We start from the raw sequence: 54,187 nt of genomic DNA on the forward strand, positions 1-54,187 counted from the left end.
ACTACCTGGACGCGCTCCATCCGGAGCCGCGACTGCTCCCGCAAGACCCGGTGCAGCGCGCGCGGGTGCTGGAACTGGCCACGCTGATCGGCTGCGACATCCACCCGGTCAACAACCTGCGCGTGCTGCGCTACCTGCAGGATGTGCTGAAGGTCTCGCCCGAGCAGAAGGATGCCTGGTACCGCCACTGGATCGATGAAGGCATGGCCGGCGTGGAGCGCCTGCTGGCGCTGCACGGACATGGCCGGTGGTGCTTCGGCGATGCGCCAACGCTCGCTGACGTCACGCTGGTGCCGCAAGTCGCCAACGCCCTGCGCATGGGCTGCGACCTGAGCCGGTACGAGCGCGCGCTGGCGGTCTACGCCCACGCCAGCGCCCATCCCGCCTTTGCCCAGGCGGCGCCCGGGCGCCAGCCCGACTACACCGCCTGACGCATCGCGCAGGCGAGGAGACAAGACATGAGCAGTACCAACAACGCGACCGGCAAGGTCCTCATCACCGGCGGCGGCATCGGCGGCCTGGCCGCGGCGCTGGCGCTGGCACGCCAGGGCATCCGCATCGAACTGCTGGAACAGGCCGAGCAGATCGGCGAGATCGGCGCGGGCATCCAGCTGGCCGCCAACGCCTTCGCTGCGCTCGACGCGCTCGGCGTCGGCGAGGCCGCGCGCAGCCGCGCGGTCTTTACCGACTACCTCAGCCTGCGCGATGCGATCGACACCAGCGAGATCGCCCGGGTCGATGTGGGCCACGCCTACCGCGAGCGCTTCGGCAATCCGTATGCGGTGATCCATCGCGCCGATATCCACCTGTCGATCCTGGAGGCGGTGCAGGACCACCCGCTGATCACTTTCCGCACCAGCACGCGCGTGGAGCAGTTGCTGCAGGACGACAATGGCGTAACCGTGATCGACCAGCACGGCGAGCATCACCATGGCGACGCGGTGATCGGCTGCGACGGCGTCAAGTCCGCCATCCGCCAGGCATTGATCGGCGATGAGCCCCGCGTCACTGGCCATGTGGTCTATCGCGCCGTGGTCGACGTCGCCGACATGCCGCAGGACCTGCAGGTCAATGCGCCGGTGGTGTGGGCCGGCCCGCATTGCCACCTGGTGCATTATCCGCTGCGCGGCGGCCAGCAGTACAACCTGGTGGTGACCTTCCACAGCCGCGAAGCGGAAACCTGGGGCGTGCGCGACGGCAGCAAGGCAGAAGTGCTGTCGTACTTTGAGGGCATCCATCCGCTGCCGCACCAGATGCTGGACCGCCCCACCTCGTGGAAGCGCTGGGCCACCGCCGACCGCGACCCCGTGGAGCAATGGAGCTTCGGGCGCGCCACCATCCTCGGCGACGCCGCGCACCCGATGACGCAGTACGTGGCGCAGGGCGCCTGCCAGGCACTGGAAGATGCGGTCACGCTGGGCGAAGCGGTGAAAGTGGCCGGCGGTGATTTCGAAGCGGCATTCAAGCTTTACGAGCAGGCCCGCATCCCGCGCACCGCCCGCGTGCTCTACGCCGCGCGCGACATGGGCCGCGTCTATCACGCCAAGGGCGTGGACCGGCTGGTGCGTAACAGCCTGTGGACCGGCCGCACGCAGGCGCAGTTCTACGACGCGCTGCAGTGGCTGCATGGCTGGCGTGCCGACAAGTGCCTGAGCCCCACTCCGTGGCTGTAAGCCGCTGACGCAGCCTTTCTTCGCAGTCAATCCGAAACGACCTGGCGGCCGCCTATAAGGCCGCCGGGCGTGACTCGCCCCTAATCCTGGCATCAAGGAGGAGACCACCATGCCTGCCAGCCAACCCCTGAACGTCACCGCGTTCATCGACCGCCAGCCGCTGTCGGCGTTCCAGGTGAGCATCGTCGTGCTTTGCTTCCTGATCGTTGCGGTCGATGGCTTCGATACCGCGGCGATCGGCTTCATCGCACCAGCCATCCGCGCGGAATGGCAGCTGACGCCGGCCCAGCTGGCGCCGCTGTTCGGCGCCGGGCTCGGCGGCCTGATGGTCGGCGCCTTCCTCTTCGGCCCGCTGGCCGACCGCTTCGGCCGCAAGGGCGTGCTGGTGCTGTCGGTGCTGTTCTTCGGTGCCGCCAGCCTGGCGTCGGCCTGGTCGCATGACCTGTGGACGCTGGTGCTGCTGCGCTTCCTGACTGGCCTGGGCCTGGGCGGGGCCATGCCCAACGCCATCACGCTGACCTCGGAGTTCTGTCCGGAAAAGCGGCGCTCGTTCCTGGTCACGACCATGTTTTGCGGCTTCACGCTGGGCTCGGCTTTCGGCGGCCTGGCTTCCGCCGGGCTGATCGACGCCTTTGGCTGGCGCTCGGTGCTGGTGGCCGGCGGGGTCATGCCGCTGGTGCTGGCGGCGCTGCTGCAGTGGCTGCTGCCGGAATCGGTGCGTTACCTCGTGCTGGCCGGCAAGCAGCGCGAACGCATCGTCGCCACGCTGCAGAAGATCGCGCCGCAAGCCGACCTGCGCGACGCCACCTTCGTGGTCGGCGAACAGCGCAGCACCAGCTCGCCCGTGCGGCACCTGTTCCGGCCCGAGCTGCTGCGGGGCACGCTGCTGTTCTGGCTGACCTTCTTTATGAGCCTGCTGGTGATCTACCTGCTGTCCAGCTGGCTGCCGACGCTGCTGCGCACGACCGGTCATTCGCTGCGCACGGCCGCGCTGGTGACAACGATGTTCCAGGTCGGCGGGACGATAGGGGCGATTGCGCTGGGTTGGCTGATGGACCGGATCAATCCGCACTATGTGCTGGCATCCAGCTATGCGCTGGCGGCGCTTGGCATTGCGGCGGTGGGCAGCGTTGCTTCCGAGCCGGTGGCTGCGGGCATGGCGGTGTTCCTGGCGGGCTTCTGCATCTCAGGGTCGCAGGTGGGTGCGAATGCGCTGTCTGCCAGTTTCTATCCGACGGACTGCCGTGCCACAGGCGTGAGCTGGGCCAACGGCGTGGGCCGGATGGGCTCGGTGGTGGGGTCGGTCGGCGGGGCGACCATGTTGTCGATGGGCCTGGGCATGCCGGCGTTGTTTGCGTTGATTGGCGTGCCGGCGCTGGTCGCCGGGTTGTCGATGTTCTCGTTGGGGATGGTCAGGCGTCAGGGCGCGGTGGAGCGCCTGGCAGTCTGAAGGCGGGCGGCGGGAGCCATTGACTGAAGGGGGGGCATGGCCTGACGTTCTCCCCCTCGGCACCACGGCTGTCGGCCTGCTTCTGAGGGGCAGGGGCTTACGGAACCCAGCCAGGCAGCTCCGATGCCTGCCGGATCCAGCTTGCCACCAGCGCCTCGTCAAGCTCGTCGTCTTCGTGGATGTGGAAGTAGCGCGTGTTCTTGTCCTTGGACTCGACGGGGGGAACAGGGCGCAGCGAAATGCCACGGAAGAAAGCCACCTTGATGTACTTCGTCATGCAATGGAAGCTGAGGAGCCAGCCCTGGCCCTCGATGCCATAGAAGGGCGAGTTCCACCTCACTGCCTTGCGGACGTCAGGCACGGTGCGCTCGATGAGCGCGTCGAGGCGGCGCCCGGCGTCGTGTTTCCAGCCCGGCATGGCGGCGATGTAGGCCTGCACGGGGGCATCTCCGTCGGCCTTCGCGATCCGGGGGTTGCCGCCGGCGAGCAGGGGCGGGCTGGCAGCGGCCCGCCTGGCCGGGGTCTTCGTTGCGGCGTGCCCCGGCTTCCTGGATGGTTGGTTCGCCATTGCCTTCACTCCATCGAATACACGCTGACCGCCTGACAGACAGGCCAGGTCGCCCAGGGCAGGCATGGCTGCTGACGACAGTGCATGAAGCACAACAATCGGGCTATGCTAACCTGCTGAAACGGATGGAGCAATGAACGAGGGATCGACCGAAACACTCTCTTTCATTGCCGAACGTGAGCTGCCTCATCCACGGGACCAATTCGAGGAATAGGGATCCAATGAATCCATCGGAACGCATCGACGAGCTGATCGCAGGACTCACTGACTGGCGTGGCAAGACGCTGGCCAGCCTGCGCAAGACCATCCTTGAGGCCGACGGCGAGATCATCGAGGAATGGAAATGGATGGGGAGCCCGGTGTGGTCGCGTGACGGCATGATCGCGGTCGCCAACGCGCACAAGGAGAAGGTGAAGATCACCTTCACCAACGGGGCGAGCCTGCCGGATCCTGACAAGCTCTTCAACGCCGGCCTCGGCGGCAACAAGTGGCGTGCGATCGATCTCTTAGAGGGGGACAAGATTGACGCGCGTGCCCTGAAGAATCTCATCCGTGCCGCGATTGCGTTCAATCAGGGCAAGTCGAAGAAGAAGGCAGCGCCCGCGGCTACCAGGGCGAAAGCACAAGAGAGCAAAGAGTAAAGGGGCGCGAAGCTCTGGCGTGCGGGCGCGCGCCAGAGCTTCGCAACGAAGGTCCCGGCCGGCATGCTCAACGCATATGGAATGCCAGTTTTCTTCGTTGGTTTTCGCGTGCCGCGCGCGTACGTTCGTGGGTTTCCATCTCCACGCGAATGCCATGACCGCTTCCCGACGACAGTTCCTGCGCCAGGGCGCCGCCGCCACGGCCGCGCTCGCCTCCGGCCCCATCCTTTCCTTCACTACCTTCGCCACCGGCAATGCGCAAGCGCAGGGGCGCCCGGTCCTGAAAGCCGGCGACCAGAAGGGCGGCCTGCGCGCGCTGCTCGAGTCCGCCAACGCGCTCGATGGCCTGGGCTATGACATTCAATGGACCGAGTTCCCTGCCGCTGCACCGCTTGCCGAGGCGCTGAACGCGGGCGCGGTCGACAGCGGCCCGATCGGCGATGCCCCGGCGATCTTCGCGCTGGCGGCCGGCACGCGGATCAAGCTGATCGGCGCCAACCGCTCTGACCCTTACGGCACGGCAATCCTGGTGCGGCCCGACTCGCTGCTGCGGCAGGCAGCCGACCTGAAAGGCAAGAGCATCGGCACGAACCGTGGCTCGATCGGGCACCTGGTGACGCTCAAGGCGCTGGAATCCGCGGGGCTGAAGCCGGAGGACGCCAACCTCCGCTTCCTGCCGCCGGCGGATGCCAAGCTCGCGTTGAGCAGCGGCTCGGTGGATGCGTGGGCGACGTGGGAACCCTATACCGCGATGGCGGAAACCAGCGGCCACGCGCGCGTGCTGGTCAGCGGACGCGGGCTGTGGTCCGGCCTCAGCTACCTGGCGGCCACCGATGCCGCGCTGGCGGCCAAGCGCGTGGTGCTGCAAGACTTCCTGCGCCGGGTGGTGCGTGCGCAGCAATGGTCCTACCAGCACGTGCCGGAGTTCTCGGCGGCCCTTGCCCGCATCATCGGGATCCCGCCGCAGGCGGCACGGCTGCAGTTCGAGCGGCGGCACACGCAATGGCGGAGCATTGACGCCGAACTAATCGCCGAGCAGCAGCGCACGGCGGATTTCTACCAGAAAGTCGGGCTGCTCAAGCAACGGCTCGATGTGCGGCAGACCTTCGACTCCGGGTTCTCCCTTGCCGCCTGACCGCCGCGGGCGGCATCAGGCCGTGCACCGGGATCTTCGACGGCCTTGGGAAGCGCCTCCGGCACGACCAAAGCCTCGCCGGTAGCCGCTAAGGATTTCCATGATTGACGCCGCCCCGCGCCAGCGCATTTCACGGCCTGGCGCGGCCTGCGCCGGCGCGGACCGTTCTGGTCCCAGCGAATCCGGGCAACTGGTCCTATAGGCCCGGAATGGCCCTCACCTATAAAGCCGTGACCCCCAAACATATTTCCCTTCCGAGGAGCACAACCATGCGGTGGATCAAGCAGATAGCGACGTATTTCGCCCTGGTGGCCGCGCTGGCGCCAGCCGCACACGCCCAGAGCAAGAATGTAGTGATTGCTTACCAGGACATGGTGGTGCCCTGGCGCTACGCGCAGGACATGAAGGAACTGGAAAAGCAGACCGGCTACACGGTTTCGTTCCGCCAGTTCGGCGGTGGCGGGGATGTGATCCGCGCCATGGCTTCGGGCCAGATCGCCATTGGCGAGGCCGGCACTTCGCCGATTGCTTCGGCGCTGTCGCAAGGGCTGGATGTCGAACTGTTCTGGATCCTGGACGACATCAACGCAGCCGAGGCGATGGTGGCGCGCAATGGCAGCAAGATCGCCAGCGTCGCCGACCTGAAGGGCAAGCGCGTCGGCGTGCCCTTCGTGTCGACCACGCACTACCACACGCTGGTCGCACTGGAGCGCGCCAAGATCAATCCTAAGGACGTCCGCATCGTCAACATGCGGCCGCCCGAGGTAGCCGCCGCCTGGGAGCGCGGCGATATCGACGCCACCTTTATCTGGGACCCGGTGCTGGCCAAGCTCAAGCAGTCAGGCACCGTGCTGATGACCTCCGGCCAGATTGCCGCCGACACCGGCAAGGCCACCTTCGACGGCATGATCGCCAACAAGAAGTTTGCCCGTGAGAACCCGGAGTTCATGGTCAAGCTGGTGCGCGTGCTGGCCGCAGCGGATGACAACTACCGCAAGAACAAGGCGTCGTGGACCCCCGATTCGCCCATGGTGAAGGCGGTGGCCAAGGTGTCTGGCGCCAAGGCCGAGACCGTACCCGCGAGCATGGCGCTGTACGCCTTCCCCACGCTGCAGGAGCAGGTGTCGGAGCGCTGGCTGGGCGGCGGCGCGGCGCGCGCGCTGCAGTCCGCGGCGCAGTTCCTCAAGGAGCAGGGCACCATCCAGACCGTCTTGCCGGACTATGGCCCGGGCGTCAATGCGGAATGGGCGAAGCGGGCGTTGCGCTGACGCCGCGCCCATCGCGCTGAAGATGGCCGCCGCGCGCAAGCCAGTCCGGCGCGGCCGCCCCCAAGGTCCTGTTGCGGAAGCCCATCATGTACAAGCTTGAAATCGATAATCTCAGTGTCAACTATGGCGTCGCAGGCGGTGCCAAAACGCTGGCCCTGTCGCAAGTCAACCTCACCATGGAGCGCGGCGATTTCGTCGTGGCGCTCGGTGCCTCGGGCTGCGGCAAGACCACCTTGCTGTCGTGCATCGCAGGCTTCATGGAACCCTCGGAAGGCGAGATCCGGCTGTCCGGCAAGGTGGTGCGCGGGCCGGGTGCCGAACGCGGCGTGGTGTTCCAGAAGCACGCCCTGATGCCGTGGCTCAGCGTGGCGGACAACGTCGCGCTGGGATTGCGCCTGCGCGGCGTATCGCGTGCCGAGCGGCTGCGGGTTGCGCATGAGAAGCTGGCCGCGGTCGGGCTGGAAGATGTCGCCGGCAAGCCGGTCTATCAGCTCTCGGGCGGCATGCAGCAGCGCGTCGGGATTGCCCGCGCGCTCGCCTGTGATCCGGCCGTGATGCTGATGGACGAGCCGCTGGGCGCGCTCGACGCGCTGACGCGCGAATCGATCCAGGCGCTGATTCTCAAGCTCTGGGCCAAGGAACAGAAAATTGTTTTCTTTATCACGCACAGCGTGGAAGAGGCGCTGTTCCTGGCCACGCGGCTGATTGTCATGACGCCGTCGCCTGGCCGCATCGCGCACACCTATGAATTGCCGTTCGCGCGGCGCTTCATCGAATGCGGGGACGCCCGTGCAGTCAAGGCCGACCCGGAATTCATCCGCTATCGCGAAGAGATCATTGACCTGATCCATGCCACCGCCTGAGGAACACGAGATGCCCGCTTCCGTCCAACGCATCGAACCCACGCCGCGCGTCACCAAAGCCGCCGCGGCCGGGGCCAGCCAGCAAATGAAGACCGTCTCGGGCTACCGCCTGCCCGGCGAGGGGTCAAGCTCACGCATCTCCACCATCACCGTGGTGCTGCTGCTCGCGCTGTGGTGGCTTGCCAGCCACCTGCGCTGGCTGCCGCCGCTGTTCCTGCCCACGCCTGAGTCCATCGTCACCGCCTTTATCGATGCCTGGCAGGGCAACCTGCAAGGCGGCCAGCCGCTGACCGAGCATTTCGCGGCCAGCATGCTGCGCGTGTTCGGCGCCTTCGGGCTGGCGGTGGTCACGGCGGTGCCGATCGGCGTGATGATGGGGGTGTCGCGCATCGCACGCGGCGTCTTCGATCCGCCGATCGAGTTCTACCGTCCCCTGCCGCCGCTGGCGTACCTGCCGCTGATCGTGATCTGGTTCGGCATCGACGAGACCTCGAAGGTGCTGCTGATCTTCCTGGCCTGCTTCGCGCCGCTGGCAATGTCGGCCCAGGCCGGCGTGCGCTCGGTCACCATCGAGCAGATCAACGCGGCTTACTCGATGGGTGCCACGCCGTGGCAGGTGGTGCGCCACGTGGTGATACCCGCCGCACTGCCCGATATCCTGACCGGGATGCGCATTGCCATCGGCTTCGGGTGGACCACCCTGGTTGCCGCCGAAATGGTGGCCGCGACCGCTGGCCTTGGCCAGATGGTGCTCAATGCCTCCAACTTCCTGCGTACAGACGTGGTGATCATGGGCATCGTGCTGATCGGGCTGATCGCCTACGTGTTCGACCTGCTGATGCGCAAGCTGGCGAAAGTCCTGGTGCCCTGGAAGGGACGGATGTGAGGTGAGGGCATAGCTCCGGGATCATTATCCCGGGGCACCCTCCCCAGGGGCCACGATGACCCGTTCAGACCTGGTCGGAGAAGGCAGTGGAAGATAGCGCAGGCGGTATCTTCCGTTGCGGACTCCAAGGTGCGTCGCCACCCGTTGAAGCGGGGGCGACGCATCTCGGTCCTGTTACAGCGCGGCCACCTGGACACCGTTGCCGAAGTTCTGCATGGTGGGCATCTTCAGGCTGAGGTGCGTGCTGGCGTCGATCGTGTTCACGGTCGGGCCGACCTGCAAGCCGATGGTCGGGCTGGCAAAGCCGCCGCCGCCGACGACGTTCTGGGCGTTGCCGCCGACAACAGAGTACGCGCTGCCGCCGCGCACGGCGGACATGGTCTTGCCGTCCAGTTCCTGGTCGAGCGGCAGGTCCTTGATCATGAGGGTCGATTGCATGGTAAGTCTCCTTGGGGGTTCGGTTGAGGGAGTCCCGCCTCGGCGAGACTCCCGCATGCAGCGTGGTTACAGCGTCGCCACCTGGGTGCCGTTGCCGAAGTTCTGCAGGGTGGGGATCTTCAGGCTGAGGTGCGAGCTGGCGTCGATCGTGTTCACGGTCGGCCCGACCTGCAAGCCGATGGTCGGGCTGGCAAAGCCGCCGCCGCCGACGACGTTCTGATAGTTGCCGCCGACAAGCGAGTAGGCGCTGCCGCCGCGCACAGCGGACATGGTTTTGCCGTCCAGTTCCTGGTCGAACGGCAGGTCCTTGATCATCAGGGTCGATTGCATGGTAAGTCTCCTTGGGGATTCGGTTGAAGGGGAGTCCCGCCTCGGCGGGCCTCCCGCATGCAGCGTTGTTACAGCGTGGCCACCTGGGTGCCGTTGCCGAAGTTCTGCAGGGTGGGGATCTTCAGGCTGAGGTGCGAGCTGGCGTCGATCGTGTTCACGGTCGCGCCGACCTGCAAGCCGATGGTCGGGCTGGCAAAGCCACCGCCGCCGACGACGTTCTGGGCGTTGCCGCCGACAACAGAGACGGCGTGGCCGCCGCGCACGGCGGACATGGTCTTGCCGTCCAGTTCCTGGTCGAGCGGCAGGTCCTTGATCATGAGGGTCGATTGCATGGTGAGTCTCCTTGGGGGTTCGGTTGAGGGGAGTCCCGCGTCGGCGGGACTCCCGCATGCAGCGTTACAGCGCGACCATCTGGGTGCCGTTGCCAAAGTTCTGCAGGGTGGGAAGCTTCAGGTTGAGGTGTGTGCTCGCGTCGATGGTGTTCACGATCGGCCCGATCTGCACGCCGATGGTCGGGCTGGCAAAGCCGCCGCCGCCGATGACGTTCTGGAAGTTGCCGCCGACGAGAGAGAAGGCGCTGCCGCCGCGCACAGCGGACATGGTCTTGCCGTCGAGTTCCTGGTCGAGCGGCAGATCCTTGATCATGAGGGTCGATTGCATGGTGAGTCTCCTGGGGTTCGGTTGGGGGAGCACGTTTGTTGCGCTCGAAGGGTATAGAGCACGGGCCGTGCCAGGCCCCGGGAAGGCGCTGCAGTAATCGACATAACGTATTGAAAATAAAGGATTTTTCTTGGGAATCCTGGCGCTTTCTGAGATCCGTCGGGCGGAACTTTGGCAGGGTTGGTGTTGGGCGTAGGCAAACTCATTTCGTGTCACTGTTGGGCGAACGGATACAGTTGCCTCTCCGGAACTGACTGCGTCGAGCCAAGCCGCCTTGAAGCCAATGACACCGGGATTCGGTGAGTCAGCTCTCTGCCTGGATGCGCGCAAATGGCCCGTCCTGACTGCGGGCCTGGTGGTCGGCGAGGGCGCCACTGATGCGAGCTGGCCTCCGCCGTGAAGGCACGCAAATGGCAGCGCTCGAAGCGCGGCCCCAAGGTCCGGCGAAAAAAAACCGCCCAGAAGGGCGGGTTCAGACTGCTGAAAACCTGTCGAGTGCTTGCCAAGACTGGCAAGTGCTGCGGGCTCCGGACTGGAATACCGTAGGTTGTATCTTCCGCTGCGGACTCCAAGGTGCGTCGCCACCCGTTGAAGTGGGGGCGACGCATCTCGGTCCTGTTACAGCGCGGCCACCTGGACACCGTTGCCGAAGTTCTGCATGGTGGGCATCTTCAGGCTGAGGTGCGAGCTGGCGTCGATCGTGTTCACGGTCGGCCCGACCTGCAAGCCGATGGTCGGGCTGGCAAAGCCGCCGCCGCCGACGACGTTCTGATAGTTGCCGCCGACAAGCGAGTAGGCGCTGCCGCCGCGCACAGCGGACATGGTCTTGCCGTCCAGTTCCTGGTCGAACGGCAGATCCTTGATCATGAGGGTCGATTGCATGGTAAGTCTCCTTGGGGATTCGGTTGAAGGGGAGTCCCGTTTCGGCGGGCCTCCCGCATGCAGCGTTGTTACAGCGTGGCCACCTGGGTGCCGTTGCCGAAGTTCTGCATGGTGGGGATCTTCAGGCTGAGGTGCGAGCTGGCGTCGATCGTGTTCACGGTCGCGCCGACCTGCAAGCCGATGGTCGGGCTGGCAAAGCCGCCGCCGCCGACGACGTTCTGGGCGTTGCCGCCGACAACAGAGACGGCGTGGCCGCCGCGCACGGCGGACATGGTCTTGCCGTCCAGTTCCTGGTCGAGCGGCAGGTCCTTGATCATGAGGGTTGATTGCATGGTAAGTCTCCTTTGGGGTTCGGTTGGGGGAGCACGTTGTTGCGCTCGAAGGGTATAGAGCATGGGGCGTGCCAGACCCGGGAGGGTGCTGCAAAAAAATCCATAACATTATGAAAAACAAAGGCTTTTCATGGAGTGCCGACACTTTCCGATCCTTGGTAGGCAGACTTTGTGTTGGGCGCGGGCCAACTCATTTCATGACGCTGTTGGCCAGACAAACACATATCAGGCGCTGGCCGCGACGCGATGCCGCCGGAGAGGCCGAAAGGCAAGGATGGCTAGCCCTTTATGGCGCCAGATGCTCATCCCGCGCCGCGGAAAGCGGAGGAAGAAGAGCCATGGTCACTTCCAGCCTCTGGACCAACGCGGGACTTGCCGGCTGCAACGGCAGTCGGATTTCCGGGGAAATCACGCCGGATAGCGCCAGCGCAGCTTTCACCGGTGCCGGATTCGGCTCGGCGAACATGAGCGATATCAACGGCGCGAGCTTGGCGAACAAGGCGCGGGCCGCGCGCAAGCGGCCTGTCTGCGCCAGATGCAGCAGGCGCACGAACAGGTCCGGACGAATATGCGAGGACGCGGCGATCACGCCGGCGCCACCTGCAAGCAGGTGATCCAGCAGGGCCGCGTCCTCACCGCACAGCACGGTGACATGCGGATCGTTGACAAGTGCCCGGAGATTGCCGGCGTCACACTCCTTGACCGCCGAGATCTGCGGGTGCGCAAGCAGCGATCGGATCAGCGCTGGCGACATCGCACAGCCAGTTCGCTTCGGCACGTTGTACAGCATCAGGGGGCGTTCGGTTGTGCGCGCCACCTCATTGAAATGCCACACGATGCCCTCATCGGAGGGCCGCAGGTAGCAGGGCGGCGGCACCAGGTAGCCGGCAAGATCAAAGCCGTCCAGTTCGGCAACTTGCGCGCACACTGCGCGGGTATCGACCGCTCCGACGCCAGCCATCACCGGCAGCTCGCCATGGACGGCCTCGAGCACTGCCGCCGTGAAGGCTTGCCGCTCGTGCGTGGAGAGCAGGCTTCCCTCGCCGGTCGTGCCCAGGATGATCAGGCCGTTCACGCCAGCCTCAACGTAGCGCTCAGCCAGCCTGGCGGCCCCCGGCAGGTCCAGCGAGCCGGCACGCATCGGCGTGACCATGGGCACCCCGATACCCCATGGCGACTGGCGGGAAATCGCTGCGATACCGGTGCAGGCGTGAACGGCGGCACAGGAGAAGCTCTCTTCCTCAGTGCGCCACATGGCCGTCTCCCAGGGCTGTCGTGACGCCGAACTCCGCCGCCGGAAATGCCGTCATGATGGCATCCATCGCCGCGTCGCGGTCCGTGCGCGCGATCTCCACGTGCAGCGTGGTTTCGCCGTGCCGGTAGTCCACGCTTACCACATAGACGCGGGCCAGTTCACCGAGCGCCCTGTGCATGGTCTGGCGCAGGCCGAACACCTCGGTGGATGCCACCGCAAGACGCATGCGGATCCAGACCGGTGCCGGCTGGGGGACCGCGCGCAGCGCGGGCATGGTGGCCTTGCTGCTGCGCAGGGCGGTACGTCGGGGAACGGTATCAACGGCCAGGCTTGACTGTCGCATGATTGGATGGACCCGCGCGGTAGCGGGCCGCGTGTTGGACATGGCTTTATGCTAGCCAGCGCCGTCTAAATTTGATGCAAGGATGTTGGGCTTTGGCGTTAAATCCGCATCAAAATCGGCGACGCTGGCAAAGCGCTCGCGCTCAGAACGTCTTCGTCAGCGAAGCCCAGGCCGCAGCCTTGCCGAGGTAGCGGCCCCGGTTGGCACTGGTGTAGACCGATTCCTTGGCGTTGGTGTCCACGTAGGCCACCGCCAGCGCAAAGCCCTTGCCCAGATCCTTGGTCAGGCCGATCTTCCAGTCGGTGTACGAGGCGTCGCTGTTGTGCGTCACGCCCTGGTAGCCCACGTGCGCGTTCAGCGTCAGGTCCCAGAAGTTCAGCGGCACGTTGGCCGTCAGGTCGACGTAGTAGCTGTTCTTGCTGTCGTGGAAGCCGAACAGGTTGGTCACGGCATGCGAATACTTCAGGAATACCGGGCCCCAGCCGATGCCGGCATACAGTTCCGTGGTGTAGGGACGTGGGTTGTTGTAGCCGCCCGGGTAGTAGTACTCGAGCACGCCCAGGTCATAGTTGAATTCGGTGCCGGCAACCTTGAAGGTGTTCTTGAAGCCGCCGTAGAAATCCATTTCGACCGGCGCCGAGACCGTCGGGTTGGCATCCTCGAGCCAGCTGATGCTGGAGTTCCAGTTGCCCACATAGAAGCCGCTTTCGTGCGCATAGTCAAAGCCCCCCTGGACCGCGGGCCGCAGGTTGGTCTGGCTGATGCCGCGGTAACGGTAGTCCGAGACCAGCGACACGTTGGCCGTGAACGTATGCGGCGATGCCGGCTCGGCTGCGGCAGCGGCCGGAGCCGCTGCAGGCGCCCCGGCGTCAGGCTGGGATTGCGCCATGGCCGGCATGGCAGCGAAGATGAGGATGGAAGATGCGGAACAGGCGAGCAGCGCGGCCGCGGTATGGCGCAGGTCAGTCATTGTTGTTGTGACGAGAGTTGAAGGAATCCCCGTTGCAGGGAGCCTCGCCACGATATTGTCTGACGCGTAAAAACGGTATCAAAAGCCGCAGTGCCTGCGTACAAATCCAATCAATGCGCCTGGATTCCAGCGTTATCCGGCAAACCGGTAGCCCAGCCCGATTTCCGTCAGCAAGTGAGCGGGCCGCGCCGGGTCCGCTTCAAGCTTGTGCCGCAGATGTCCCATATAGACGCGCAGGTACTGGCTGCTTTCGGCCTGAGAGGGCCCCCACACCTCCCGCAGCAAATCCCGGTGCGTCATTACCTTGCCGCGGTGGGCGATCAGAACCGCCAGGAGACGATACTCGATCGGCGTCAGGTGCACGGCCAGTCCGGAACGGGTGACGACGCGGCTGGCCAGGTCAACCTGCACGTCGCCGAACAGGATCTGGTGGGAGCCCTGGGCGTTGGCCCGGGCATGCCGGCGCAGCAGCACGCGCAGGCGCGCGACCAGTTCGCCGACGCCAAAGGGCTTGGTCAGGTAGTCATCCGCGCCGGCATCCAGCGCACCGATCTTGTCGGCCTCTCCGCTACGTGCCGACAGGACCAGGACCGGTACGTCAGTCCAGGTACGGATCTCGCTGATCAATTGCACCCCGTCTCCGTCCGGCAAGCCCAGGTCGAGAATGACGAGGTCAGGTTGCCGGGTGCCTGCCTCGATCAGTCCGCGCTTGAGCGATTCCGCCTCGTGCACCGTGCAGCCTTCGGACTCAAGGGTCGAGCGGACAAAGCGCCGGATATGCGGCTCATCCTCAACCAGCAAGACTGTCGGGGAAAAATCAAATGGCATCAGTCTGCTCCGGCTCCACCGCTGGCGGATTTCCACGCGGCAACGCTACCAGGAAGCGCGCGCCCGCCTGGCCGCCGGGCCGGTCTGGCCGTTGCGCGGGCTCCACCCAGATGCGCCCGCCATGGGCTTGCACGATTGCCTCGCATACGGCGAGGCCCAGGCCGACGCCCGCCGTCGCGGATTCGCGCTCACCGCGCGTGAATTTCTCGAAGATCTGCCGTTCCTTGCCCTTGGGCACGCCCGGGCCATCATCCTCTACCGCGATCCTGATCTCGCCGTCGACCGGCGCGGCCGAGAGCCGGATCTCCGTGCCAGCCGGCGTGTATTTGGCGGCATTCTCCAGCAGGTTGCACAGCACGCGCTCGATCAGCACGGCGTCGCATTCGACCAGGGGTACCCGGGACAAGTCGGCGACAACCACGCGGTGGTGCTCGAGCGCCTCTCGCATGGCAGCCAGGCTGGCGCCAACGAGCTCCTCCACCGATTGCCATTCCTTGCTCATCCGGACCTCCCGGCCCTGCAGCTTCGCCATGTCCAGCAGATTCACCACCATGGTCCGCATGCGTTTGGCCTGTTCCAGCATGGCGGCTACGGTCTCGGCCAGTGTCGGCGTCAGCCCGGGACCGCTACGCTGCATGGTTTCCGCCATGCCGATCAGGCTTGTCAGCGGGGTTCGCAGGTCATGGGAGACAGCGGCCAGCAATGAGCTGCGCAGGCGCTCTGACTCCATCGACAGCAAGGCTTGCTGCGCCACTTCGACGTAATGCAAGCGCTCGATGGCGATCGCGATCAGCGTGCAGAACACATCGACCTGGCGCCGTAGCGCAGGTTGCGCAAAGGCGTGTGACACCGCAGGCTCGACCGCCAGCACGCCACGGGTCTGCATCGGCGCCTTCAATGGCAGATACAGCACGGTGCTGCCTGGCAAGGTATGCGTGCCGGTGCCGGCGGGCTGGCCGTGATCGAATACCCACTCTGCCAGTACACGGTCGATCGAGTCGGTTCGCGCCCCGGTGTCATGCTGTTCGGCATCAGACACGGGCGGTAGCAAGCGGCCTTCCGGGGAAACCAGGAAGAAGGCTGAATTGGCATCGAAGGCAGCACGCAGGAAACGGCTGGCGATCGAGACTATCTGGTCCGGCATCAGCGCCGCGGAGAGTTCACGGGCCAGTTCGTACAGCGTGCGGGCATCGTTCTCGCGCTGCACGGCCACCTGCGCCTGTTCGCGCAGACCGGCCGTCAGTTGCCCGATGACCAGCCCGACGGACAGCAGCACGAGGAACGTCAGCAGATACTGCACGTCGCTGACGGCAAACGACAGCCGCGGCGGTACGAAGAAGAAGTCGAATGCGGCCACGGCCAGTACCGAAGCCAGCGCCGCCGGTCCGCGGCCATGACGAAGCGCGACGCCGACCACCGCCGCCAGGAACAGCATGGCAATGTTGACCACGTCGAACCAGGGGAGCGCCAGGGCTGACAGCGCCGTGGCACCGGCACACCATACCGCTGCCCACAAATAGTCCTTGCGCGTGGCCCCGTCGCCTGGCGCGGGGGCGTCTGGCTCTTCCGTGCCATGGCGCGGGCGAAGATCCATCCGCGTCGTGTCTGCCGCCACGCGAATGATATCGATCTCCGGACACCCGATCGCCAGCGCATCGGCAAAACTGCGGCGGCCGAACAGCCACGCCGGCGCGTTCACAAATGGCGTCAAGGCCCGGCCGAGAAGGGCGCGGGCCCGCTCCGCAACGGAGGCGCCCCCGCGGCGCCAGTCCGCCGGCGCACGGCCGATGACCACCTTGGTCAGGTTGTGGCGGCGCACGTACCCCACGATTGCCTGGACCATGTCGTTGCCCGCCAGGGTCTCGGTGCGTGCGCCCAACTCCTCTGCGAGACGCATGGCCGTCTGCAGGCGAGTCTTGGCGAAATCGGACGGGGGTGCCAGCCTGGGTGTGGCGATGGTCACCACATGCCAGTCGCAATCGAGCTGGCCGGCAAGCCGGCGCGCACTCCTGACGACCTGCTCGGCATCGTCACCACTGCCAATGCAAGCCAGCACTGCCTCCCGGGTCCGCCACACGCCTTGCACGGCTTCGGACTGACGCCATGCCCGCACATCGGAGTCCACCCGGTCGGCGGTCCGGCGCAGCGCCAGCTCGCGCAGGGCGATCAGATTGCCTTTTCGGAAAAAATTGCGCGCTGCGTGCCGCGCCTGCTCCGGCAGATAGACCTTGCCTTCCTTCAGCCGGCGCAGCAGCTCGTCGGCCGGCAGGTCCACCAGCACGACTTCGTCGGCGCTGTCGAACACAACGTCCGGCACGGTTTCCCAGACGCGGATGCCGGTGATGCCGCCCACTGCCTCATTCAGGCTGTCCAGGTGCTGCACATTGACCGTGGTCCAGACGTCGATCCCGGCGGCCTGCAGTTCCTGGATATCCTGCCACCGCTTGGGATGGCGACTGCCCGGCGCGTTGGAGTGGGCCAGTTCGTCAACCAGGACCAGGGCCGGTCGCCGGACCAGCGCCGCGTCCAGGTCGAACTCCTGCAGAACCCGCTCGCGGTACGGCACGTCCTTCATTGGCAAGCGCTCGATCCCGGCGATCAGCGCTTCGGTCTCGGCGCGGCCGTGGGTCTCCACGATGCCGATGACGACATCGGTGCCTTGCGCAGACGCCGCCCGCGCGGCGGTGAGCATGGCGAAGGTCTTGCCGACCCCGGCGGAAGCGCCAAAGTAGACCCTGAGCTTGCCGCGCAAGGCGCGAGCGCCTTCCTCCTGCACCATCTGGAGCAGGGCATCGGGGTCGGGGCGCGCGCCGGCGTCGCGCAATTCGGCATCAGGCATCGGTCGGCTCACCCTCTATCCTGGCATTGGCAGACCAGTTCTGCCTCGCATGCGCATCCCGGCACCGGGTTACTTCCGTGCAATGGCATCCAATCCAAGGTTCAGTTTCAGGACATTGACTCCCGGGTCGCCCAGGACCGGCAGTAGCGGCGTTTCGGTATTTGCCGCAATCAGTTGTTTTACCTGTTCGATCGGAATCCCCCTGACGCGCGCGACGCGCGCTGCCTGGTACTCTGCGGCCGCAGGGCTGATGTGCGGGTCGAGCCCGCTGCCGGATGCCGTGACAAGGTCCACCGGCACGGGGGCCTGGTTGTCCGGATCCGCGGCGTGCAGCACGTCGATGCGCGCGCGTGCGGCGTCGGTCAGCGCCGGATTGGTGGGGCCCAGGTTAGATCCCACCGAAGCCGCGGCGTTATACGGCATCGGCGCCGTGGCCGACAGGCGGCCCCAGAAGTACTTCGGGTCGGAGAACGGCTGGCCGATCAGTTCCGAGCCAACTGTCTTGCCATCCTTCTCGATCAGCGAGCCGCTTGCCTGATGCGGGAACACGGCCTTGGAGATCGCCGTGATCACGCCGGGATACAGCAGGCCGGTCACCAGCGAAAGGCCAACGAACACCACCAACATTGGCCGCAACAAGCCACCTTGCACGGGGGGCGGCGACGGCCGGCGGGACTGCACTTGCGTATTCATGAAAGCTCCGAATCGTAGGAGAAAATCAGACCCAGCCAAACAAGGCCAGAATCATGTCGATCAGCTTGATGCCAACAAACGGGACCAGGATGCCGCCCAGGCCGTAGATCAGCAGGTTGCGGCGCAGCAGCACCGCGGCGCCCAGCGGCCGGTAGACCACGCCCTTGAGCGCAAGCGGGATCAGCACGACGATGATCAGCGCATTGAAGATCACCGCCGACATGATGGCCGACGCCGGCGTGGCGAGCTCCATCACATTGAGCAGGTTGAGCTGCGGATAAGTGGTGGCAAACGCCGCCGGGATGATCGCGAAGTACTTGGCGATGTCATTGGCCACGCTGAAGGTCGTCAGCGAGCCGCGTGTCATCAGCATTTGCTTGCCGATCTCGACGATCTCGATCAGCTTGGTCGGGTTGCTGTCCAGGTCCACCATGTTGCCGGCTTCCTTGGCCGCCTGGGTGCCGCTGTTCATCGTCACGGCCACGTCGGCCTGTGCCAGTGCCGGGGCGTCGTTGGTGCCGTCGCCGGTCATCGCGACCAGCCGGCCATCGGCCTGGTACTGACGGATCAGCTTGAGCTTGGCTTCCGGCGTGGCTTCGGCCAGGAAGTCGTCAACGCCGGCTTCCGCCGCAATCGAAGCCGCCGTCAGCCGGTTGTCGCCGGTGATCATCACGGTCTTGATGCCCATCTTGCGCAGTTCGCCGAAGCGCTCGCGAATGCCGGTCTTGACGATGTCTTTCAGTTCGATCACGCCAAGCACGCGCACCGAATCGCCGTTGGCGTCGGCTACCACCAGCGGCGTGCTGCCGGCGCGGGCGACCTCGTCAACGGCTTGCAGGACCGCATCGGGGAACTTGCCGGCGCGCTCGGTCACGTAACGGCGCACGGCATCGGCTGCGCCCTTGCGCACGTGACGCTCGCCGCCGCCGTCGCTCAGGTCAACCCCGCTCATGCGGGTCTGGGCGCTGAACGGCACGAATTCCGGCTTCATGCTTGCCATCACCGGCGCCGTCAGCCCCGGCAGCTGGCGCGCCAGCGTGATGATGCTGCGGCCTTCCGGGGTCTCGTCGGCCAGCGACGACAGCCACGCCGCTTCCGCGAGTTGCAGCTGCGACACGCCCGGGGCCGGGATGAAGCGCGATGCCTGACGGTTGCCATGGGTAATGGTGCCGGTCTTGTCGAGCAGCAGCACGTCCACGTCACCGGCGGCTTCGACAGCACGGCCCGAGGTGGCAATCACGTTGGCTTCCATCATCCGGCTCATGCCCGCCACGCCAATGGCTGACAGCAGCCCGCCGATCGTGGTGGGAATCAGGCAAACCAGCAGGGCCACCAGTACCGTGATCGTCACCGGCACGCCAGCCTTCGTCACCAGGACGCTGTAGAGCGAGAAGGGCTGCAGCGTGGCCGTGGCCAGCAGCAGCACGATGGTCAGCCCGACCAGCAGGATCGTCAGGGCCAGTTCGTTCGGTGTCTTCTGCCGCTTGGCGCCTTCAACCATCGTGATCATGCGGTCGATGAAACTCTCGCCCGGGTTGGTCGTGATGCGCGCCACGATCCAGTCGGACAGGACGCGCGTACCGCCGGTCACCGACGAGAAGTCGCCGCCGGACTCGCGGATCACCGGCGCCGATTCGCCAGTGATGGCGCTTTCGTCGACCGAGGCCACGCCGTCGATCACTTCGCCGTCGCCGGGGATCATCTCGCCGGCCTGCACCAGCACCACGTCACCGCGGCGCAGCGCCGTGGCGGGGCGCGCTTCGGTGGCACCTCCACGTTTGCCGTCCTTCAGCACACGTGCGGTGACCGTGGTCTTCAGACCGCGCAGCGCCTCCGCCTGCTGCTTGCTCCGGCCTTCGGCAAGTGCCTCGGCAAAGTTCGCGAACAACACCGTGAACCACAGCCATACCGACACCGCCAGAATGAAGCCCGAGGATTCTCCACCGGGCGCTGCCGCCGGCGCGGCCATGGCCTTCAGGAAGAGGACCGTCGTCAGGATGCTGCCCACGTAGACCACGAACATCACGGGGTTGCGCAGCTGGTCGCGCGGCGACAACTTCCTGAAGGCCGCGACCAGCGCGGGCTTCACCAGCTCCGGCGCGAACATGCTGCGCGCCGGCGGGCGATGATGGTGGGAACCGTGTTGCCGGTCGGACACCGGCGCGCTCTTCGCCTGAAGCGTGTTGGAGGATGACGCTTCTGTCGTGTTGCCGCCGCGCTTGGCCACTGGGGCCATCGAATCTTGTTGCATGGTTTCTCCGCAATCCGCCAGAGCCATCCGGCACCTTCATCTGTGAGGCAGTGCAGGGGCCGGACGTGTAGGAATGCTCGATATTTCGTCGTCAGTCGTCGCTTTACTTCGCCGCGGTTGCCGTCATCGCGCCCTGGAGCTGCTCGGCGACCGGCCCCAGCGCCAGCGCCGGGACATAGGTCAGCGCCCCGACCAGCAGCACCGTGCCCACCAGCAGGACGACAAACAGCGGGCCGTGCGTCGGCATCGTGCCGCCGCTCACCGGCACGCGTTTCTTGGCTGCCAGCGAGCCCGCCAGCGCAAGGACCGGGATGATGATCCAGAACCGGCCAAACCACATGGCCGCCGCCAGCAGCGTGTTGTAGAACGGCGTGTTGGCAGACAAGCCCGCAAAGGCGCTGCCATTGTTGTTGGCCGCCGACGAGAGCGCGTACAGGATCTCCGAGAAGCCGTGCGTGCCGGGATTGAACACCCCGGCGCGTCCCGCCTCGGTCATCACCGCCACCGACGTGCCGAGCAGCACCAGCAGTGGCGTGACCAGGATCGCCACCGCCGTCATCTTCATTTCGTAGACTTCGATCTTCTTGCCGAGGTACTCCGGCGTGCGCCCGATCATCAGTCCGGCGATGAACACCGCGAGCACGGCGTAGACCAGCATGCCGTACAGCCCGGAGCCGACGCCTCCGAACACCACCTCGCCCAGCTGCATCAGCAGCATCGGCACCAGGCCACCGATGGCGGTGAAGGAGTCATGCATGGCATTGACCGCACCGCACGACGCCGCGGTCGTGATGGTGGCGAACAGTGCCGAAGCGGCCATGCCGAAGCGCGTTTCCTTGCCTTCCATATTGCCGCCGGCCTGCAACAGCGACGCGGCGTGATCCACCGGCAATCCGGCCAGCGCCGGGTTGGCCATCTGCTCGGACATCGCCGCCACGCAGGCCATCGCGACAAAGATGACCGTCATGGAGGCCAGCACCGCCACACCCTGTCGCCTGTCCCCCACCATTTCGCCAAAGGTGAAGCACAGCGCCGCGGGGATCAGGAAGATCGCCAGCATCTCGAGGAGGTTGGCCAGGGCATTCGGGTTCTCGAACGGATGCGCCGAGTTGGCATTGAAGAAGCCGCCGCCGTTGGTGCCCAGCATCTTGATGGCTTCCTGCGAGGCAACCGGACCCATCGCCAGCGTCTGCTTGTCGGTCTTCAGGTCTTCCGTCACCGGCTTGCCTTGGGCATCGAGCACCGGTTGCCCGGCCGCATCGATCTTCGGCTGGCTGTACTCAACCGGCGTGACGAGGCTGACTTCCTTGTAGGCATCGAAGTTCTGGATCACTCCCTGGCTGACCAGCGCCAGTGCAATCACGGTCGCAATCGGCGCCAGCACGTACAACGTGACCCGCGTCATGTCGACCCAGAAATTGCCGATGGTGGCGGCGCTCTGGCGCGCGAATCCGCGCATCAGCGCGAACACCACCGCGATGCCGGTCGCCGCGGACAGGAAGTTCTGCACGGTGAGCGCGAGCATCTGCGTCAGATAGCCCATGGTCGACTCGCCGGCATAGCCTTGCCAGTTGGTGTTGGCGACAAAGCTGATCGCCGTGTTGAAGGCCGAGTCCGGCGCAACCGCACCTAAGCCCTGCGGATTGAGCGGAAGCATGCCCTGCAGGCGCTGCAGCGCATAGACTGCCACCACGCCAAGCAGGTTGAACGCCAGCACCGCGACGGCGTACTGCTTCCACCCCATCCCGGTATCGGCACGCACGCCGCCCAGGCGATACAGCAGCCGTTCCAGCGGTCGGCCCCAGACGGTCAGCGAATAGTCGCCGTCTTCCACAGCGCGCCGGATATAGCGCCCGAGAAAAGGGGCGCACGCCAGGAGGATGGCGAGATAGAGGACCAGCAGGCCCGAGAATTGGGAGGACATCAGAATTTCTCCGGCCGGAACAACGCAATGAGGAGGTAAACAAAAATGGCAATGGCCAGCACGCCGCTCAACAGATCGGTCCAGCCCATCACAGCCTCCTGTCCGACGCGCTGTTCTTTGCCGGCATCTGGTCATGCGCGCCGCCGTGCTCGCCGCCTGCCGGAGATTTCGGCGCAAGCACGGCGCAAAGCCCCAGCAGGGCCGCGCTCAGCACGGCGAAGCCAATCAATACGATCAAAAAGATCCCGTCCATAACAAAGCACCCTTGAATGGTTTCGGCTTGCAGATTAGCGACGGGGTCGTAAAAACAGGGTAGAAAGGTGGCCGGTGCGTATAAAGAACGCATAAAGATTCCGGCAATCAGCTTGCGCACGCGAACCAAGGTGCACTTTTTTGGCCGCTGGCGATCGTGATGGGTGGTGTCAAGCCGCTGCCATCGGCGGAGGTGCTTCGCCGGCGCGGCGCTTCTTTATCGAATCTTTACGCGACGGCCCAGCGCGTCAATCGAGCGGCTTGACCCGCCGGAACGCACCAAGGAGTGCGAGGTCGTACGCGATCTTGAGCACGCCGCAGGCAACCAGCGGCGTCCCGACCCAGCCCATGGCCAGCAGCGCGCCCGCCAGGGTCGGGCCGGATGCGGCAGCCAGGCTCCTAGGCACAGCGGTCAGGCTTGCCGCCGCCGGCCGCTCGGGCGGCGTCACCACGGCCATGACATAGGCGGTCCGGGTCGGTACATCCATCTGCGACAGCGCGCTGCGTACGAGCAACAGCGCCAGCGTCGCCGGCAGGGAGGGGGCGAACGCGGCCGCGATCAGGCAGAGGCTGGACGGGATATGGGTGAACACCATCGTATTCAGCAAACCGAACCTGCGAGCCAGCGGCGCAGCCACGAGCTGGGAGCCCGCGCTTAGCAGCCCGGCCCAGAAGAAGAATTGCCCGGCGGCACCAATGGAAAGGCTGAAGCGCTGCATCAACCAGAGTGCCAGCAGAGAATTCACCACCAGGCCGCCGGCAAATGCGTCGACGCTGAAGAGCAGGGCAAGGCGGGTAACGATCCGGCGAGACGGCCCCAGCGGGACTCTCGCCGTTGCCAGGTGCGCTGGCGGCTCCGGCATGCGGGCATAGAGGATCCAGAGTGCGGCACCTGTCAGGGCATAGACCATGAACATGGCGCGCAGCGCGCCGAGAACAGGAACCCCAAGCTGCGCCGCGAGCCAGTCCGGCAGCGCCGCCGCCAGCGCGCCAATGGCGGCGCAGAGGGCCCCGGTCAGGCTGTAGCGGGCGAACAGCGCAGTGCGGGCATCGGGGGAGGCTGAATCGGCAAGACCGGCATGCTCAAGCGGCAGGAAGACGCTGACGTCGCCGGAGCTGGGGTTGAGCGTGCCAACGAATGCGACCAGCAACAGCGGCCAGAGCGAGGACAGCCCGGCGAAGCCTATGCCGGTCGCGGCCATCAGCGCGGCCGCCGACACCAGCAGCCTTCGCTGCGGATAGCGGTGGCCGATGACGCCCACCAGGACCGTCGCCAGTGCCGAGCCGATCAGGGTGGCGCTGCTGACCAGTCCCACTGCCAGTTGCGCGAAACCGAGGGCCAGCAGGTACGCCGGCAACAGCACGGCGATAAAGCCGTCACAGAAGCCGCGCAGCGCGCGGCCCACGAGAAGCGGCAAGGCGCCGGGATGAACGCCCGCGGGCAGGACCAGGCGCGCAAGCCAGCCTCTGCTGACAGTCATGGCCGGATCTTCAGGTGTGCGCATCGCAATGGCATCCGTGTTCCGGTCTTCTCATGCAGTCCGTGAAAATCCGTGGCGACTCCGCCGTACACGTGCGGCGCCGGGAATGGCTGGCCATGTGAAAGTCTGGACTTCCGCTCCCGGCGATTCTTAGCCATTCAAAGAAGCGGTCAATGAATGGCCGAACCATCTCAATCAGCCGACCTCGTTCACCGATGCCGAAATAGAGCGTCACGGGCGTTCTCTGATCTCATGTTGGCAGACAAAGAGTCAATCAAGGGACATAAAGCCTCATTACCATTAGCGTGGCATTGCCCAATGAGGTCCTTCAGTTCAGCTCGCATTCGTCGCAAATCCTTCAATCTTTCCTCCACAAGACTGAGCTTTTGCTCGGCCAGTGCGCGGGCTGTGCTGCATGTGCCGCCATCGTTCTGTCGCAGCAGTACCCGGACTTCATCCAGGGTGAACCCGAGCGACTGGGCCTGGCGAATGAAATGAAGCCGCTGCAAGCTCTGTTGCGAATACTGCCGAATGGCGCCATAGGCACGCTCTGGCACCGGCAGCAGGCCGCACCGATGGTAGTAGCGTACCGTCTCCACGCCAACACCAGCCGCCTTGGCCAGCTTCCCGATTGTCAGTGTGTGGTCCATCGCTTGACTCCGTACCTTGGTACGGACCTAGGCTACGCCTAAACCGCACATACGGGAAGGACGGATTGCATGTCGAGGGGCAACGCCAGGCACACGGCGACCGTCTACTGCCCATCGGCGGTGAGGCAAAGAGAAATGATGAGCGCCCTCAAGCTGCAGTCAGTCATCACCTGTCCCAAGTGCGCGCATGCAAAAGAAGAAACCATGCGCATTGATGCCTGCCAGTGGTGCTATGAATGCGAACACTGTCACACGGTGCTAAGGCCAAAGGCCGGTGATTGCTGCGTCTTCTGCTCGTATGGCACCGAAAGGTGCCCGCCCATGCAGCAGCAGTCTTGCTCATGTGTTCGTTGACGCAGGTACAGCGATGCATGACGTACCCTCGAAGCGGCTTCTCCCGGATGATCCCGGCTCTTACCCAGCCACGCTTGTCCGCGGGAACGTGTTCTTCTCGACCGTACGCGCCGCCCACTGTATGTCGCGGGAAATTTAGAGAGGGGTCATTATGCAATCGCGGATCATTCGCGTTCTACCCGCAGAAGCTGGTTGGGCATTGGAGTTCGGCGGCCTCAATATAAAGGCCCAGAGATTTCCGACCATGGAAGCGGCAATCGCTGCGGGTTGGGACGTGGCCAGGCGAGAGAACGCCGAATTGCACATACATCGTCACGACGGGGATGTGCACTTGCGCAACGCGTGCGGTGACAAGCAACAGGAGCCGCAGCGGTGAGGCCGTACTAGCGCGCCGGCAACATTCTGCCAATCAGTCCAAAAATGGCCAATGGCCAAGTTGACCGAAGCTCCGGTCATTTGCAGAGTGGGCGTGCGAGTACGTCCATACGGGTCGGGAAGCGCCGACCGCCAGCGCCCCTTCGCGGGCGCGACTGAGTCCCTGCTCCTTTAAGGACAGAGCGTCACATTCCCGGCGCTCTCCAAAACGTGATTCAGAAGCCATTAATGTAGGGATATCTACAGCATTGAAATACGTGTTATGGGCTCCTAACATGCGCTCATGACTGCGTTCATCGACCCCTGGGCTTTGCTGATCGTCACGCTACCAACCTCCGGCGCCACCGCCCGGATGCGGATCTGGCGCGCGATCAAGACTATTGGTTGTGCCGCACTGCGTGACGGCGCCTATCTCTTGCCTGCAGGCGATGAGCAAATCGCCCAGTTGCGCGAGTTGGCCGACGACGCCCGGCATGAAGGCGGCCAGGCCTGGCTCTTGAGTGTCCGCGCCGACAATCCAGGGGAAGAGACCGCTTTCCAGGCGTTGTTCGACCGCAGCGCTGACTATGCGGACCTGCAGGCTGCCCTGTCAGACGCGCGCAAGTCGCTGACCGATCAAAGCAGCGCCGAACTCAATCGCCTGCTGCGTCGTCACGGGCGTGCCTACGAAGCGATCCGCACGATCGACTTCTTCCCTAATGACGCGTCGACCCGCGCCGAAGCCCAATGGAATGACTTCAGCCGCGCCATCGAGACCATCCAGTCTCCGGGCGAACCACAGGCGCTCTCGCGAGCAATCGCTCGCCGGGATCCTACCCAGTATCAAGGGCGGATTTGGGCCACCCGCCGCCACCTGTGGGTGGACCGCCTGGCAAGCGCCTGGCTGATCCAGCGCTTCATCGATCCCCACGCCCGGTTCCTGTGGCTGGAAAGCGCCTCCGATTGCCCGGACGATGCGCTGGGCTTCGATTTCGACGACGCGACCTTCACGCACGTGGGCGAGCGCGTTTCATTTGAAGTGCTGCTGTCGAGCTTCGGCCTCGAGTCCGACCGCGGGCTCAGCCGGCTTGGCACCATGGTCCATGCGCTGGACATCGGCGGCGTTTCGGTGCCGGAAGCCAGCGGCTTTGAAGCCATGCTGGCCGGCGCACGAGCGCGCCTGACGGATGATGACGCCCTGCTGGCAGAAATCGGCACGGTGCTGGATTCGCTTTACGCACACTTCTCCACCAACAAGAAGCCCTGACTTCAACTTCCTCCCAAGATCCCGTTATGAATCGCATGCAACAAGCCGGCACGGCACCGCCGGACGTCTCGGAACGGCCCACCTATACCCTCTGGCAGCTCGTGCTCTATTTCCTTCGCCTGGGCACGTTTGGCTTTGGCGGGCCGGTCGCGCTGGCCGGCTATATGCACCGCGACCTCGTGGAGCGGCGGGGCTGGATCAGCGATGGCGACTACAAGGAAGGCATAGCGCTGGCACAACTGGCGCCCGGGCCGATGGCTGCGCAACTGGCGATCTACCTCGGCTACGTCCATTATCGGGTCCTCGGTGCCACGCTGATCGGCCTGGCCTTCGTGCTGCCGTCGTTCCTGATGGTGCTGGCGCTAGGCTGGGCCTATGTCCGGTTTGGCGGACTGACCTGGATGCAATCGGTGTTCTATGGCGTGGGCGCCGCCGTCATCGGCATCATCGCCATCAGCGCCTACAAGCTGACCACAAAGAGCGTGGGCAAGGACAAACTGCTGTGGGCAATCTACCTGGTGCTGGCTGCGGTGACCATCGTCACAGAGTCCGAAATCGCCTGGCTGTTCCTGGCAGCCGGCGTACTTGCCTGGTTCTGGCGCGCCCCACCCAAATGGCTGCGCCAGAGTGGCGCCAATGCGCTTGCGGCCACGCAGGTACCGGCCGCGAGCGGCCTGCTGAGCACGCTGGACTGGCCGCTGCTGACCCAGATCGGCGTGTTCTTTGCCAAGGCAGGCGCCTTCGTCTTCGGCTCGGGACTCGCCATCGTGCCCTTCCTCTACGGTGGTGTCGTGACGGAACACCACTGGCTCAACGACAAGCAATTCGTCGATGCGGTAGCCGTGGCTATGATCACCCCCGGCCCGGTGGTCATCACGGTCGGCTTCATCGGTTACCTGGTGGCCGGGCTGCCCGGCGCCTGCGTGGCGGCACTAGCGACCTTTCTACCCTGCTACCTGTTCACGGTACTGCCGGCCCCTTACTTCAAGAAGTACGGAAAGCTGCCGGGCATCCTGGCCTTTGTCGATGGTGTCACCGCGGCTGCGATTGGCGCCATCACCGGCGCAGTGTTCGTACTGGCCAAGCGCTCGATTGTCGACGTTCCGACCGTCCTGCTGGCGCTAGGCACGGTCGCGTTGCTGCTGAAGTTCAAGAAGCTGCCTGAGCCGGTCATCATCACCGGCGCCGCGCTGATCGGCCTTGCCGTTTATCCGGTGCTGCAGCACTGAGCCTTATGAACCAGGGGACACCATGAGCTACGAAATGAAACCGCTGGCCTGCGATCCAGCCCGGCTTTCGGGACTGTCTGAGAAACTGATCGTCAGCCACTACGAAAACAACTACGGCGGCGCGGTGAAGCGGCTGAATGCAATTACCGCAGAGCTGTCCGCACTCGATGTGGCAGCCGCACCGGTCTTTGTGCTGAACGGCCTGAAGCGCGAAGAACTGATTGCAACGAACTCCATGATCCTGCATGAGGTGTACTTCGACAGCCTCGGCGATGGCGGCAGTCCAGGCGGCGAACTGGAAGCGGCGCTCGTACGCGATTTCGGCTCTGTCGCGCGCTGGCAAGCGGAGTTCACCGCCATGGGCAAGGCACTTGGCGGCGGCTCGGGTTGGGTACTGCTGACTTACTCCCCGCGCGACGCTCGGCTGGTCAACCAGTGGGCCTCCGACCACGCCCATACTCTGGCTGGCGCGACGCCGATCCTGGCGCTGGATATGTACGAGCACTCCTACCACATGGATTATGGCGCCAAGGCCGCGGCCTATGTCGATACGTTCATGCAGAACATCAATTGGGCAAAGGTCGCCGATCGCTTCGGAGGCGTGGGCAAATAGCCAGGGAGAAATCCGGCAGCCTAGACCTAGCCACCACCTCGACGAACCAGAGCGGAGACCGCCATGAAATGGATTACCCGGGAACGCCCGAAGATCGACCGTATCGCTTGCCCGTGGCTCATCGCCCGGTTCATCGACGAGGCGCCGGAATTTCTCTATGTGCCCGCCGGCGACGTTTTGCGCGTGGCAGGCGAGACCGGCGCCATTCCCTATGACATCCCCGGCGTGGAGCTGTCGCATGTCGGTGAGTTGTGCAGCTTTGACGCCTTCCTGGACAAGTACAGCCTGCCCGATCCCGCCTTGCGGCAACTGGCAGCGATCGTGCGCGGCGCCGACACATCGAAGCTCGACCTGACGCCGCAGTCCAGCGGACTCTATGCGATTTCCCTTGGCCTCTCGCAGGTGTATGCCGGCGATCACGAGATGCTCGGCCATGGCATGGTGATGTACGACGCGCTCTATGCGTGGTGTCAGCACTGCCAGGCGGAAACCCACCGCTGGCCGCCAAAGATGCCTGCCTGAACGCTGCGACCACTATCAGCCAGGAGATGCCACATGAAGCCGCTCCTCATTGCATTGTTGCTGGGGATGGCCATACCGGCCATGGGCGAGACCATCCTGTTCAGCCAGCAGCGCCCCGGCGGTTTGCCCGACGGTTGGGTGTGCGGCGTCACCGGGCACGGCAATCCGAAGTGGTCCATTGAGCGCGATACGACGGGCCCCAACCTCGGCAATGTGCTCAGGCAATCGGGGTCCGGCGACTTCCCCTGGTGTGTGAAACAGGACGTTTCCCTGGCCGACGGCTTCGTGGAAGTGCGGTTCAAGCCCGTCGCCGGCCGCGAGGATCAAGCGGGTGGCGTCGTCTGGCGCTGGAAGGACGGGAACAACTACTATGTCGCCAGGGCCAATGCGCTGGAGGGCAATGTGTCGCTGTACTACACGACGGGCGGGCGCCGGCACACGATCCGCTATCGTGACGCGCCCGTTGCCCCCGGCACCTGGCATTTGATGCGCGTGGAATTTACCGGTCCCCGCATCCGGGTGGCGCTGGATGGCAAGCTGTACATCGACACGTCGGATGAGCATATCCCGGGCGCCGGTGCCATCGGAGTCTGGACCAAGGCGGACAGCGTGACCCTCTTTGATGCCATCTCGTTTGGCAGCAACGACACCAGATAGGGCGGCAGGCGCCATGTCAGGCTGCAATGCACATTGCAGTCCGCCCTCGCCAACTGGCCTTGATGCCAGATTGGCAAGTCAGGCTCGCGCGAATTCATGTCCATCAGCATATACCTGTAAGAGTCACAGTCATGCTGGATGTCCTGGCCAACCGCACCTATCGCCACCTGTTTCTCGCGCAGGTCATCGCACTGGTTGGCACCGGGCTGGCGACCGTTGCCCTGGGGTTGCTCGCTTTTGACCTGGCTGGTGCGAACGCCGGCACCATCCTCGGCACGGCGCTGGCGATCAAGATGGTTGCCTATGTCGGTATCGCGCCCGTCGTCGGAGCGTTCGCGAACCGGCTGCCCCGGCGCGCGTTCCTGGTGTCGATGGACCTGGTCCGTGCCGGTGTCGCTGTCGCGCTACCGTTCGTGACCGAAGCCTGGCAGATCTATCTCCTCATTTTCCTGCTCCAGTCGGCGTCGGCGGCGTTCACGCCCACGTTCCAGGCGACGATCCCCGATGTGCTGCCCGACGAGAAGGACTACACCAGGGCATTGTCGTTGTCGCGGCTGGCCTATGACCTGGAAAGCCTTGCCAGCCCTGCGCTGGCCGCGGCGCTGTTGACGGTGATCGGCTTCCACTGGTTGTTTGCCGGCACCGTCATCGGCTTCCTCGTATCGGCTGCACTGGTTATATCTGTGCGCCTGCCTCAGTCATGGGCAGTGGAGCGATCGGGAAACATCTACGCCAGGACATCCCATGGTATGTCGATCTATTTGCGTACGCCGCGCCTCAGGGGCTTGCTTGCGCTGAATCTTGCCGCTGCGGCGGCGAGTTCGATGGTCATCGTGAATACTGTCGTCTACGTGCAAAGCAAGATGCAGCGGCCCGCCACCGACGTTCCGATTGCATTGGCTGCGTTCGGATGCGGATCGATGCTCGTAGCGCTGCTGCTGCCGAAGTACCTCGACAAGCGGCCCGACAGGCCCGCCATGCTAACCGGTGCTTCGGTCATGGCGCTTGGCTTGCTGGCCGGCATCGCTATCGCGGGGCTGGGAGGGCTGGCCGAATGGCCGACATTCCTTGCAGCCTGGTTCACGATCGGCATCGGTTACTCGATGACGCTGACGCCCAGCGGGCGCTTGCTGCGTCGCTCGGCAAGCTCGGCCGACCGGCCGGCAGTCTTCGCCGCGCAGTTTTCCCTGTCGCATGCGTGCTGGCTGGTGACGTATCCGCTGGCCGGGCAGCTTGGTGCGAGGCTAGGCATGGCGCCGGCGTTTGCCGTCCTCGCTGCGCTGACAGCCCTTGGCGCGGGGATTGCCTGGCGGATGTGGCCGGCCGCCGATCACGATGTCCTCGACCACAGCCATCCCGCGGATACGGCGTTCGAGGACCACCTGTCCGAAGGCGAGCGAACGGGCAGCCACAGCCACCGGCACGCCTTCACGATTGATGATCGTCATCCCAGATGGCCGGACCTTCACTAGGGCGCATGCCCGTTCCTTCCGGCATCTGATGGTTACAGTGGCTGGTATGAAGCCGGCCGGTCCTTGTCTTACTTCGCCACAAAGCGTGCCGTCACGGTCTTGCCGTCGGCAAACTTGATCGTCGCGACAAGCTTGGAGCCGGTTTTGCGTTGCGTACCGTTCCTGGCCCGCCTGCTCGGACTCAACGATACGTCGGCCGATCTCCCAGTAGGTGGCAGTCATCAACGCGTTGACACTACGCGCAGCCGAATGGCGAGCAACTTTCACGAGGACTGTCTGACGGTGCCGAAGCACCGCCAGACCAGAGGCATTGCTATCCCGCAAGCGGCCCAGCTGCCATCAAGGCATCCAGCTTTGCCTTCACCATTTCAAGCAGGCAGAGCGCGCTGAAGCACGCTTCCGAGCGCACGCTTTGCTGCTCCAGCAGCACGAGCACGCCATCAATGCCGGCACGCACTTCATGCAGGCACGCGTTGGTTTCGATTGCATCGACCATTACTGACTCCTTACCAGGTTAATGCGCGCCACTCATTTGCAGGTGAGGGTGGCGGGCCAGACAGCGAGTGTGGAAACCAGTCTCCGGGAAAACCAGCCAGCCTTGCGGCTGCCTCGCCTGGCCCGCCATGGAATGATGCGTTCGTGCGAGCACGCAGGAGTGCCGTATGGGATGCGACACTCCTGCCCGGAGACACCTCGGGTTTCCACGCCCGGTCACCGGCGATCCGATGACGCAACCAGTATTTCCTGCCAGAGTCATGCAGGCGATAAGAGATGTCGCATTCGGAAGAGGCGGGCGAAGCTTGCGGCAACTCAGGCGAGTCGGAAATCGCTGAGTCTTGGAATGCGAGGTGGTCGCGGCGCGGTCGGTTGTCGTGCTTGGCGGGCGTGGGCTGTTTCGCCGGCTACGCCGGCGAAACAGCCACGCCCGCCTCACGAAAACCGACCGCATGGAACTAGGCCAATTTATGAGTTCCCAATCCCGCCACCGATGACCTTGGGCAGAGATCCGTCCACACTATGCTCCCCCACCTGAGCCACGAAATCCTCCCCCTCCGGCAAGCCCAACGAGAACCTCACCGGAAAATTCACTGCGATCCCGCCTTCCCCAGGCACCGGCCGAACCACCTCCCGCGCCTGCACATGCGGATCCTCAAACAGCGCCGTCGCCCCAAGTACGGGCGAAAACGGAATATCCAGCGGCCCGAAGAACAGCCCCCACTCGACCAGGTCGCGCGTGCGGAACACCGCCGCCATCAGGTCATTGACCTCCACCTTGTGCCCATAGCGCCCGGCACGCGTGGCAAAGCGCGGATCGCGCAGGGCAGGGAACTCGTTGCCCAGCGCCTCGCACAGGTTGACCCAGAACTTGTTCTCCAGGATGCCCATCGCCAGATGGCGGCCGTCACGCGTTTCGAAGAGATCGTTTTCCGGCATCACGGTAGGGGATGCCTGCGGCGATGCCTCATGCCTGCGCGCGGCCCACGCGCCGTGAGCGGTCCACGACAGGATCGCGTCATGGATAGAGACATCCAGATGTTGACCCTGTCCATTCTGGCGCGCACTCATGATCGCCACTGCAAGCGATAGCGCCGCGTAACCGGAGGCGGCGTAATCCGACACCCGCACGCGCGGGCGCGAGACCTTGTCGTGCACCTGCACCGGCGTCGCCCAGTATCCGGCCAGCGCCAGGTAGTTCAGGTCATGCCCGGCATGGCTGGCGTAGGGGCCGGTCTGGCCAAAGCCGGAGACCGAACACAGCACGATAGCCGGATTGACCGCCGCCAGCGCTTCATAGCCCAGCCCAAGCCGCGCCATCACGCCGGGGCGGAAGCCTTCCACTACGGCGTCGGCATTGCGCACCAGGTCAAGGAAGGCCTCACGGCCTGCATCGGTCTTCAAGTCCAGCGCAATCGAGCGCTTGCCGCGGTTGAACTGCGCAAACACCGTTGGACCAAGCTGCCGCGCGGTGTCGCCAGTGCCGGGCTGCTCCACCTTGATCACATCCGCGCCTAGTTGTCGCAGCAGGCTGCATGCGTGCGGGCCGGGCAGCAACTGGCTGACGTCGATGATGGTGACGTCCTTGAGGCAGGACCATTCTGGCTTCATACAGGGCCTTGGGGGGAGAAGGGAAGAACGGGGTGCCGCACGCGCGGAAGGTAGCGTGCGGCGCGGGGCGGGCAGGACGCTCAGCCCAGGTCGCCGACCATGCCGATCGACTTCATCAGGTCGCCGTAGCGCGCGTTGTCGCTGGCCACCATGGTGCCGAACTGCGCTGGCGAGGCGCTGCGGCGCAGCTCGCCGGCATTGGCCTTGAGCTGGGCATCGAACACGCCGGCGCTCTGCAGGGCGCCGACGGCGGCGTGCAGCTTCTGCGCCAGTTCGGCCGGGAAGTTGATCGGTGCGAACAGGCCGCTCCAGTTGTCGATGACAAAGCCCGGGGGCAGGGCTTCGGCCATGGTCGGCACGTCCGGGAAGAACGGCGAGCGCGCGGCCGCAGTGACGGCAAGCATCCTGACCTGGTTATTGCGCACGTACTGTGTCGCGGTGCCGAGCACCGGCATGCCGAACTGGGTTTGTCCCGTCAGCATGGAGGTGATGATTTCCGGCGCACCCTTGTAAGGGATATGCACGGCGTCGCAGCCGGTCTGGTGCAGCATGGTTTCCACCGCAAGATGGGCGATGCTGCCCTTGCCGCCGGAGCCGTAGTTGAACTTGCCCGGCGCCTTCTTCATGGCGGCGATCAGTTCGGCAGCGGTCTTGTAGGGGGACGAGACCGGCACCACCAGCGCGGACGGTCCGCCGGACAGGGCGGTGATCGGCGTGAAATCCTGCGCCGGGTCATACGGCATCTTGCGGTACATGTGCACGTTGATCACGTGCGTATTGGCCAGGATGCCCAGCGTATAGCCATCGGGCGCGGCACGGCGCAGCGCGCTGGCGCCGATGATGCCGCCGGCGCCGGGCATGTTCTCGACCACCAGCGGCTGGCCGAGCTTCTTGCCCAGCTCAGCCGACAGCGTGCGGGCGACGTTGTCGGGCGTGCTGCCGGCGATAAACGGAACGATCAGCCGGATCGGGCGGCTGGGGTAGCTGGATGATGCGTTGGCGGCGCGGGCCGGCAGCAGCAGGCTGCCCAGCGCGGCGGCGCCGGCGGTGGCAAGCCAGTTTCGGCGGTTCATGCGTGGTCTCCGTGGTCTTGTCGTATGGTCTTCATGCCGGCGCCGTCAGGCCTTCTGCTGCTGCAGCGGTTCAAGGATAGCGCGCGCAATGGTGTTGCGCTGGATCTCGCTGGTGCCGGTGAAGATGCGGAACATGCGCAGCTTGCGGAAGGTCTGCTCCACCGGGTGGCCGCGCGTGACGCCGACGTTGCCGTGGATCTGCACGGCCTTGTCCGCCACCTCGAAGCAACGCTCCGAGACAAAGAGCTTGCACGCCGCGGCCTTCATGCGCAGGTCGGCGCCGGCATCGGCCAGCGCGGCGGTATGCGTGATCATGCTCTCGCAGGCCCACAGCGCGGCGGCCATGTCGGCCAGCATGTGCTGGATCGCCTGGAAGCGCGCGATCGGCCCGCCGAACTGGCGGCGCTGGCCGGCGTATGCCACCGACGACTCATATGCCTTGGTGGCCAGCCCCAGCATGCTGGGGCAGTGCAGCAGGCGGTTCACGTTGATGCGCGACATGCCCAGCTTGAAGCCGTTGCCTTCGCCGCCAAAGATATTGGCGCGCGGCACGCGCACGTTCTCGAAGCGGATGTCGCCGTCGATATGCTGGCCCGACATCGGCACGTACTCGTTGCTTACCGTCACGCCCGGCAAGTCCAGGTCAACCAGCACCGCGGTGATGGCCGGCGGCGTGGTGGTGGCGTCGGTCACGCACATGACGATGGCAAAGTCGGCGAACGGGGCGCCGCTGATGTAGTGCTTGCCGCCGTTGATGACCAGCTCGTCGCCATCGGCCACGGCCGAAGTCCTGATGCTTTGCGCGTCGGAGCCGGAATGCGTTTCCGTCAGTGCGAAACAGGTTGATTTCTCGCCACGGATCACGGGCTCGAAGTAGCGCTTGAGCTGGTCCGGGGTGGCGTACTTGAGCATATTGCCCACGCGCGGCGGGCCGCCCAGGTCGCCCAGCACGTGCGCGGCCAGGGTGGAGCCGCTGGCGGCCAGGTCGGCCTTGAGCGCGCATTGCTCCTGGATGTTCAGGCCCTTGCCGCCGAGCGATGTCGGCAGGCACGCGGCATAGAAGCCCAGCTCGCTGGAGCGGCGCCAGACATTGCGCAGGGTCTCGCGCGGCCACGGGTCTTCGGAGCCCAGGCCGAGTTCCTGTTCCAGCGGGCGCAGGTCTTCATCGATAAAGCGGCGGATGCCGGCGCGGGTTTCCAGCAGTACGGGATTGGTCAGGTGATCGAACATGGCGGGGCTCCTTCAATTCACGCGGCGCCCGACGCCTTGCCAGTAGCGTTCGCGCACGATCTTGCGGGCCAGCTTGCCGCTGGCGTTCTTGGGCAGTTCGGCGACAAAGTCCACCGAGCGCGGCGACTTGTAGTCGGCAATGCGCTCGCGGCAGTGCGCGATCAGCTGCTGCGCGGTGGCCTCGCGCCCGGGGCGCAGCGTGACCACGGCCTTGACGCTTTCGCCCCAGGTGTCGTCCGGCACGCTGATGACGCAGGCTTCCAGCACGTCGGGGTGCTGGTACAGCGTAGCTTCCACTTCTGTCGGATAGACGTTGAAGCCGCCGGAGATGATCATGTCCTTCTTGCGGTCGACCAGGTACAGGTAGCCGGCCTCGTCCACGCGCGCCATGTCGCCGGTATGCAGCCAGCCATCGAAGACGGTCTCGCGCGTCAGCCCGGGCTCGTTGAAGTAGCCGTGGAACACGTCTTCGCCGCGGATCACCAGTTCGCCGATCTCGTCCACGGCGACCTCCTTGCCTTGCTCGTCGACCACCCGCACTTCGGTCTCGCCCAGGGCGCGGCCGCAGGAGGCCAGGCGCTCAGGGTGGTTGGCAATGGCGTCGGCATGGTCGGCGGTGGACAGGCGCGTCACGCCGGAGGTCGATTCGCTGGCGCCATAGCCCTGCGACAGGATCGGGCCGATGCGCTCCCAGGCCTCGCGGATGCGTGCCGGCGCCATCGGCGCCGCACCGTAGGCCAGGGTCTTCAGGCTGGACAGGTCGGCCTGCGCCAGCGTGGGCTCGGCCAGCAGCATGTTGATCATGGCCGGGACCATGAACACGTGGGTGATGCGCAGCCGCGCCACCTCGGCCAGGAAGTGCGCGGGTTCGAACTTCTCGAACAGCACCAGCGTGGCGCCCTGGTACAGGTAGGGCTGCATCAGCATGCCGGAGGCGTGCGTGACCGGCCCGATCAGCGCCAGCCGGTCGCCGGGGCGGGCCGGGCGGTCCATGCCGGACACCATCTTGCGCAGCGCCGCCATGCGGTTGCCGTAGCTCTGCATGGCAGCCTTGATCTTGCCGGTGGAGCCGGACGAGAAGTGCAGCACGGCCAGGTCGTCGGCGGCAGGGGTGATGTCCGGCGGCGTGGTGCCGGCATTAGCCAGCAGCGCTTCATATTCGACATAGCCCGCCGGTGCATCGCCGATGGCGATAAAGGTCTCGATGCCGCCAAAGCCCGCCGTGGTGCGCGCATAGCCGGTGTAGCCGGGGCCGGCGATCAGCACGCGCGGGGTGCAGTTCTCGACCACGTCGCTGGCCTCGGCCGCGGTGAAGCGCGGGTTGAGCGCCGCCTTGACCAGTCCGGCCTTGTACAGCGCGCACTCCAGTTCGACCAGCTCTGGCCGGTTGCGCGACTGCACCGCGACGCGGTCGCCGGGCTGCAGGCCGAGTGCCAGCAGCGCATTGGCAAGGCGCGTGGAACGTTCGTCCAGCTGGCGATAGGTCACCTCCCGGTCCTGGTAGAGGATGGCGGGCTGGTCGCCCCAGTAGCGCGCGGCGCGGCGCAGGAAATACGCGAAACCCATGCTGTCTCCGTTGATGCTTGATGATCCTGGTGAGCGCTTTTACGTGTGCTCGTGCGCCGTAGTCTGTAAGATGGCAGGCATCACTACAATGACGCGTTGGCTATAAAGTCATAACCATCAGGAATGTGAGGCAATGGAGACGCGGGATATCGAATACATCCTCGCCGTGGCGGCGCACGGCGGCATCGGCCGTGCCGCCGACGCGCTGGGCATCAGCCAGCCGGCGCTGACCAAGGCGGTGCAGCGGGTGGAGACGCAGGCGGGGCTGCCGCTGTTCGAGCGCACCGCCAACGGAATGACCGCCACCTACGCCGGCACGCGCTTCCTGGAGCGGGCACGGCGCATCCAGCTGGAATACGAGGACGGCATCAAGGAGATGCTGGGCATCCGCACCGGCGAGCAGGGCATCCTGCGCGTGGGCTATTCCCCGTCGATCCCGGGCAGCGTGATCCTGGGCGCTTGCCGGCAGCTGGTGCGCGAGCGTCCCGTGGCGCGGCTGCGGCTGCGCCGCAGGCTGGCGCGCGACCTGCTGGACCTGCTTGCGGCGGGGGAACTGGATGTGGCGGTGGCGCCGGCGCCGTTGGCAGCCTCATCGGCCGGCCTGGCGGTACAGCCGCTCTTCGCCGACCGGCTGGTGGTGGTGGCGGACGAGGGCCACGCCTTGCTGCAGCGGCGCAAGCTGCGTCTGGCGGACCTGGCGGACCAGGAATGGCTGCTGCCCGAAGGGCATATCACGCTGCGCCAGCAGGTCGACGCGGCGTTCCGCCAGCGCGGCCTGCCGGAGCCACAGCCGCGCATCGAGATCGACTTTGGCAGCAGTTCGCTGTTTGCGCTGATGCAGGGTACGCAGATGCTGAGCATCGCCAATGAAGGCGGCGATGCCATGCAGCAGGGCCTGCGCGTGCTGCCGCTGGGCGTGGAGGAACTGGACCTGCGCCGGAACATCGGCGTGATCTCGCGCGAGGGCGCCTATCTGTCGCCGCTGGCGCAGCGCCTGACGGTGCTGCTGCGCGAGCACAGCCGCTGAGCCAGCGGCAGGGCCACGCGGTTATTGCAGCGGAATCTTCGCCACCGTTGCCAGCCGCTTCCAGCGCTGGATCTCGTCCTTCTGGTACTGCAGCATCTCGGCCGGCGACGACAGAATCAGCTTGGTCGACTGGCGCGTGTAGTACTCGCGCACATCGGGCGCGTTGCCGGCCTGCGCAAACAGGTCCAGCAGCCGCTTCACCACCGCCGGCGGGGTCTTTGCCGAGACCGCCGCGGCCACCCAGTTGTAGGCCAGGAAGTCAGGCAGGCCGGCTTCGACGATGGAGGGCACGTCCGGCAGCAGCGGCGAGCGCTGCGGCGCGGTGTAGGCCAGCGCGCGGACCTTGCCGCCACGGACCAGTTCGATGGCGCCGGTGGCATCCACCACGGCGAAGTCGACATTGGCCGCCATCACGCCGTTGATGGCATCGCCCGCGCCCTTGTACGGCACGGCGGTGGTCTTGATGCGGGCCAGCTCGTTGAGCCACTCGGAATAGAGCGTGTAGGAGATCGAGCCCGTGCCGTAGTTGAGCGCGCCGGGGCGCTTGCGGGCATCTTCCAGCAGCTCCGTCAGCGTGCGGTAGGGCGAGCTCGCCGGCACGATGATCACGCATGGCCCGCGCGACAGCAGCGTGATCGGCACGAAATCCGTCAACGGGTCATAAGGCAGCTTGCGGAAGGTGGCGGCATTGGTCGACAGCGTGGAATTGCTGCCGATAAAGACGGTGTAGCCGTCGGCCGGCGCGTTCAGCGCGGTCTGCACGCCGATAAAGCCGTTGCCGCCGGGCTTGTTCTCCACCACCACGCCCTGGCCGGTCAGCTCGCCGATCTTCTTGGCGAACATGCGCGCGGTGGTGTCGGTGCCGCTGCCGGAAGGGAAGGGCACGATAAAACGGATCGGGCGGGCAGGAAAGGCGTCGGCGGACTCTGCGGCGGGCGCCGCCAGCGGCGTAGCGGTGCCGATGGCCGCCAGCGCGGCGGCAGCCAGTCCGAGGAAGCGGCGGCGGGAACGGAAAACCTGTTGCATGGTGTCTCCTAAGCGTGGAATGCCCGGCGTGTTCCCGCCGGTGCAAGGGGATAAGCGGGGGGCTTAACGGCGCAGGCCGAGCAGGTCGCGGGCGATGACCCAGCGGTGCACCTCGCTGGGTCCTTCGTAGATGCGCATCAAACGGGTCTCGTTGGCCATCTGCTGCAGCGGCAGCTCCTTGGTCATGCCCATCGCGCCGAAGGTCTGCATGGCGTGGTCGATCACGTCCCAGGCCATCTCGGTGGCGAATACCTTGATCATCGATACCTGCGTGCGGGCCTCGTCGCCGGCGTCGATGCGGCTGGCGGCTTCGTAGGTCATCAGGCGGCAGGCGTGGATGCGCGTGGCGGCGTCGGCCACCCACCACTGGATCGCCTGGCGCTGCGCCAGCGGCGCGCCGAAAGTCTGGCGCTGCGGTGCGTACTCGCAGATCATGTCCAGCGCCCGCTGCGCCCGGCCGATGCACCACGCGGCCATCTGCACGCGGCGCGTGGACAGTCGCGCCTGCATCGGCGCAAAGCCCTGGCCCTCGGTGCCCAGCAGCTGCGAGGCGGGGATGCGGCAGTCTTCCAGCACCACCTCGTAAGTCGATGCGCCGCCGATCATCGGGATGCGGCGCTCCACCCGGAAGCCCGGCGTGCCGCGCTCGACGATAAAGGCCGAGATGCCGCCGCGCGCGCCCCTGGCCTTGTCGGTTACGGCCATGACGATGGTCCAGTCGGCGCGTGCCGCGCGGCTGATCCAGATCTTGCGGCCGTTGAGCACCCATTGGTCGCCGTCGCGTTCGGCGCGCGTGGTCATCATGGCGGGGTCGCCGCCGGCGCCGGGTTCGGAAATGGCGATGGCCGACACGGTCTCGCCGCGCGCGTAAGGGGCAAGGTAGCGCTCGCGCTGGGTCTCGCTGGCGCTCAGCATCAGCATGCGCAGGTTGGGCGAGTCCGGCGGCAGTTCGTAGGGCGTGATGGTCTTGCCCAGTTCTTCGTTGACGCCCACCATCGCCACCGTGGGCAGGTCGGCGCCGCCCATCTCCGTGGGCGCATCCAGGCCCCACAGGCCCAGTTCGCGCGACATCGCGTCAAGCCGCGCGTGCTCTTCCGGCAGCAGCGTCATCTGCCCGCCGGCGGCTTCGCGCGCCAGCACCGCGGGTTCCAGCGGGATCAGCTGCTCGCGCACAAAGCGCGCGACCAGGTCCTTGAGCATCCGGTGTTCTTCGTCCAGTTCAAAGTTCATGCTTGTCTCCTGCTGATTCGTTATCGTTGGCTGGCGCCTTGCGCGAGGCCCAGCTCTTGCAGGACTTCGGCGGTGTGTTCACCCAGCCCCGGCGCATGGCGGCGCAGCGACAGCGGCGTGGCCGAGAAGCGCGCGGCGGGGCGCACTTCGCGCAGCGGGCCTTCGGTGGGGTGCAGCGTTTCCTGGAACAGGCCGACGGCGCGCAGGTGCGGATGGTCGACCAGTGCGTCCAGGCCGTAGATCGGCGTGGCGGGAATGTCGAGCGACTCGAACAACTCCATCCATTCGTCGGTAGCGCGTGCCGGCGTCAGCTCGGCCAGGTGCCCGTACAGCGCGCGGATATTGGCGTTGCGCTGCGCGCGGTCGGCCACCTCGTAGCGCTCGGCCAGGTCGTCGCGGCCCACCGCGCGGAAGAAGGCTTGCCAGTGCCGCTCGGTGTAGGGCAGGGCGCAGATCCAGCCGTCGCGGGTCGGCGCGGGGCGGCGCCCGCCTTGCAGCAGGCGGGCGTAGCCGGCACCGGCCGGCGCGGGCTCGAAGGTCAGGCCGCCCAGGTGCTCGGCCATCACGAACGCGGTCATGGTCTCCAGCATCGGCACCTCCACCGACTGGCCGACGCCATGGCGCTCGCGGTACAGCAGGGCTGCCAGCACCGCGTTGGCCAAGGCCAGCCCGGTGGTCTTGTCGGCGATCAGGCTGGGCACGTACTCGGGGCGATCGCCGGTGGTGGAACCCAGCGCGACCAGCCCGCAGCCGGCCTGGATGATGTCGTCGAAGGCCGGCTTGTCGCGGTGCGGGCCGTCCTGGCCGAAGCCGGTGGCCACGCAGTAGACGATGCGCGGGTTGATGCGCGCCACCTCGGCATAGCCGAAGCCCAGCCGCTCGATCGCGGCTACGCGCATGTTGTGCACCAGCACGTCGGCGCTGGCGATCAGCCCGCGCAGCGCCTCGGCGCCCTCGGGGGTCTTCAGGTCGAGCACGACCGAGCGCTTGTTGCGGTTCAGCGCCAGGTAGATCGAGCTCATGCCGGCGTGTTGCGAGACGCCGTTGGCGCGCATCAGGTCGCCCTCGGGCCCTTCGATCTTGATCACGTCGGCGCCAAAGTCGGCCAGCACCTGCGTGGCCAGTGGCCCGAGCACGACCGCGGTGAGGTCCAGCACGCGGATGCCGTCCAGCGGGCCGGCCGGCGTGGCGCGGGTGTCTTGTTCGCTCATCAGGCCCACTCCTTCAACGGCGCTTGAACACAGGGGCGCGGCGCGCGGCCATGGCGGCGACACCCTCGCGGAAGTCCTCGCTGCGGAACTGTCCGTGCTGGATTGCCAGTTCGCGCTGGTTGATCTCGGCGATGCGGTCGGCCAGCCCTTCGCGCAGCGTGGCGCGCGTGGTTTCCACGGCCAGCGGGGCGGAGGCGGCGATCTCTTGCGCCAGGGCCATGGCGCGGGCATTGACCTGCGCCTTTTCCACCAGTTCGTCGGCCAGGCCGATCTTGACGGCGTCGGTGCCGGTGATGCGCCGGCCGGTGTAGAACAGCAGCGCGGCCTGCTGCTCGCCCACCAGACGCGGCAGCGTCAGGCTCATGCCGAAACCGGGGTGGAAGCCCAGCCGGTTGAAGTTGGCGCTGAAGCGCGCCTCGGCGCAGGTCACGCGGAAGTCCGCCACCAGCGCCAGCCCCATGCCGGCGCCGATGGCGGCGCCTTCCACCGCGGCCACGATCGGCTTGCGGTTGCGGTAGAGCCTCATCGCATGGGCGTAGAAGCCGCCCGGGTCGTTGGCGACCGCGCCCTGGTCGGCGCCGCTGAAGTCGGCGCCGGCGCAGAACGCGCTGACGCCGGACGCCAGCACGATGGCGCGGCAGTTCTCGTCGTCGTCCAGCGCCTGCAGGGTGTCGGCCAGGCGCCGCATGATGTCGGCATCGACAAAATTGTGCGGCGGGCGGGACAGGACGATGCGGGCTACGTGGCCTTCATGGGTGACCTGGATATCGGCGTCGGTTGACATGCGGGCGCTCCTCTGTGGTGGATCGGCTCGGGGCCGGGATGCACACAGTATTCGCGCCGCGCGGCCGTACCGCTATACTGGAATTTCACTAACTGAAATTACTGACGATGCCGGACGCCGTGCTGCCAGAGCCCTCCACCCGCCGCGTCACGCACCAGACCGGCCGCTTTACCCGCGACACCGCGGGCAGCCAGTCGCTGGAGCGCGGGCTGGTGCTGCTGCGGGCCTTCCGTGTTGGCACCACCAGCCTGACCAATGCCGAGCTGGCGGTGCGCACCGGCCTGCCGCGCCCCACCGTCAGCCGGCTGACGCGCTCGCTGGTGGATGCCGGCTTTCTGCGCTATGACGTGAACGAACGCGCCTACCGGCTGGCGCCGGTGGTGCTGAGCCTGGCCGATGCCTTCCACCAGTCCAGCCGCGCGCCGGACATTGCATTGCCGCTGATGCGCAAGGTGGCCGAGTCCGGCAAGGTCAACGTGGGGCTGGCCGTGGGCGACCAGCTGGAGATGGTGTACCTGGCGTCGATCCGGCACAGCCGCGACAGCGTGTCGCGCACGCGGCGCGTGGTGCCGGGAACACGCGTGCCGATGGAGATGACGGCGATCGGGCTGTCATGGCTGGCGGCGCAGCCCGAGGGGGTGAGGGAGGACCTGCTGGCCGGCATCGCCGCGCGCCAGGGCGAGGCCTGGACCGGCATGCGGGCGCAGGTGCTGCGCAGCATTGCGCAGGCGCAGCGGCACGGCTATTGCACCGCGGCCTACCAGCCCGGCCACCTGCTGGCCGTGGGGGCCGCATTCTCCGGGCCGGACCAGCAGCTGTACGGGCTCAATATCAGCTTCCCGTTCAACGAGAGCGAGCGCAGCCGCGACAATGCCCGCTATGCGGCCCAGCTGGCGCGGCTGGTGGCGGACATCCAGGAGGCCTGGCGCCGCGCGGCAGGATAATCGGGCTCAGTACACCGACGGCATGCCTGCGGGCCGGTTCTTGAAGCGCCGGTGGATCCAGTAATACTGCTCCGGCATGGTGGCGATCTGGGTTTCGAGGAAGGCGTTCATGCGGCGCGAATCTTCCTCGACGCTGCCCGAGGGGAACCCTTCCAGCGGGTCGAATATGCGCAGCCGGTAGCCGCGGTAGTCGGGCAGCACCTCGGTGGTAAAGGGCACCACGCGCGCGCCGGTCATGCTGGCCAGGCGCGAGGCCGAGGTCAGCGTGCAGGCCGGCACGCCAAAGAACGGCACGAACACCGAATCGTTGATGCCGAAATCCATGTCCGACGCCAGCATCACCGGGCAGCCGGAGCGCAGCGTGCGCACCACCTGCTTGCCGCTGCCGCTGCGCGGGATCATCTCGGCGCCAAAGCGCCCGCGCTGCGTGCGCGAGATTTGTTCCAGCATCGGGCTGGACATCCTGGTGTACAGCGAGGCCACCGGGTGGCGCATCGAATAGAACATGCAGCCGGCCTCGATGCCGACGAAATGGAAGCCCATGAAGATGGTCGGATGCTCCGCGCACGAGGCCAGGTCGATGCGCGAGTCCAGTTCCACCAGCTTGCCCAGGCGTTCGGCGCTGCCGAACCACTGCACGCCGCGCTCCAGGTAGCTGCGCAGGACGTGGCCGAAGTGGTTTCGTGCCAGCTTGTCGCGCGTGTCTGCATCCATGTCCGGGAAGCACAGGGACAGGTTGGTATGGACAATGCGCCGGCGGCGGCTGGGAATGCGATACAGCAGCTTGCCGATCGCATCGCCCAGGCGTGCGGTGACACCGTACGGCAGGGCGGCGACGAGCTTGAAGACTGCGATGGTGAGCGCGGCCTGGAGCCGGTTTTTCATGAAGATCCTAGGGAGCGGCAGCGGCGGCTGGGGCAATGGCCCCGGGCAGGCGGCTGCGCGGCAATAATTCGGACGGTGTGCCGGCTGAGAGGGGCGGCATGAGTGCGCTGTGCGTCGCTGCGCAAGCGGTCTCCGAAGAGCGCACTGTAGCACGATGGCCGCTGCCCGGCGATGACGGTTACTACCAGTAGCAAACAGGGCGAGATTATTGCAGCGCCTGGGAGATTCCGCGGAAATGCCCTGGCTGGGGCAGGGCATTTCAGGCTGTGCCGGGTGCGATCCGGAGAAAGGAAAATGGCGCTGAATAATTCGCGCAGGCGGCGTCGCCAGGCCTGCAATAATGACCGGCGGGATTATCGGGCAGGCATTGCTCAGGGCTTTTTCAGCTCGCCCAGATAGTAATTGACCTCGGCAAGCAGGGCGCGGTGGAATTCCGCCGGCAGGACATGGTCGTCGGTCAGCGACATCAACTGGTTGATGCGCTGGCGGAAGCGCTGCTCGGCGCTGGCGCGCGCCGCTGGCGGCAGGCCCGTGGTCAGCGAGCACAGCAGTTCGCGCATCACCAGCAGGCGCGCACCGTACTGGATCATGGCATCGCCCTGTGTCTTGAGGTTTTGCGCCAACTGTTCCGGCATCGTCTTGCCCGGCTCGACAGGCGCGGCCGGCGCGGGAGCTTCGGCGGCGTTATGGTCATGGTTGTCGGGCGCGGCCGCGCCGGTCTTTTTTCCAAGCATAGTGATCCTGAACATGGGCGAGGCTCCCTGATACAAGCGGGGCCGGCCTGAAACGCCGGCGGCCTGGATGGCAGAAGCACTCATCATGGAAGCCTGCCGTGCACCGGACTGTGCGGCGGCAGACACTGGGACGCCTTGCGCGGCGTCAGCCGGCCAGCGCCGCCGGCGCGGGTTTGCGGCACTTGCCTGCGCGCGCCGGCGGCAGGCATAGCCCGCAGACGTAGCGGTGGCGCGCATCGTCGGCCTGCACGACATACTCACCCCGGCAGTCCCTGCAGCGCGCCAGCCGCAGCATGCCGCGCTCATAGAAGCGCACCAGCGTCCAGGCGCGGGTAAAGCTCAGCTGCGAGGCCTCGCCGGTGGCGCACAGCTGTTCGCGGTACATGCGGTAGCTGGACAAGACCGCGCGGATCCCGTCCAGGCTGCCGCGGCTGGTCATGAAGCGGTAGGCGCCAAGCAGCATCGAGGCATGGGCATTCGGGCGCCAGGAGACAAACCAGTCCGTGGAGAACGGCAGCATGCCCTTGGGCGGCGACACCCCGCACAGCTCCTTGTACAGCCGGATCAGCCGCACGCGTGGCAGCGACACTTCGGATTCCAGCACCTGCAGGCGGGCGCCCAGGCCAATCATTTCAATTGCCAGGCGGATCTGCTCCACATCCTGCAGCAGGCTCTTGCCGGGAAGCGCGGGCCTGGCGCGCGGAACCGGGCCCGGTGAGCCGGCCACAGCCGTGCCGGCGATATCGTGTACATCCGTGGGTCTCCTCCTGGAGATATATCGGAATGGGCGCGGGCAAAGTGCCGGTTGCTGATCCGGCTTGCCCGGGCCTGTCACCGATAATCATGACCCGGCGTGTCATCGTGCGCGGCACGGTTTCCCGCGGGTCCGGGGCTCAGGTTTCTCGTAGTCGAGGAGGATTTTTGGATCGATCGGGGAGTTATAACCATGACATGCATCAACAATCATATTTCCGCGATTATTGTGTGTCATGTACGGCGCCTGGATTTGACCGTCCCTACCCTGGTGTAGGAGAAGTGCCCGCACGCTATCGGACTGACGCCGATTTCATTGGCAGGCCGATGGACTACGCTGCAAGAACACCAACGACGGAGCGACCCATGGCTGCGAACTTCCTGATCAGGCAGACGGCGCAAGGCTGGGAACTGACGGTCGAAAGTGCCCGCAAGGGCCTGGTGCACTGCGAGGATCGCGAAATCGCCGTCAATATCGGTATGGCTGCGGCCAGGCGGCGTGGCGTCGCGCTGATCGTGCAGGAGGAAGAGGGCGGCAACGACACATCGCGCGGCATCTCACCACTTGCTGCCTGAACGGGCCCGCCCCGCCCCGTAGCGCCGGACGGCCCCTGCGTGCCATCAGAACACCCCAAGACCCAACCCCGCCGCCAACCCCTCACCCAGCTCCGCGCAACGCGCCAGGTCCCCGGCTTCGATCTGCTTGGGCGCAAGGATGCGCTCAGGCGTCTGCGCATGCGTACAGACGATCAGCCCCGGCGCCACGCCGTTGAGCCGCCAGCCGGTGGCGATGCGGTCGATCTGGCGCAGCGCATTCTCGCCATCGCTGCCGGCGCAGATCATGGTGGCGTAGGGGCGGCCGTTGATGCGGTCCAGCGCGGCGTAATAGCAGCGGTCGAAGAAGTCCTTCATCATCCCTGCCATGGCGGCCAGGTTCTCCGGCGTGGCGAAGAGATAGCCGTCGGCGGCAAGGACATCGTCCGGGCCGGTCTCGGCAGCAGTCTTGAGCACGACTGTGACGCCGGGCTGCTGGCGGGCCGCGTCAGCGGCGGCCTCGGCCATCTGCCGGGTGCCTCCGGTCATGGTGTGATAGACGATCAGCAGCGTTTTCATGCGTGCGTGTTCACGGGATGCCTGTTGCCGACGACTGTAGCATGCAGTCGCCGGCACGACCGGTTCACGCTGCGGCTGTCAATCCAGCGTCACCCCGGTATCCGCAGTCAGCTTCAGCACCACCGGCAAGTACGCCTTGTACGCCGCCTCCGCCTGTGCCGGCGTATTGCCGAGCGGTTCCGCGCCCATGTCCACGATGCGCCGCTGCATGTCGGCGCTGGCGACCAGGCTGGCGGTCTCGCGGCCCAGGCGGTCGATGATGTCCTGCGGCGTCTTCGCGGGCGCCATCAGCGTGATCGGGCCGGTCAGCCTGAACGGTTCGTCGGCGTAGCCGGCCTCGGCGAAGGTTGGCACGTCTGGCAGACCCTGTGCGCGTCGCGTGCCGGTGACCGCGAGGGGCCGCAGCTTGCCGGTGGCGAAGTGTTGCTTGAGCGCGGTCACGGAGCCCACCGTCACGTTGACCTGGCCGGCCAGCAGGTCGGTCACCATCGGCCCTTCGCCGCGGTAGGGCACGTGCAGCATGTCCGCCTGGTATTGCCTGGCAAGGTAGGTCTGGATGGTATGCGGCTGCGTGCCCGGGCCCCACGACCCCATGCGCAGCTTGCCGGGCGATGCCTTGGCATAGGCCAGCAGTTCGGCAACGGTCCTGGCCGGCACGCTGCTGTTGACCGCCAGCACGGTGCGCGCGGTGGCGATGTCGGAGATCGGGCGCAGTTCGGTGCGCGGATCGTAGGGCAGCTTCTTGTACAGCGCCAGGTTGGACGTGATCGGGCCGGGAATGGTCATCAGCAGCGTATAGCCGTCAGGCGCCGACTTGGCGACGTAGTCGGTGCCGATGATGCCGCCGGCGCCGCCCTTGTTCTCGACCACCACCGTCTTGCCGAGCTGGCGCGACAGGCCATCGCCGATGGTGCGCGCCAGCGTGTCGGTCAACCCGCCCGGCGGGTAGGCGACGATCAGGTGGATGGGCTTGGCCGGGTAGGCGCCCTGTGCGCCGGCCGGGGCGGGCGCGGCGGCCAGGGCCAGCACGGTGAGCAGGGGCAGGGCGGCTTGCAGTAGCGGGCCGCGCAGCAGGGGGGCAGCGGTCATCATAATGGCGTTGTCTCCTTGGGATCGATTGTCACGTGTTGCCCTACGTCGAAGGGGAGGTCTCACTCCAGCTTGATGCCGCGCGCCTTGATCAGCTTGCCCCATTTGCCGATCTCCTGGTCGATGAAGGCGGAAAACGCGCTGCCCGGCTCGGGCTGCGGCTCAAGCCCCAGCCCCAGCAGCTTCTTGCGGATCTCGGCATCGGCCAGCACGGCCGATGCCTCGCGGTTCAAGCGCTCGGAGACGGCGGGCGGCGTGCCGGCCGGCGCGACCAGGCCGAACCAGCCGTAGCCGACCATGCCCGGGTAACCCTGCTCGGCAAAGGTGGGCGCATCCGGATAGACCGGCGAACGCTGTTCCGAGGCCACTGCCAGCACGCGCAGCTTGCCGGCCTTGATAAAGGGCAGCGCCGAGGTGATGGCGGTCAGGGTGGCGTCCGCGCGGCCGGCCAGCAGTTCGGTATAGGCGGTGGCGTCGCCGCGGTAGTGGACATTCAGCAGCTTGAACTTGCCGACCTGCCCGAACAGTTCGGCGGTCAGGTGCGGGCCGGAGCCTGCGCCCGGGGAGGCCAGCGTCACGCCATCCGGCTTGTCCCGGGCCATGCGCACGAAGTCGGACACGGTGCGAGCCGGCGAGCTGGCGTTGACGATCAAAAAGACCGGGCCCAGCACGCGCGGCCCCACTGGCACGAAGTCCTTGCGGACGTCGTAGCGCTGGGCGATGCCAGCCGCGGTATTGATGGCGAAGGGCGCGGCGGCCCACAGCAGCGTGTAGCCGTCCGGCGCGGCATGGGCCACCTGCTCGGTGGCCAGGCGCGTGCCTGCGCCAGGCTTGTTCTCCACCACCAGCTGCTGGCCAAGCTTGTGGCCAAGTGCCTCGGCAAGGATGCGGGCAGAGATGTCATTGGAGCCGCCAGCGCCATATGGCGACACCAGCTTGACCGGTCGCGACGGATACGTTTGCGCCTGCGCGGGGCTGGCCAGGCACAGCATCGCCAGGCCGGCCGTCAGCACGGCCCGGGCGAAGATTGAGGTCCGATTCATGATGGCTCCTTCATGCGGCGGATGGGTGGATAGCTGAAGCCGCGTTCCAGGTGCGTGATGCCGGGCACGTAGAGGCGCAACGCTACATAGAACGGCTCCGCGGGTGCCGGCAGCCAGTTACCGGCCAGGGCGTTCTCCGAAGGGGGTTGCGCGCCCAGCACGATGCGCAGGCTGCCATCGGGCGCCGAGCGCAGGGCCGGCGAGCGGTCGCCCAGCGAGTAGCGCTGCAGGGGGTTCTCGACCAGCATGCAGTCCGATTTACGGTACATGGTCAGCGACCAGAATGCGCCCACCTGGGGTAGTCCTTGCCGGGGAAACATCAGTTCATACTGGTGCGTGCCGTCCAGCGGCAAGCCGTCGCCATCGCAATCGGCCATCAGGTACATGGCTTCCTCAACGCCTAGCGCACCGATGTAGTTGCGCGCCACTTCGGCGCGCAGAGCGTAGTGGGTGCCGAACGAGGTGCGGATTTCCACCGGCAGGAACCAGCCGCCGCCCAGCGCGGAGGCCCTGGGCGCGGCCAGTTCCGCGTCGACCTGCGTCAGCGCGGTGGCCAGCGCCGCGCGCTGTGCCCCGGTCAGCGGCGCAATGCTGCCGATGCCGGCCGGAACAAAGCTGCGGACCAGTTCCGCTTCGGCCGCGGGTGGCGGGTTCTCGCGCAGCATGCGGGTGACGACGGCGGCGTAGCGGTCGGGATCGACTGGCCGCTCGCCGGCTTGCATGCCCGCATCGAATACGGTTGCTGCGCTGGTGCCGTCTGGCCGGCGTAGGCGGATACCGTCCTGCAGGGCATGTGCACCCGGCAAATCGGCTTCGCCATCGGCCAGGATGCGGCCGATGATCCAGACCGCGTTGGTGGGGCAGGGCAGCGGCGTTGCACCGGCCGGCACCTCGCCGCGCCAGGCTGGCCCATGCAGAAGCCACGTGCCGCCTTGCGTGCCGGTGGTGCGGGTGCCGATATAGCCGAACGGGTTGGTGTAGGCGTCGAGCAGGCCGAGCACGTAGTAGCGGCCGCGGCAGTCGGGCACATCTAGCAGCAGCGGGCCGTTGGACAGGTCGAGCCACGCATTGGTGTAGAGCGTGTCGTTGTTCGGGGTCACGACCTGCCGGTGTTGCGGCCCGAGCAGCGTGCGCACGTGCGTGACCGTGTTGATCCAGCGCAGCGTGGAGTCGGGCCCGTCGCCGGCAAAGACCCCGGCGCCATCGCGCCGCGGGCAGGTGGCGGCGCGCATGCGCGCCATCTCGTACAGTGGCAGCGTGTAGCGCACCGCGTCGCACGCCAGCGCGCCGAGCTGGTTGTCGTGGGGTTCCATGGCGTGCTCCATCAGGCGACGCGCCGCAAGGGCGGGATCACGTAGTCGCCGGCCATGAAGCCATCGGTCGGGTGGTAGAGCCGCAGGATCAGGTAGAACGGGCCGTCCGGTGCCGGCAGCCAGTTGTCCTGCGCCTGCGTGGGGCGCTGGTGCGAGATGGTCAGCGTGAGGCCACCGTCGGCATCGTATTGCAGCCCGGGGCTGCGGTCGCCCAGCGCATAGCGCCCGATGGCGTTGTCGGTGAAGAAGCGGTCGGCGCCGTAGAGCGAGACCGACCAGAACGCCTGCGCCGGCGGCAGGTGTCCCGCCGGGAAGTGCAGGGCGTAGGCGTGGCGGCCGTGCAGCAGTTCGCCGTCGGCGTCGTAGTCGGCAACGGCATAGACGGCCTCGTCGGCGCGCAGTGCGCCCAGGCCCTTCATCGCGGTAACCGCGCGCTGCATCCAGTCGTCGCCATATCGGCCCAGCAGCAGGCTGTAGGTCCAGCTCTTGCGTGCATGGCTGCGGGTGTTGGCCTCGATCAGGGCCATGCCTTCGTGCCAGGCGCGGACCAGGCCCCGTTGCACCGCAGGCCGCAGCGCGCCCACATCGACGGCGTCGCCGGCGCGGATGCCGCATTTGCGCAGCAACGACAGCAGGCCCGCGGCAGAAGGCTCGGCAGGATACTCGCGCAGGGCGTTGAAGATGTTGGCGAAGAAGTCCAGCGCGGGCTCGCCGCCTTCCTGCCACTCGCGCACGCAGGCGGGCTGCATCCTGGTGCCGCCGGACAGGTGGAAGCCGTTCTCGAAGGCGCTCGCCGCCGGCAGGTCGTCGGCACCGGTCACCAGCACGCGGCCCAGCAGCCAGACCAGTGACGTGGGGCAGCGCACCACGTGGTCGCCTTCGGCCTGCTGTCCGGGGCCGGCCAGCACGATGTCGGCGCCGGCCGCGGGCACATTGCGCGGGCCCAGGTTCTCGAAGTTGTTGGTCCAGGCGTCCAGCAGCTCCACCACGTAATAGCGGCTGGCGTCCGGCAGTGCGGGCACGTGCAGCGTGACCGGGCCGTCGCCCAGGTTGACCCAGGCGCAGAAGTAGAGCAGGTCGTTGGCCGGGGTGACGACGTCGCGGTCCTTGTGCGTCCACTGGTGCGTGCTGGCCGACAGCACGTTGACGGGGGCACGGCCGTAGCCCGTGGCCTGCGCTACGCAGGTCTGCAGCCGGCAGGTGCGCAGGCTTTCAAACAGCGGATAGGTGGCAAGCACCAGCGGCAGCGCCGCTGCGGCGGTGAGGGCTTCCTGGGGCGTGTCGATGGGTGCGCCGGCAAGGAAGGGCGCAGCAGGCTGGTTCATGGCGTTTGTCTCCGTATGCGTGCGCCATAACGTGTGGAACGGCGCCGCGAATCTTGTCATTGGTGTGTCGGAGCATGTTGTCATAACATGTTATGATGAGTCAATGTTGTTATGATAAGTGGACGCCCGCATCGAACATGACGTGAACACCATCAATCTCGTGACAACAAGTTCCCTGCCTCGCTTCAAGCAGATCGAAGGCGCGCTGCGCCAGCGCATAGTCAACAATGAATGGACTCCGGGCATCAAGCTGCCGTCCGAGTCTGAGCTGATGGCTGAATTCGGCGTCAGCCGCATCACCGTGCGCCAGTCGCTGGCATCGCTGCTTGCCGAAGGGCTGATCGAGACGGTGCACGGCAAGGGCAGCTTTGTCAGCCGTCCGGCGGGGCAGGCGGACCTGGGGCCGTTGACTGGCTTTTTCGACTACATGCGCGCGCGCGGGCATGAAGCGCACGGCAAGCTGCTGTCGACGCGTCTGATTGCGGCGCCGGCCATCGCCACCGATGCGCTGCGCCTGCCACCGGGAACAAAGCTGCTGTGCGTGACCATGCTCAAGTCAGTGGCCGGCGCCCCGGTGGCGGTGGGCATTACGATGGCGCCGGAACCCCTGATGCGCGCGATCCTGGAGCACGACCTTGAACGTCACGATGCACTGATGATCGTGGAAGCCCGCCTGGGTTATCGCCTCAAGTACCTGCACACGGAGAGCGCGGCAATCCCTGCCAATGCCGAAACCGCGCGCCGCCTCAAGGTGGCGCCGGGCGAGCCGCTGCTGCGCATCCGTTTCACGCCGCACGACATCGACGACAAGCCGCTGGCTTTCTCCGAATTCATGTTTCGTGGCGACAAGTTCACCTACAAGGCCTGCGTGCGGCGCTAGCGCTGCCTGGCAGTGGCGCCAGGGGAACTTTTGTGCCCATGCCGTGGCCTGAACGGCATCGGCGCCGGCGTTAGAATGTGGCGTCCAGTTCTGCCACAGCCCAGGAGTTCAAGATGCTTTCGCCGCTTTTTCCGCGTTTCCTGTCCACCGCGCTGGTAATGGCGTTGTCGGTCACGTGCGCGTCGGCGGCGCTGGCTGCCGGGCAAGATGACGCACCAAAGCCGCGCGGCAAGGACGAGGCCCCGGAGGCCCCGGTCGCCTGCAGGAAGGCGGTCAAGGCAGCGCTGCCCAATCCCGCCAGCTTCAAGTGGATCGGCGGCAAGACCCGCAAGGTGGCCGAAGACGCCTACAGCGTGGTGGCCGACGTCGAATACCTGGCGCAGGACGGCGCCGTGCGCAAGGCCAAGGTCCAGTGCGACGTGCTGCGCGCCCCGGGCAACCAGTTCGTGGTGCCCAAGGTCAGGCTGCCGCAATAGGGCCTGACGGTCCTAGCCGGCCGGCATCCGCTCGAATGCCTGCAGTGAAGGATCGATGGCGTCCCACGCCGGCGCGCGGGCGCTGTAGGTGAGGACCTGCGGCATGAAGCGGTCCGGGTCGTCCAGGCTGCCCGCGTGGACCGCGATCAGCTCCGGCATCGCGGCAAAGCGCAGGAAGACCGGCGTGCCGCAGACCGGGCAAAAGGCGTGGACCTTCACGTTGCCGCTGTCGCCCGCGACCTCCCAGTGCGTGGCTTCACCAGTGATGGTCATCTCGGCGCGCGCGGGAAAGGTCAGGTAGGAGCCGTGCCCGGTGCCGCTGCGCCGCTGGCAGTCGCGGCACTGGCAGTGGTTCTGGAAGACGGGCGCGTGCCTGGTTGCGTAGCGGATCGCGCCGCACGCGCATCCGCCGGTGTAGGGCTGGGTCATGAGCAACTCCCGGTTCGGGCTGCCTTCGGCTTGGCGAAGACGTCGATGGCCTGCCCTGTTTCCAGCAGGGACTTCAGGCTGGAAAGAACGATCGGCCAGCCCTGCCTGATGCCCTTGTCCATCCCGCTGCCGGCCTCGAGTTCGTCGTGGGTGACGGTCAGCCGCACCATCTCCTCGTACGCCTCGATGTCGAAACTCACGCGGCTGTAGCTGGCCGGATCGGCGGCCTGCGAGGGGTTCGCCCACGTGATGACCAGGCGCGTCGGCGGCGCGGCCTCGACTACCTTGCCGACCACCTGGACCGTGCGCTGCTCGTTGGCGCGCACGTGCTCCCAGGCCGATCCGGGCTTCCAGTCGGAGACGTTCTCGTGGCCCCAGTAGCGCCGCGCGATCTCCGGTTTCGTGATGGCCTCGAACACCTTTTCCGGCGTCGAGCGGATGTAGGTCACATAAACGAAGCTGGTCTTCTCCTGGCTCATTGCTGATCTCCTTCGAGTTCGTTCTTCAGGTCGTGCAGCAGGCTGAGCCGCTGACGTTCGAATTTCCGCACCCAGCGCTCGTAGACCTCGTGCAGCGGCACCGGGTTGATGAAATGCAGCTTCTCCCGGCCACGCCGGACGGTGCTCACCAGATTGGCCGCCTCGAGGATCCCGATGTGCTGGGTGGCCGATTGCCGCGCCATGTCCAGGTGCTCGCAGAGCTCGCCCAGCGTCTGCCCGTTCCTCTCGCACAGCAGGTCGAGCAGCTTTCTGCGTGTCGGGTCACCCAGCGCCTTGAAAACCTTGTCAGCGTCCATCCCATCCGTTGTGTTTGTGCGTGAGGGGAGTATATGCAGGCAAATACCTGCATGTCAATCAGCGCGTCAGGCCA

General features: G+C 66.1%; 60 protein-coding genes and 1 pseudogene (1 of these 61 running past the window's edge). 21 read left to right on the forward strand and 40 right to left on the reverse strand.

Translation table 11 applies throughout. From position 1 onward, the window contains the following. From maiA to AC07UK_RS22205, 3 genes are all read left to right on the forward strand, one after another. Positions 1-431, forward strand: the 3' portion of a protein-coding gene (maiA, locus tag AC07UK_RS22195; protein ID WP_494686454.1) for a maleylacetoacetate isomerase. It extends 211 nt beyond the left edge of the window; only the last 431 of its 642 coding nucleotides appear in the window; its start codon lies off the left edge, out of view; it ends in the stop codon at positions 429-431. A 27-nt stretch (positions 432-458) separates the two neighbouring features. After that, positions 459-1,673, forward strand: coding sequence for a 3-hydroxybenzoate 6-monooxygenase (locus AC07UK_RS22200; protein WP_436223785.1), 1,215 nt, complete (start codon positions 459-461; stop codon positions 1,671-1,673). Between the two features lie 109 nt (positions 1,674-1,782). Then, the gene (locus tag AC07UK_RS22205) at positions 1,783-3,123 is read left to right on the forward strand and encodes an MFS transporter (RefSeq protein WP_436223784.1); all 1,341 of its coding nucleotides are present in this window, start codon (positions 1,783-1,785) and stop codon (positions 3,121-3,123) included. A 97-nt stretch (positions 3,124-3,220) separates the two neighbouring features. On the opposite strand, the gene AC07UK_RS22210 is transcribed toward AC07UK_RS22205, so the two are convergent. Continuing rightward, positions 3,221-3,691 carry a DUF1801 domain-containing protein gene (locus AC07UK_RS22210; RefSeq protein ID WP_436225321.1) on the reverse strand — a complete coding sequence of 157 codons (471 nt, stop codon included), beginning with the start codon at positions 3,689-3,691 and terminating at the stop codon, positions 3,221-3,223. 221 nt (positions 3,692-3,912) lie between these two features. Between AC07UK_RS22210 and AC07UK_RS22215 the strand changes: the two genes are divergently transcribed. The 5 genes from AC07UK_RS22215 (at position 3,913) to AC07UK_RS22235 (ending at position 8,484) form a co-directional block, all read left to right on the forward strand. Then, positions 3,913-4,332, forward strand: coding sequence for a DUF1801 domain-containing protein (locus tag AC07UK_RS22215; RefSeq protein ID WP_436223783.1), 420 nt, complete (start codon positions 3,913-3,915; stop codon positions 4,330-4,332). Between the two features lie 154 nt (positions 4,333-4,486). Beyond that, positions 4,487-5,467 carry an ABC transporter substrate-binding protein gene (locus tag AC07UK_RS22220; protein WP_494686455.1) on the forward strand — a complete coding sequence of 327 codons (981 nt, stop codon included), beginning with the start codon at positions 4,487-4,489 and terminating at the stop codon, positions 5,465-5,467. A 269-nt stretch (positions 5,468-5,736) separates the two neighbouring features. Beyond that, complete coding sequence (gene tauA, locus AC07UK_RS22225; protein WP_013952522.1) at positions 5,737-6,735, forward strand: taurine ABC transporter substrate-binding protein; 999 nt, start codon at positions 5,737-5,739, stop codon at positions 6,733-6,735. An 86-nt stretch (positions 6,736-6,821) separates the two neighbouring features. Further along, positions 6,822-7,598 (forward strand): taurine ABC transporter ATP-binding protein, encoded by a 777-nt coding sequence (locus AC07UK_RS22230; RefSeq protein ID WP_035823999.1) that lies wholly within the window; start codon positions 6,822-6,824, stop codon positions 7,596-7,598. Positions 7,599-7,608: 10 nt separating this feature from the next. Then, positions 7,609-8,484, forward strand: a complete 876-nt coding sequence (locus tag AC07UK_RS22235) for an ABC transporter permease subunit (RefSeq protein WP_013952524.1) — start codon at positions 7,609-7,611, stop codon at positions 8,482-8,484. Between the two features lie 174 nt (positions 8,485-8,658). On the opposite strand, the gene AC07UK_RS22240 is transcribed toward AC07UK_RS22235, so the two are convergent. From AC07UK_RS22240 to AC07UK_RS22325, 18 genes are all read right to left on the reverse strand, one after another. Further along, positions 8,659-8,922, reverse strand: a complete 264-nt coding sequence (locus AC07UK_RS22240; RefSeq protein ID WP_436223781.1) for a hypothetical protein — start codon at positions 8,920-8,922, stop codon at positions 8,659-8,661. A gap of 66 nt (positions 8,923-8,988) precedes the next feature. After that, the gene (locus AC07UK_RS22245; protein ID WP_494686456.1) at positions 8,989-9,252 is read right to left on the reverse strand and encodes a hypothetical protein; all 264 of its coding nucleotides are present in this window, start codon (positions 9,250-9,252) and stop codon (positions 8,989-8,991) included. Between the two features lie 68 nt (positions 9,253-9,320). After that, positions 9,321-9,584, reverse strand: coding sequence for a hypothetical protein (locus tag AC07UK_RS22250; RefSeq protein WP_013952526.1), 264 nt, complete (start codon positions 9,582-9,584; stop codon positions 9,321-9,323). A gap of 64 nt (positions 9,585-9,648) precedes the next feature. Then, the gene (locus AC07UK_RS22255) at positions 9,649-9,912 is read right to left on the reverse strand and encodes a hypothetical protein (protein WP_436223779.1); all 264 of its coding nucleotides are present in this window, start codon (positions 9,910-9,912) and stop codon (positions 9,649-9,651) included. A 618-nt stretch (positions 9,913-10,530) separates the two neighbouring features. After that, a complete protein-coding gene (locus AC07UK_RS22260; protein WP_436223778.1) occupies positions 10,531-10,794 on the reverse strand; it encodes a hypothetical protein in 264 nt (87 codons plus the stop codon). Between the two features lie 68 nt (positions 10,795-10,862). Beyond that, positions 10,863-11,126, reverse strand: a complete 264-nt coding sequence (locus AC07UK_RS22265) for a hypothetical protein (protein WP_114134394.1) — start codon at positions 11,124-11,126, stop codon at positions 10,863-10,865. Between the two features lie 286 nt (positions 11,127-11,412). Continuing rightward, the gene (gene dapA / locus AC07UK_RS22270) at positions 11,413-12,381 is read right to left on the reverse strand and encodes a 4-hydroxy-tetrahydrodipicolinate synthase (RefSeq protein ID WP_494686457.1); all 969 of its coding nucleotides are present in this window, start codon (positions 12,379-12,381) and stop codon (positions 11,413-11,415) included. Next, positions 12,368-12,724, reverse strand: coding sequence for a hypothetical protein (locus tag AC07UK_RS22275; protein WP_436223776.1), 357 nt, complete (start codon positions 12,722-12,724; stop codon positions 12,368-12,370). Before AC07UK_RS22275 ends, dapA begins: the two co-directional genes overlap by 14 nt. Positions 12,725-12,866: 142 nt before the next feature. Further along, a complete protein-coding gene (locus AC07UK_RS22280) occupies positions 12,867-13,694 on the reverse strand; it encodes a TorF family putative porin (protein ID WP_436223775.1) in 828 nt (275 codons plus the stop codon). Positions 13,695-13,826: 132 nt separating this feature from the next. After that, entirely contained in the window at positions 13,827-14,522 is a 696-nt protein-coding gene (kdpE, locus tag AC07UK_RS22285) for a two-component system response regulator KdpE (RefSeq protein ID WP_436223774.1), read from the reverse strand. Next, positions 14,512-17,361, reverse strand: coding sequence for a DUF4118 domain-containing protein (locus tag AC07UK_RS22290; protein WP_436225320.1), 2,850 nt, complete (start codon positions 17,359-17,361; stop codon positions 14,512-14,514). Before AC07UK_RS22290 ends, kdpE begins: the two co-directional genes overlap by 11 nt. Positions 17,362-17,430: 69 nt before the next feature. Then, positions 17,431-18,054: a potassium-transporting ATPase subunit KdpC gene (kdpC, locus tag AC07UK_RS22295; protein ID WP_436223773.1), complete on the reverse strand. Its 624-nt coding sequence runs from the start codon at positions 18,052-18,054 to the stop codon at positions 17,431-17,433. A 25-nt stretch (positions 18,055-18,079) separates the two neighbouring features. Next, a complete protein-coding gene (gene kdpB / locus AC07UK_RS22300) occupies positions 18,080-20,305 on the reverse strand; it encodes a potassium-transporting ATPase subunit KdpB (protein WP_436223772.1) in 2,226 nt (741 codons plus the stop codon). 103 nt (positions 20,306-20,408) lie between these two features. After that, positions 20,409-22,229, reverse strand: coding sequence for a potassium-transporting ATPase subunit KdpA (gene kdpA, locus AC07UK_RS22305; RefSeq protein ID WP_494686458.1), 1,821 nt, complete (start codon positions 22,227-22,229; stop codon positions 20,409-20,411). Continuing rightward, entirely contained in the window at positions 22,229-22,318 is a 90-nt protein-coding gene (kdpF, locus tag AC07UK_RS22310; RefSeq protein ID WP_018309472.1) for a K(+)-transporting ATPase subunit F, read from the reverse strand. Before kdpF ends, kdpA begins: the two co-directional genes overlap by 1 nt. Continuing rightward, complete coding sequence (locus AC07UK_RS22315) at positions 22,318-22,602, reverse strand: hypothetical protein (protein WP_436223770.1); 285 nt, start codon at positions 22,600-22,602, stop codon at positions 22,318-22,320. Before AC07UK_RS22315 ends, kdpF begins: the two co-directional genes overlap by 1 nt. A 127-nt stretch (positions 22,603-22,729) precedes the next feature. Next, positions 22,730-23,986, reverse strand: a complete 1,257-nt coding sequence (locus tag AC07UK_RS22320) for an MFS transporter (protein WP_436223769.1) — start codon at positions 23,984-23,986, stop codon at positions 22,730-22,732. A gap of 185 nt (positions 23,987-24,171) precedes the next feature. Then, positions 24,172-24,612 carry a MerR family transcriptional regulator gene (locus AC07UK_RS22325; protein WP_436223768.1) on the reverse strand — a complete coding sequence of 147 codons (441 nt, stop codon included), beginning with the start codon at positions 24,610-24,612 and terminating at the stop codon, positions 24,172-24,174. Positions 24,613-24,750: 138 nt separating this feature from the next. On the opposite strand from AC07UK_RS22325, the gene AC07UK_RS22330 reads away from it, so the two are divergent. The 8 genes from AC07UK_RS22330 (at position 24,751) to AC07UK_RS22365 (ending at position 31,080) form a co-directional block, all read left to right on the forward strand. Then, a complete protein-coding gene (locus tag AC07UK_RS22330; protein ID WP_436225319.1) occupies positions 24,751-24,966 on the forward strand; it encodes a GDCCVxC domain-containing (seleno)protein in 216 nt (71 codons plus the stop codon). A 151-nt stretch (positions 24,967-25,117) separates the two neighbouring features. After that, positions 25,118-25,342 (forward strand): DUF2188 domain-containing protein, encoded by a 225-nt coding sequence (locus tag AC07UK_RS22335; RefSeq protein WP_436223767.1) that lies wholly within the window; start codon positions 25,118-25,120, stop codon positions 25,340-25,342. A 282-nt stretch (positions 25,343-25,624) separates the two neighbouring features. Beyond that, positions 25,625-26,587, forward strand: coding sequence for a chromate resistance protein ChrB domain-containing protein (locus AC07UK_RS22340; protein WP_436223766.1), 963 nt, complete (start codon positions 25,625-25,627; stop codon positions 26,585-26,587). A 35-nt stretch (positions 26,588-26,622) separates the two neighbouring features. Then, the gene (locus AC07UK_RS22345; RefSeq protein ID WP_436225318.1) at positions 26,623-27,816 is read left to right on the forward strand and encodes a chromate transporter; all 1,194 of its coding nucleotides are present in this window, start codon (positions 26,623-26,625) and stop codon (positions 27,814-27,816) included. Between the two features lie 22 nt (positions 27,817-27,838). Beyond that, a complete protein-coding gene (locus tag AC07UK_RS22350; RefSeq protein ID WP_436223765.1) occupies positions 27,839-28,429 on the forward strand; it encodes a superoxide dismutase in 591 nt (196 codons plus the stop codon). 63 nt (positions 28,430-28,492) lie between these two features. Next, positions 28,493-28,951: a chromate resistance protein ChrB domain-containing protein gene (locus tag AC07UK_RS22355; RefSeq protein WP_436223764.1), complete on the forward strand. Its 459-nt coding sequence runs from the start codon at positions 28,493-28,495 to the stop codon at positions 28,949-28,951. Between the two features lie 33 nt (positions 28,952-28,984). Further along, positions 28,985-29,608 carry a 3-keto-alpha-glucoside-1,2-lyase-like domain-containing protein gene (locus AC07UK_RS22360; protein ID WP_436223763.1) on the forward strand — a complete coding sequence of 208 codons (624 nt, stop codon included), beginning with the start codon at positions 28,985-28,987 and terminating at the stop codon, positions 29,606-29,608. 131 nt (positions 29,609-29,739) lie between these two features. Then, positions 29,740-31,080 (forward strand): MFS transporter, encoded by a 1,341-nt coding sequence (locus tag AC07UK_RS22365; protein WP_436223762.1) that lies wholly within the window; start codon positions 29,740-29,742, stop codon positions 31,078-31,080. A gap of 156 nt (positions 31,081-31,236) precedes the next feature. Here the strand turns inward: AC07UK_RS22365 and AC07UK_RS22370 are convergent. From AC07UK_RS22370 to AC07UK_RS22395, 6 genes and pseudogenes are all read right to left on the reverse strand, one after another. Beyond that, positions 31,237-31,380: pseudogene (locus tag AC07UK_RS22370) on the reverse strand (DUF1016 N-terminal domain-containing protein); the annotation flags it as partial. A gap of 13 nt (positions 31,381-31,393) precedes the next feature. After that, on the reverse strand, positions 31,394-31,576 hold the full coding sequence (locus AC07UK_RS22375) for a DUF1484 family protein (RefSeq protein WP_010809624.1): 183 nt from the start codon (positions 31,574-31,576) through the stop codon (positions 31,394-31,396). 467 nt (positions 31,577-32,043) lie between these two features. Continuing rightward, positions 32,044-33,186 (reverse strand): CaiB/BaiF CoA transferase family protein, encoded by a 1,143-nt coding sequence (locus AC07UK_RS22380; RefSeq protein WP_494688215.1) that lies wholly within the window; start codon positions 33,184-33,186, stop codon positions 32,044-32,046. Positions 33,187-33,266: 80 nt separating this feature from the next. Then, complete coding sequence (locus tag AC07UK_RS22385) at positions 33,267-34,259, reverse strand: tripartite tricarboxylate transporter substrate binding protein (protein ID WP_436223760.1); 993 nt, start codon at positions 34,257-34,259, stop codon at positions 33,267-33,269. 45 nt (positions 34,260-34,304) lie between these two features. Further along, positions 34,305-35,489 (reverse strand): acyl-CoA dehydrogenase family protein, encoded by a 1,185-nt coding sequence (locus AC07UK_RS22390; RefSeq protein WP_436223759.1) that lies wholly within the window; start codon positions 35,487-35,489, stop codon positions 34,305-34,307. A 12-nt stretch (positions 35,490-35,501) separates the two neighbouring features. After that, complete coding sequence (locus AC07UK_RS22395; RefSeq protein WP_436223758.1) at positions 35,502-37,055, reverse strand: AMP-binding protein; 1,554 nt, start codon at positions 37,053-37,055, stop codon at positions 35,502-35,504. Positions 37,056-37,188: 133 nt separating this feature from the next. Between AC07UK_RS22395 and AC07UK_RS22400 the strand changes: the two genes are divergently transcribed. Continuing rightward, entirely contained in the window at positions 37,189-38,082 is an 894-nt protein-coding gene (locus AC07UK_RS22400) for a LysR family transcriptional regulator (RefSeq protein WP_436223757.1), read from the forward strand. 21 nt (positions 38,083-38,103) lie between these two features. On the opposite strand, the gene AC07UK_RS22405 is transcribed toward AC07UK_RS22400, so the two are convergent. From AC07UK_RS22405 to AC07UK_RS22420, 4 genes are all read right to left on the reverse strand, one after another. Beyond that, positions 38,104-39,108, reverse strand: coding sequence for a tripartite tricarboxylate transporter substrate binding protein (locus AC07UK_RS22405; RefSeq protein ID WP_436223756.1), 1,005 nt, complete (start codon positions 39,106-39,108; stop codon positions 38,104-38,106). Between the two features lie 63 nt (positions 39,109-39,171). Further along, positions 39,172-40,338: an acyl-CoA dehydrogenase family protein gene (locus AC07UK_RS22410; protein ID WP_436223755.1), complete on the reverse strand. Its 1,167-nt coding sequence runs from the start codon at positions 40,336-40,338 to the stop codon at positions 39,172-39,174. A 20-nt stretch (positions 40,339-40,358) separates the two neighbouring features. Continuing rightward, a complete protein-coding gene (locus AC07UK_RS22415) occupies positions 40,359-41,549 on the reverse strand; it encodes a CaiB/BaiF CoA transferase family protein (RefSeq protein WP_436223754.1) in 1,191 nt (396 codons plus the stop codon). Positions 41,550-41,562: 13 nt separating this feature from the next. Further along, complete coding sequence (locus AC07UK_RS22420; RefSeq protein ID WP_436223753.1) at positions 41,563-42,333, reverse strand: enoyl-CoA hydratase/isomerase family protein; 771 nt, start codon at positions 42,331-42,333, stop codon at positions 41,563-41,565. A 107-nt stretch (positions 42,334-42,440) separates the two neighbouring features. Between AC07UK_RS22420 and AC07UK_RS22425 the strand changes: the two genes are divergently transcribed. Further along, positions 42,441-43,277, forward strand: coding sequence for an IclR family transcriptional regulator (locus AC07UK_RS22425; RefSeq protein ID WP_436223752.1), 837 nt, complete (start codon positions 42,441-42,443; stop codon positions 43,275-43,277). A gap of 6 nt (positions 43,278-43,283) precedes the next feature. Here the strand turns inward: AC07UK_RS22425 and AC07UK_RS22430 are convergent, their stop codons facing one another. The 3 genes from AC07UK_RS22430 to flhC form a co-directional block, all read right to left on the reverse strand. After that, positions 43,284-44,162: a lipid A biosynthesis lauroyl acyltransferase gene (locus tag AC07UK_RS22430; protein WP_436223751.1), complete on the reverse strand. Its 879-nt coding sequence runs from the start codon at positions 44,160-44,162 to the stop codon at positions 43,284-43,286. A gap of 371 nt (positions 44,163-44,533) precedes the next feature. Next, positions 44,534-44,911: a hypothetical protein gene (locus tag AC07UK_RS22435; RefSeq protein ID WP_436223750.1), complete on the reverse strand. Its 378-nt coding sequence runs from the start codon at positions 44,909-44,911 to the stop codon at positions 44,534-44,536. Between the two features lie 130 nt (positions 44,912-45,041). Further along, a complete protein-coding gene (gene flhC, locus AC07UK_RS22440) occupies positions 45,042-45,623 on the reverse strand; it encodes a flagellar transcriptional regulator FlhC (RefSeq protein ID WP_436223749.1) in 582 nt (193 codons plus the stop codon). 392 nt (positions 45,624-46,015) lie between these two features. Here flhC and AC07UK_RS22445 point away from each other — a divergent pair, with 392 nt between their 5' ends. Continuing rightward, on the forward strand, positions 46,016-46,225 hold the full coding sequence (locus AC07UK_RS22445) for a transposase (protein WP_041228585.1): 210 nt from the start codon (positions 46,016-46,018) through the stop codon (positions 46,223-46,225). Positions 46,226-46,270: 45 nt separating this feature from the next. Here the strand turns inward: AC07UK_RS22445 and AC07UK_RS22450 are convergent, their stop codons facing one another. From AC07UK_RS22450 to AC07UK_RS22470, 5 genes are all read right to left on the reverse strand, one after another. Further along, complete coding sequence (locus AC07UK_RS22450) at positions 46,271-46,762, reverse strand: flavodoxin family protein (protein WP_436223748.1); 492 nt, start codon at positions 46,760-46,762, stop codon at positions 46,271-46,273. A 78-nt stretch (positions 46,763-46,840) separates the two neighbouring features. Beyond that, positions 46,841-47,854 carry a Bug family tripartite tricarboxylate transporter substrate binding protein gene (locus tag AC07UK_RS22455; protein ID WP_436223747.1) on the reverse strand — a complete coding sequence of 338 codons (1,014 nt, stop codon included), beginning with the start codon at positions 47,852-47,854 and terminating at the stop codon, positions 46,841-46,843. Positions 47,855-47,913: 59 nt separating this feature from the next. Beyond that, positions 47,914-48,894, reverse strand: coding sequence for a Bug family tripartite tricarboxylate transporter substrate binding protein (locus tag AC07UK_RS22460; RefSeq protein ID WP_436223746.1), 981 nt, complete (start codon positions 48,892-48,894; stop codon positions 47,914-47,916). Then, positions 48,891-50,207, reverse strand: a complete 1,317-nt coding sequence (locus AC07UK_RS22465) for a DUF1254 domain-containing protein (RefSeq protein ID WP_436223745.1) — start codon at positions 50,205-50,207, stop codon at positions 48,891-48,893. Before AC07UK_RS22465 ends, AC07UK_RS22460 begins: the two co-directional genes overlap by 4 nt. Before the next feature lie 11 nt (positions 50,208-50,218). Beyond that, positions 50,219-51,532 (reverse strand): DUF1254 domain-containing protein, encoded by a 1,314-nt coding sequence (locus AC07UK_RS22470; protein WP_436223744.1) that lies wholly within the window; start codon positions 51,530-51,532, stop codon positions 50,219-50,221. A gap of 142 nt (positions 51,533-51,674) precedes the next feature. Between AC07UK_RS22470 and AC07UK_RS22475 the strand changes: the two genes are divergently transcribed. Continuing rightward, the gene (locus AC07UK_RS22475; RefSeq protein WP_436223743.1) at positions 51,675-52,412 is read left to right on the forward strand and encodes a GntR family transcriptional regulator; all 738 of its coding nucleotides are present in this window, start codon (positions 51,675-51,677) and stop codon (positions 52,410-52,412) included. 113 nt (positions 52,413-52,525) lie between these two features. Then, a complete protein-coding gene (locus AC07UK_RS22480; protein WP_436223742.1) occupies positions 52,526-52,888 on the forward strand; it encodes a DUF2880 domain-containing protein in 363 nt (120 codons plus the stop codon). Between the two features lie 12 nt (positions 52,889-52,900). Here the strand turns inward: AC07UK_RS22480 and AC07UK_RS22485 are convergent, their stop codons facing one another. The 3 genes from AC07UK_RS22485 to AC07UK_RS22495 are packed head-to-tail and all read right to left on the reverse strand — an operon-like array spanning position 52,901 to position 54,113. Further along, positions 52,901-53,317 (reverse strand): GFA family protein, encoded by a 417-nt coding sequence (locus AC07UK_RS22485; protein WP_436223741.1) that lies wholly within the window; start codon positions 53,315-53,317, stop codon positions 52,901-52,903. Further along, on the reverse strand, positions 53,314-53,796 hold the full coding sequence (locus tag AC07UK_RS22490) for an SRPBCC family protein (protein WP_436223740.1): 483 nt from the start codon (positions 53,794-53,796) through the stop codon (positions 53,314-53,316). Before AC07UK_RS22490 ends, AC07UK_RS22485 begins: the two co-directional genes overlap by 4 nt. After that, positions 53,793-54,113, reverse strand: coding sequence for an ArsR/SmtB family transcription factor (locus AC07UK_RS22495; protein ID WP_114135412.1), 321 nt, complete (start codon positions 54,111-54,113; stop codon positions 53,793-53,795). The genes AC07UK_RS22490 and AC07UK_RS22495 overlap by 4 nt, the downstream gene beginning before the upstream one ends. Positions 54,114-54,187: the final 74 nt, after the last annotated feature.

This window comes from Cupriavidus sp. GW821-FHT07C08 (assembly GCF_059419025.1).

Coding starts and splice junctions, on each gene's coding strand:
- AC07UK_RS22200 (WP_436223785.1), top strand. CDS start 459: ATGAGCAGTACCAACAACGCGACCGGCAAGGTCCTCATCACCGGCGGC.
- AC07UK_RS22205 (WP_436223784.1), top strand. CDS start 1,783: ATGCCTGCCAGCCAACCCCTGAACGTCACCGCGTTCATCGACCGCCAG.
- AC07UK_RS22210 (WP_436225321.1), bottom strand. CDS start 3,691: ATGGCGAACCAACCATCCAGGAAGCCGGGGCACGCCGCAACGAAGACC.
- AC07UK_RS22215 (WP_436223783.1), top strand. CDS start 3,913: ATGAATCCATCGGAACGCATCGACGAGCTGATCGCAGGACTCACTGAC.
- AC07UK_RS22220 (WP_494686455.1), top strand. CDS start 4,487: ATGACCGCTTCCCGACGACAGTTCCTGCGCCAGGGCGCCGCCGCCACG.
- tauA (WP_013952522.1), top strand. CDS start 5,737: ATGCGGTGGATCAAGCAGATAGCGACGTATTTCGCCCTGGTGGCCGCG.
- AC07UK_RS22230 (WP_035823999.1), top strand. CDS start 6,822: ATGTACAAGCTTGAAATCGATAATCTCAGTGTCAACTATGGCGTCGCA.
- AC07UK_RS22235 (WP_013952524.1), top strand. CDS start 7,609: ATGCCCGCTTCCGTCCAACGCATCGAACCCACGCCGCGCGTCACCAAA.
- AC07UK_RS22240 (WP_436223781.1), bottom strand. CDS start 8,922: ATGCAATCGACCCTCATGATCAAGGACCTGCCGCTCGACCAGGAACTG.
- AC07UK_RS22245 (WP_494686456.1), bottom strand. CDS start 9,252: ATGCAATCGACCCTGATGATCAAGGACCTGCCGTTCGACCAGGAACTG.
- AC07UK_RS22250 (WP_013952526.1), bottom strand. CDS start 9,584: ATGCAATCGACCCTCATGATCAAGGACCTGCCGCTCGACCAGGAACTG.
- AC07UK_RS22255 (WP_436223779.1), bottom strand. CDS start 9,912: ATGCAATCGACCCTCATGATCAAGGATCTGCCGCTCGACCAGGAACTC.
- AC07UK_RS22260 (WP_436223778.1), bottom strand. CDS start 10,794: ATGCAATCGACCCTCATGATCAAGGATCTGCCGTTCGACCAGGAACTG.
- AC07UK_RS22265 (WP_114134394.1), bottom strand. CDS start 11,126: ATGCAATCAACCCTCATGATCAAGGACCTGCCGCTCGACCAGGAACTG.
- dapA (WP_494686457.1), bottom strand. CDS start 12,381: ATGTGGCGCACTGAGGAAGAGAGCTTCTCCTGTGCCGCCGTTCACGCC.
- AC07UK_RS22275 (WP_436223776.1), bottom strand. CDS start 12,724: ATGCGACAGTCAAGCCTGGCCGTTGATACCGTTCCCCGACGTACCGCC.
- AC07UK_RS22280 (WP_436223775.1), bottom strand. CDS start 13,694: ATGACTGACCTGCGCCATACCGCGGCCGCGCTGCTCGCCTGTTCCGCA.
- kdpE (WP_436223774.1), bottom strand. CDS start 14,522: ATGCCATTTGATTTTTCCCCGACAGTCTTGCTGGTTGAGGATGAGCCG.
- AC07UK_RS22290 (WP_436225320.1), bottom strand. CDS start 17,361: ATGCCTGATGCCGAATTGCGCGACGCCGGCGCGCGCCCCGACCCCGAT.
- kdpC (WP_436223773.1), bottom strand. CDS start 18,054: ATGAATACGCAAGTGCAGTCCCGCCGGCCGTCGCCGCCCCCCGTGCAA.
- kdpB (WP_436223772.1), bottom strand. CDS start 20,305: ATGCAACAAGATTCGATGGCCCCAGTGGCCAAGCGCGGCGGCAACACG.
- kdpA (WP_494686458.1), bottom strand. CDS start 22,229: ATGTCCTCCCAATTCTCGGGCCTGCTGGTCCTCTATCTCGCCATCCTC.
- kdpF (WP_018309472.1), bottom strand. CDS start 22,318: ATGGGCTGGACCGATCTGTTGAGCGGCGTGCTGGCCATTGCCATTTTT.
- AC07UK_RS22320 (WP_436223769.1), bottom strand. CDS start 23,986: ATGCGCACACCTGAAGATCCGGCCATGACTGTCAGCAGAGGCTGGCTT.
- AC07UK_RS22325 (WP_436223768.1), bottom strand. CDS start 24,612: ATGGACCACACACTGACAATCGGGAAGCTGGCCAAGGCGGCTGGTGTT.
- AC07UK_RS22330 (WP_436225319.1), top strand. CDS start 24,751: ATGAGCGCCCTCAAGCTGCAGTCAGTCATCACCTGTCCCAAGTGCGCG.
- AC07UK_RS22335 (WP_436223767.1), top strand. CDS start 25,118: ATGCAATCGCGGATCATTCGCGTTCTACCCGCAGAAGCTGGTTGGGCA.
- AC07UK_RS22340 (WP_436223766.1), top strand. CDS start 25,625: ATGACTGCGTTCATCGACCCCTGGGCTTTGCTGATCGTCACGCTACCA.
- AC07UK_RS22345 (WP_436225318.1), top strand. CDS start 26,623: ATGCAACAAGCCGGCACGGCACCGCCGGACGTCTCGGAACGGCCCACC.
- AC07UK_RS22350 (WP_436223765.1), top strand. CDS start 27,839: ATGAGCTACGAAATGAAACCGCTGGCCTGCGATCCAGCCCGGCTTTCG.
- AC07UK_RS22355 (WP_436223764.1), top strand. CDS start 28,493: ATGAAATGGATTACCCGGGAACGCCCGAAGATCGACCGTATCGCTTGC.
- AC07UK_RS22360 (WP_436223763.1), top strand. CDS start 28,985: ATGAAGCCGCTCCTCATTGCATTGTTGCTGGGGATGGCCATACCGGCC.
- AC07UK_RS22365 (WP_436223762.1), top strand. CDS start 29,740: ATGCTGGATGTCCTGGCCAACCGCACCTATCGCCACCTGTTTCTCGCG.
- AC07UK_RS22375 (WP_010809624.1), bottom strand. CDS start 31,576: ATGGTCGATGCAATCGAAACCAACGCGTGCCTGCATGAAGTGCGTGCC.
- AC07UK_RS22380 (WP_494688215.1), bottom strand. CDS start 33,186: ATGAAGCCAGAATGGTCCTGCCTCAAGGACGTCACCATCATCGACGTC.
- AC07UK_RS22385 (WP_436223760.1), bottom strand. CDS start 34,259: ATGAACCGCCGAAACTGGCTTGCCACCGCCGGCGCCGCCGCGCTGGGC.
- AC07UK_RS22390 (WP_436223759.1), bottom strand. CDS start 35,489: ATGTTCGATCACCTGACCAATCCCGTACTGCTGGAAACCCGCGCCGGC.
- AC07UK_RS22395 (WP_436223758.1), bottom strand. CDS start 37,055: ATGGGTTTCGCGTATTTCCTGCGCCGCGCCGCGCGCTACTGGGGCGAC.
- AC07UK_RS22400 (WP_436223757.1), top strand. CDS start 37,189: ATGGAGACGCGGGATATCGAATACATCCTCGCCGTGGCGGCGCACGGC.
- AC07UK_RS22405 (WP_436223756.1), bottom strand. CDS start 39,108: ATGCAACAGGTTTTCCGTTCCCGCCGCCGCTTCCTCGGACTGGCTGCC.
- AC07UK_RS22410 (WP_436223755.1), bottom strand. CDS start 40,338: ATGAACTTTGAACTGGACGAAGAACACCGGATGCTCAAGGACCTGGTC.
- AC07UK_RS22415 (WP_436223754.1), bottom strand. CDS start 41,549: ATGAGCGAACAAGACACCCGCGCCACGCCGGCCGGCCCGCTGGACGGC.
- AC07UK_RS22420 (WP_436223753.1), bottom strand. CDS start 42,333: ATGTCAACCGACGCCGATATCCAGGTCACCCATGAAGGCCACGTAGCC.
- AC07UK_RS22425 (WP_436223752.1), top strand. CDS start 42,441: ATGCCGGACGCCGTGCTGCCAGAGCCCTCCACCCGCCGCGTCACGCAC.
- AC07UK_RS22430 (WP_436223751.1), bottom strand. CDS start 44,162: ATGAAAAACCGGCTCCAGGCCGCGCTCACCATCGCAGTCTTCAAGCTC.
- AC07UK_RS22435 (WP_436223750.1), bottom strand. CDS start 44,911: ATGTTCAGGATCACTATGCTTGGAAAAAAGACCGGCGCGGCCGCGCCC.
- AC07UK_RS22445 (WP_041228585.1), top strand. CDS start 46,016: ATGGCTGCGAACTTCCTGATCAGGCAGACGGCGCAAGGCTGGGAACTG.
- AC07UK_RS22450 (WP_436223748.1), bottom strand. CDS start 46,762: ATGAAAACGCTGCTGATCGTCTATCACACCATGACCGGAGGCACCCGG.
- AC07UK_RS22455 (WP_436223747.1), bottom strand. CDS start 47,854: ATGATGACCGCTGCCCCCCTGCTGCGCGGCCCGCTACTGCAAGCCGCC.
- AC07UK_RS22460 (WP_436223746.1), bottom strand. CDS start 48,894: ATGAATCGGACCTCAATCTTCGCCCGGGCCGTGCTGACGGCCGGCCTG.
- AC07UK_RS22465 (WP_436223745.1), bottom strand. CDS start 50,207: ATGGAACCCCACGACAACCAGCTCGGCGCGCTGGCGTGCGACGCGGTG.
- AC07UK_RS22470 (WP_436223744.1), bottom strand. CDS start 51,532: ATGAACCAGCCTGCTGCGCCCTTCCTTGCCGGCGCACCCATCGACACG.
- AC07UK_RS22480 (WP_436223742.1), top strand. CDS start 52,526: ATGCTTTCGCCGCTTTTTCCGCGTTTCCTGTCCACCGCGCTGGTAATG.
- AC07UK_RS22485 (WP_436223741.1), bottom strand. CDS start 53,317: ATGACCCAGCCCTACACCGGCGGATGCGCGTGCGGCGCGATCCGCTAC.
- AC07UK_RS22490 (WP_436223740.1), bottom strand. CDS start 53,796: ATGAGCCAGGAGAAGACCAGCTTCGTTTATGTGACCTACATCCGCTCG.
- AC07UK_RS22495 (WP_114135412.1), bottom strand. CDS start 54,113: ATGGACGCTGACAAGGTTTTCAAGGCGCTGGGTGACCCGACACGCAGA.